Raw genomic sequence first — 46,427 nt, forward strand, 5'->3', positions numbered from 1 at the left:
TCCAACATCGTGCCGCATTGGGCGACGCTCGATCATTTCAACGCGCTCGATAAAATGGGCCTGATGATGTACGGCCAGATGACGGCCGGCTCCTGGATCTACATCGGCAGCCAGGGCATCGTGCAGGGCACCTATGAGACCTTCGTCGAGGTCGGCCGCCGTCACTACAATGGCGATCTCGCTGGCAAGTGGATCCTGACCGCGGGCCTCGGCGGCATGGGCGGCGCGCAGCCGTTGGCCGCCACGATGGCTGGCGCCTCGATGCTCGCCGTCGAATGCCAACCGAGCCGCATCGAGATGCGGCTGCGCACCGGCTATCTCGATCGCCAGGCGGCCACGCTCGACGAGGCGCTGGCGCTGATGGCGGAGGCCGCCAACACCAAGAAGGCGGTGTCCGTCGGCCTGCTTGGCAACGCCGCCGAGATCTTCCCGGAGCTCGTGCGCCGCGGCGTGCGCCCCGACATCGTCACCGACCAGACCAGCGCGCATGATCCGATCAACGGCTATCTGCCGAAGGGCTGGACGCTGGCCGAGTGGGAGGCCAAGCGCGCGTCGGAGCCGAAGGCCGTCGAGCAGGCGGCGAAGACCTCGATGGTCGGCCACGTCCAGGCGATGCTGGATTTCCACGCCATGGGCATCCCGACGCTCGACTACGGCAACAACATCCGCCAGATGGCGAAGGACATGGGCCTCGCCAACGCGTTCGATTTTCCCGGCTTCGTGCCGGCGTATATTCGTCCCTTGTTCTGCCGCGGCATCGGTCCGTTCCGCTGGGCTGCGCTGTCGGGCGATCCGCAAGACGTCTACAAGACCGACGCCAAGGTGAAGGAGCTGCTGCCGGACAACAAGCACCTGCACAACTGGCTCGACATGGCGAGGCAGCGCATCAAGTTCCAGGGGCTGCCGGCGCGGATCTGCTGGGTGGGGCTCGGCGATCGTCATCGCCTCGGGCTTGCGTTCAACGAGATGGTCGCCCGTGGCGAATTGAAGGCGCCGATCGTGATCGGGCGCGACCATCTCGACTCCGGCTCGGTCGCGAGCCCGAACCGCGAGACTGAGGCGATGAAGGACGGCTCGGATGCCGTTTCGGACTGGCCGCTGCTCAACGCGCTCCTGAATTGCGCGAGCGGTGCGACCTGGGTGTCGCTGCATCATGGCGGCGGGGTTGGCATCGGCTATTCGCAGCATGCCGGCATGGTGATCGTGGCGGACGGCACACCGGACGCGGCGCGGCGGCTGGAGCGCGTGTTGTGGAACGATCCGGCCACCGGCGTGATGCGCCATGCCGATGCCGGCTACGAGGACGCGATCGCGTGCGCCGAGGCCTACGGCCTCGACCTGCCGAGCCTGGCACGCTGAGGGCGTGCATTCCTCACGGGTTGAAGTGCGGCCCCTGATTGTGATCTCATGCTGACAACGCGAAGGGAACTCGTCGCGGTGCAGGGGAAGCTCATGGGGATCGCCTTCCGTTCTCGGCCATCGTCGGCCAGGACGAGATGACGCTGGCGCTGATGATCGCTGTCGTCGATCCGAAGGTCGGCGGCGTGCTGGCCTTTGGCGATCGCGGCGCCGGCAAGTCGACCGCGGTCCGCGCGCTCGCAGCGGGCAACTAGCTCCCCTTTTCGGTTTCCTCGTCGTCGCTTTCTTCTGGTTGGCTGAGGTCATACCGATCGAGCTTGGCGTAAAGGCTTTGGCGGCTGAGACCAAGAATTTCGGCGGCCGACGTCCGATTCCCATTGGCGAGCTCGAGCGCGGCACGGACGTAATGCTGTTCAACGACCTCGACCGTGCTCTTCACCAGCTTGCGCAGCGGAGTCTTGCCGACGGATTCGTTCAGGGCGGCCAGCGCGACCCTGAGGTTGTCATGCTCCGCAGTCGGCAACAGCCGCCTGGCGACGTTGCGCAGCACCAGCGCAATCCGGGGATGGCCGTCCAGACCATAGGCCGCAGCCGAGATCTCGACCTCCGTTTCGGTGCCGAGCTCGCCTTGGATGGTCGTGGATAGCAGCCGAACGGTGCCGTGGCGCTCGACGTTGGAGATCAGGACCGAAAGGTCGGCGCCGGGGCGCGTCAACCAGCGGCTCAGCTTCTCGCCGATGACCGCCTCCGTCGACCCGATCTCGACCAGTTCCAGAAACGCGCGATTCGCGCGCTTGATGGCACCGCCGCCGTCGATGCTGATGACGGCGTCAGGGAGGCTGTCGATCAGCGCTTCGGGATTGTCCGGCACGAGGCCAGGCTGCGCAGCCTTGCCGATCGGCGCCATCTGCAGCAGGAACATCGGCCCGGTATTGCTGGTCATCCCGGTATTGCTGGTCATCAGGGATCCCCTGAGCATCCAGGGGACGGCCTCTGCGCCGAGATGGACCACGATGCCGGGCGCCTTGCCCTGGTCGCGCACGCGTCTCAGCATCTGTTCAACCAGCTCGCGGTCAGTGGCTGGAATCTCCTGCAGAAACTCGCGGCCGACCAGATTGTCCCTGCGGCGGCCGGATGCCCCCAGCGCGGAGGTCGCGGTCCGGTTGGCTTCGACGATGCGCAGATCCCGGACCTTCGTCAGCAGTACGGCCTCGTTGGAATCCTCGATCACGAGCCGGTAGCGCGTTTCGATCTCGCGCAGCTTCCAATAGTCGCGCTCGATGGTCTGCTGGGCCGAGATCAGCCGGGCCTGCAGCTCGGCCACGGCCTGCAGGTTCTTGCCGATCGCGAGCATGCCAGCCCGACCGCCGAGCAGTACAGTCGTGAATTCCATCGGAAGTTCGAGGCCGCTGGGGAAGCGCTGCGTGATCTGGCGGAATGCGGAAATGCCGGTCCGCTTGGTGTCCTGCATGATGCGTTCGATCTTCTCGCTCGCACCGTCGACGATCTCGGACCAGGGACGGCCAAGCCACACGTCGACATTTTCGGATGACATGTTGGGAGACAGCGTCGCCTCACGGATCACGCCGTCCATGTCGAGCAGCAATGTCACGTCGGCGCGTGGACCGTGAAATTCGGCCATGGTCTAGGCACCCGTTGGAGACGCTCAAGGACCACGGCCGACGCCGTCGGCGCGCATCTTGAAGGCGCTAGGTCGCATCCCGCTAACGTCTTGAGAGACTCGACAGTCCATGCTGCGCCCTCAGTGTCAAGGCTTATTTACAAGCACATACTTCCAACTGTATCCCTGCGCCCGCCGCATGCTCAAACTGCGGCTTGACCACTCGTTTTCAGCGATCATTTCACCGACACATGGCATGACAAGTATTCATTGCACTAATCACTGTAAGGAATAGCTGCGCGAGGGCTCGGAAAATCGGGACAACGCAGGATGCTGAGAGCGGGTGGGGTTGCGACGGTCGTGTTGGCAATTTCGGCCGACGGCACTCTCGGCGATCTGGGCCGAGATGGGGCTGGCGCAGGCCGCGTGAGGTCTGGTGCGCGCGCACATCGACGTGCGCGCGCACGGTGCCACCACGCCGGTCCCTCACCGTGCCGTCAACGGGGCAGGAACCGTGCGCCCTCCTTGCCGAGGAAATCCAGCATGGCCTGCGCCGGCGGCAGCAGCAGCTTGTCGGCGCGCCGTACCGCATGCCATTGCCGGATCACGGGCAGTCCGGGCACCTTCAAGGTGACCAGGCGGCCCTCGGAGAGCTCGTGCGACACCGTGTGCTGCGAGATGAAGGCGATGCCGAGGCCGGCGATGACGGCCTGCTTGATGGTCTCGTTGCTGTCCATCTCCATGCTGGTCTTGAGATGCAGACCGTGCTTCTCCAGGAAGGTCTCCATCAGCATGCGGGTTCCCGAGCCGCTCTCGCGCGTGATGAACACCTCGCCCGCGAGCTCTGCGGCCGCGATCCGTTTTCGGCGCGCGAGCCGGTGCCCCGCCGGCGCGACGATGACATGCGGATGCTTGCCCATCGGCCGCATGTCGACGGGAATGTCCGCCGGCGGCCGTCCCATGATGGCGATGTCGAGATCGTATCCTCTGAGCGCTTCGCGGATGGTGTCGCGATTGCCGATCCGCAGGGTGACGTCGATCTTGGGGAACCGTCGCGAGAATTCCGCGATGGCGAAGGGAACGAAATATTTCGCCGTGCTGACCGCGCCGATCGCGACCCTGCCGCCGCTGCGCCCCGCCAAAATGTCGAGCGCCTGCTCGCAATCCTGCAGCGCCGCCTCGACGCGTTCGGCCAGCGCCAGCACGCTGCGTCCGGCTTCGGTGAGGATCATGCCGTCGGTGGTGCGCTGGATCAGCGGCAGGCCGGCGAGCTCCTGAAGGTTGCGAATTTGCAGCGTGACCGCAGGCTGCGTCAGGTGAAGACGGCCGGCCGCGGAGGTGACCGATCCGGACTCCTGCACGGCTGCGAGCGCGCGCAGCTGGCGAATGGTGAGGTCGCGTGAGAAGCGCCGGCTCATGGAACCCTCGATATAAGGAAAACTTTTGTCGATCCAAAGATAAAGAAATTTCCCTAATCACGCAAACCGGGCCTTGATGGGGGTGCGGCACGACCCCTTCGTGCCGCACGCATCAAGCTCTCCAAAGAATGGGCTGATGGCAAGGGAGTGGCCCATGGATCATCATCAGACATTGCAGGCACATCTGGCGGCGCAGGGTGCCGACGCCGATTGTGCCGCGGTCATCGAGGCTCTGGCCGAGGCGGCGCGCGAGCTCGCGCGGCAGATCGCTATCGCGCCGCTGTCCGGCGTCGACGAAGGCGCCGCCACCGTGAACGCCGACGGCGACGTCCAGAAGGCGCTCGACATCGTCGCCGACAATCTGATGCGGGATGCGCTGCGCCGGGCTCCTGTCGCCGGCATCCTGTCCGAAGAGGTCGATCGGCCGGAAACGGTCAACGCTGCTGCCCCACTTTGCGTGGCGATCGACCCGCTCGACGGCTCCTCGAACCTGCAGAACAACATCTCGGTCGGCACCATCTTCTCGATCCGGCCGCGTGGCCGCGACGTGCTCTCCAGCTTCTTCGAGCCCGGCACCGCGCAGCGTGCCGCCGGCTTTTTCGTCTACGGACCGCAGACCTGCCTGGTGCTCGCGATCGACCGCCGCGTCGATCTCTACGTCCTGCATCCGACCTTGCACGAGTTCATGCTCGCCAAGTCCGGAATCCGCATCCCGCAGGATACGCCGGAGTTCGCCATCAACGCCTCGAACCGCCGGCACTGGAGCGGGACGGTGCGCAACTATGTCGACGAATGCCTGGCGGGCGCCGCGGGCCCGCGCGGCCGCGACTTCAACATGCGTTGGATCGCCTCGCTGGTCGCCGAGGCCTATCGCATCCTGATGCGCGGCGGCGTGTTCCTCTATCCGGCCGACTCCCGCCCCGGCTATCGTGAGGGCCGGCTGCGGCTGGTCTACGAGGCGCATCCGATGGCGCTGATCATGGAATGGGCCGGCGGCTCGGCCTCGAGCGGCCGTTCGCGCATTCTCGAACTGTCGGCGCGCTCGCCGCATCAGCGCGCGCCGCTGATCATGGGCGACGTTCGCCTTGTCCGCGACGTCGACCAGCTGCATGAGGGTGTCGAGCCGCTGTTCGAAACCAGCGATGCGCCCCTGTTCGCGCGGCGCGGCCTGTTCCGCTGAGCCAGCCTGCCGAACGCGCCTTCCGGAGAAAAGTCATGTCACGTCGTCATCCCATCATCTCGATCACGGGCTCGTCGGGCGCCGGCACCACGTCCGTCAAGAAGACCTTCGAGAACATCTTCCGCCGCGAGAACGTCAAGGCGGCCTACATCGAGGGCGATGCCTTCCATCGCTACAATCGCGAGGAGATGCGCCGCAAGATGGTCGAGGAGGCCGAACTCGGCAACAAGCACTTCAGCCATTTCAGCCCCGACACCAACCTGTTCGAGGAGCTCGAGAAGACCTTCCGCGACTACTCCGAGACCGGCACGGGCATGACGCGCCACTACGTCCATGACGAGGAGGAGGCGCGGCTCTACGACACAAGGCCCGGCAACTTCACCGACTGGACGCGGCTGCCGGAAGAGTCCGATCTTCTGTTCTACGAAGGCCTGCATGGCGCTGTCGTCACCGAGACGGTCAACATTGCCCAGCATGCGGACCTCAAGATCGGTGTCGTTCCGGTCATCAATCTCGAATGGATCCAGAAGCTGCACCGCGACCGTGCCTCGCGCGGCTATACCACCGAGGCGGTCACCGACACAATCCTGCGGCGCATGCCGGACTATGTGAACTACATCATTCCGCAGTTTTCCGAGACCGACATCAACTTCCAGCGTGTACCGACGGTCGACACGTCGAATCCCTTCATCGCGCGCTGGATTCCCACGCCCGACGAGTCGATGGTCGTCATCCGCCTGAAGAATCCGCGCGGCATCGACTTTCCCTATCTGCTCTCGATGATCCAGGGCAGCTTCATGTCGCGCGCGAATTCGATCGTGATCCATGGTTCCAGGCTCGATCTCGCCATGCAGCTCATTCTCACCCCCATGATCATGCAACTGATGGACCGAAAGAGGCGCACGCTATGACCGCCACCGCCGTGCAGACGCTGGCCCCCAAGACTGATAGCAAGACCGATATCAAGGCCGATCCCAGCCATGCGGAGATGGCGAATGCCATCCGCTTCCTCGCGATCGACGCCGTCGAAAAGGCGAAGTCGGGCCACCCCGGCATGCCGATGGGCATGGCCGATGTCGCCACTGTGCTGTATCAGCGCTTTCTGAAGTTCGATCCCGCCGATCCGGCCTGGCCCGATCGCGACCGTTTCGTGCTGTCGGCCGGACACGGCTCGATGCTGCTCTATGCGCTGCTGCATCTGACCGGCTATGAGGCGGTCACGATCGATGAGCTGAAGAAGTTCCGGCAATGGGGCGCCAAGACGCCCGGGCATCCGGAATATGGCCACACGCCGGGCGTCGAGACCACGACCGGTCCGCTGGGGCAGGGCATCGCGACGGCGGTCGGCATGGCGCTCGCCGAGCGCCTGATGAACGCGCGCTATGGCGACGATCTGGTCGATCACTACACCTATGTGATCGCCGGCGACGGCTGCCTGATGGAGGGCATCAGTCACGAGGCGATCTCGCTCGCGGGTCATCTCAAGCTGAATCGTTTGATCGTGCTGTTCGACGACAACGGCATTTCGATTGACGGCTCGACCGGACTGGCATGCTCCGACGATCAGCTGGCGCGCTTTGCCGCCTCTGGCTGGACGACCTGCCGCATCGACGGCCATGATCCGGAAGCGATTGCTGCGGCGATCGCAGCGGCGCGGCAGAGCGATCGTCCCAGCATGATCGCGTGCCGGACGACGATCGGCTTCGGTTCACCCGGACGGCAGGGCTCGGAGAAGGCGCATGGCGCGCCGCTTGGGCCGGAGGAGGTCGAGAAGACCCGCGCGGCACTGCACTGGCCCCACCGTCCGTTCGAGGTGCCGGCCGACGTGCTGGTGAGCTGGCGCGAGATCGGCGCGCGAGGCCGCAGCGTGCGCCAGGCCTGGAAGGAGCGTGCGCGCAAGCTGTGCACCGCGGACCGGTCGCCCTGCCACGACGCGCTGAACAAGAAGCTTCCAGCCGCCTATACCGAGCGCATGGCGCAGTTCATCGCGCAGCTCACGGCCGAGCGGCCGAAGATCGCCACCCGCCAGGCCTCGCAGAACGTCATCGATGTCATCGCGACGGTGCTGCCCAATCTGCTCGGCGGCTCGGCGGATCTCACTCACTCCAACCTCACCAAGGCCAAGACGCACAAGTCGGTCACATCAGCGACCATGGACGGCAACTACATCCACTATGGCGTGCGCGAGCATGCGATGGCCGCGGCCATGAACGGCATCGCGCTGCATGGCGGCTTCATTCCCTACGGCGGCACCTTCCTCGCGTTCGCCGACTACAGCCGGCCGGCGATTCGCCTGGCCGCACTGATGGGCATCCGCGTCATCCACGTGATGACCCACGATTCCATCGGCCTCGGCGAGGACGGCCCGACGCATCAGCCGGTCGAGCATGTCGCGAGCTTGCGGGCCATTCCGAACCTTCTGGTATTCCGCCCGGCCGACGCGGTCGAGACGGCGGAAGCCTGGGATTGCGCGCTGCGTGCGGAGACCTCGCCGTCAGTGCTGTGCCTGTCGCGGCAGGCGCTGCCGGCGTTCCGCACCGAGGCATCGGATCACAACAAGGTAGCGCTCGGCGCTTACGTGGTCATCGAGCCCGAGGCCGGTCGCGACGTGACTTTGATTGCGACCGGCTCGGAGGTGGCCATCGCGCTGGAGGCGGCCAAGCTGCTGGCGGCCGAAGGCGTCCAGGCGGCGGTGGTGTCGGCGCCGTGCTTCGAATTGTTCCGCAAGCAGTCGGCAGAGTATCGCGCCGAAGTGCTCGGCCATGCGCCACGCATCGGGGTCGAAGCTGCGATCGAGGGCGACTGGGCGCGCTGGCTCGGTGATGCCGGCGAGTTCGTCGGCATGCAGGGCTTTGGCGCCTCGGCGCCGGCCGAGGTGCTGTATCGCGAATTCGGCATCACGCCTGCGGCGGTCGCCGATGCGGCCATGCGCAACATCATCCGGGCGCGGGCTTCCTGAGCCGCGTCACAGAACAGAACATCGAAACAGGAACGGAGATCAACATGGCGCGGATCACGCTCAGACAATTGCTGGACCATGCTGCCGAGCGCAGCTATGGCGTGCCGGCTTTCAACATCAACAACATGGAGCAGGGGCTCGCGATCATGGAGGCGGCCGCGGCGGTCGACGCCCCCGTGATCATCCAGGCCTCGCGCGGCGCGCGCTCCTATGCCGGCGACATCATGCTGTCGAAGATGATCGACGCGCTGGAGGAGATGTATCCGCAGATTCCGCTCTGCCTGCACCAGGACCACGGCAACGACGAGGCGACCTGCGCCACCGCGATCAAGTACGGCTTCACCTCTGTCATGATGGACGGGTCGCTCAAGGCCGACGCCAAGACCGCGGCTGACTACGACTACAATGTCGACATCACCCGCCGTGTCACTGACATGGCGCATTGGGTCGGCGCCTCGGTCGAGGGCGAACTCGGCGTGCTCGGCTCGCTCGAGCATGGCGGCGGCGAGCAGGAGGATGGTCACGGCCTCGAGGGCAAAGTCAGCCGCGAGCAGCTGCTGACCGATCCGGACCAGGCCGTGGATTTCGTCCGCGCCACCAAGGTCGATGCGCTGGCGATCGCGATGGGCACCTCGCACGGCGCCTACAAGTTCTCGCGCAAGCCGGACGGCGAGATCCTCGCCATGAACGTGATCGAGGAGATCCATCGCCGGCTGCCGAACACGCATCTGGTGATGCACGGCTCGTCCTCGGTGCCCCAGGCGCTGCAGGACATGTTCAATCAGTTCGGCGGCGAGATGCCGCAGACCTGGGGCGTCCCGGTCGAGGAGATCGTGCGCGGCATCCGCCATGGCGTCCGCAAGGTCAATATCGACACCGACTGCCGGCTGGCGATGACCGCGATCTTCCGCAAGGTCGGCGCGTCGTCGAAGGTCGAGTTCGATCCGCGCAAGTTCCTGAAGCCGGCGATGGATTCGATGCGCGAGTTGTGCCGCGAGCGGTTCGAGCAGTTCGGCGCTGCCGGCAATGCATCCAGGATCAAGGTCATTCCGCTCGCCGAAATGGCCAAGCGCTACCGCTCCGGCGCACTCGATCCGCGAGTTGGGGGAATGACTGAAGCTGCCTGACATCCACGGCCATAACGAACATTCAGGAGGAACACATGAACGACCCATCGATCACGGTGCGCGGCAAGGATCGCTACAAGTCCGGCGTCATGGAATACAAGCGCATGGGCTACTGGGAGCCGTCCTATCAGCCAAAGGACACCGACGTGATCGCGCTGTTCCGCGTCACGCCGCAGGACGGTGTCGACCCGACCGAGGCTTGCGCCGCGGTCGCCGGCGAATCCTCGACCGCGACCTGGACCGTGGTGTGGACCGACCGCCTGACGGCGGCCGAGAAGTACCGCGCCAAGTGCTACCGGGTCGAGCCGGTGCCGGGCTCGCCGGGCAGCTACTTCGCCTACATCGCCTATGACCTCGACCTGTTCGAGCCGGGCTCGATCTCCAACCTGACGGCCTCGATCATCGGCAACGTGTTCGGCTTCAAGCCGCTGAAGGCGCTGCGGCTGGAGGACATGCGGCTGCCGGTTGCCTATGTGAAGACGTTCCAGGGGCCGGCGACCGGCATCGTCGTCGAGCGCGAGCGGCTCGACAAGTTCGGCCGGCCGCTGCTGGGCGCTACCGTCAAGCCGAAGCTCGGCCTGTCCGGCCGCAACTACGGCCGCGTCGTCTACGAGGCGCTGAAGGGCGGGCTCGATTTCACCAAGGACGACGAGAACATCAACTCGCAGCCGTTCATGCACTGGCGCGAGCGCTTCCTGTACTGCATGGAGGCGGTCAACAAGGCGCAGGCGGCCACCGGTGAGATGAAGGGGACTTATCTCAACATTACCGCAGCGACCATGGAAGACATGTATGAGCGCGCCGAGTTCGCCAAGGAGCTCGGGTCATGCGTTGTCATGATCGACCTCGTGATCGGCTACACCGCGATCCAGTCGATGGCGAAGTGGGCTCGCAAGAACGACATGATCCTGCATCTGCATCGTGCAGGACACTCGACCTATACGCGGCAGCGCGCGCACGGCGTGTCGTTCCGCGTCATCGCCAAGTGGATGCGGCTCGCCGGTGTCGACCACATCCATGCCGGCACCGTGGTCGGCAAGCTCGAGGGCGACCCGAACACCACACGCGGCTACTACGACATCTGCCGCGAGGACTTTAATCCGATGCGGCTCGAGCACGGCGTGTTCTTCGACCAGAACTGGGCGAGCCTGAACAAGCTGATGCCGGTGGCCTCGGGCGGCATCCATGCCGGCCAGATGCACCAGCTGCTCGACCTGCTCGGCGAGGACGTCGTGCTGCAGTTCGGCGGCGGCACCATCGGACATCCGCGCGGCATCGCCGCCGGTGCGACCGCCAACCGCGTCGCGCTGGAGGCGATGATCCTCGCCCGCAACGAGGGCCGCGACTACGTGCATGAGGGCCCGGAGATCCTGGCCAAGGCGGCGCAGACCTGCACGCCGCTGCGCGAGGCGCTGGAGATCTGGAAGGACGTCACCTTCAACTACGAATCGACCGACTCGCCGGACTTCGTGCCGACCGTCACGCCCGCCGCCTAGTCATTATTCGATGCGCCGCCGCGACGCGGGCCGGAGCCCGCTCGCCCGCATCAGCCACACCAGGAGACATCAACATGCGCGTGACCCAAGGCTGCTTTTCTTTCCTACCCGATCTGACCGACGAGCAGATCACGGCCCAGATCCAGTATTGCCTCGAGAAGAATTGGGCCGTGAACATCGAGTTCACCGACGATCCGCATCCCCGCAACACCTATTGGGAGATGTGGGGCCTGCCGATGTTCGACCTGCGTGACGCCGCCGGCATCATGCGCGAGCTGGCCGAATGCCGGAAGATCTATGGCGACCGCTACATCCGCATCTCGGCCTTCGACTCCACCCACGGCTGGGAGTCGACCCGGCTGTCCTTCATCGTCAACCGGCCGCAGAACGAGCCGGGCTTCCGGCTCGACCGGCAGGAAACCGTCGGGCGCAATCAGCGTTATTCGACGCGGTCCTACGCGGCCGAGCGCCCCGAAGGCCAGCGTTACTGATCCCTGGCGGGCGGAGGTCGCTGCTGCGCCTGCAGGTCTGCGGCGTGGCAGGGATCTCCGCCCGGAGCGGCCATATCACCTTCTATTTGCCGTTGCTTCGTTGCTGCCAGGTTCGAAGGCACGGCGATCTGATGCGAGCGTCCCGAACGGAGCACGAGCGGATGATGCAGGCCACGCAGGCGGACACCACCCAGGCGACGCCGGTCGATACCGTCGACCTGCGCCGCGAGTTCGAGAGCGTCGATATTGCGCCCGTGCTGGAGCAGCTCGACCGTGAGCTGGTCGGGCTCGCGCCGGTCAAGACGCGGATCCGCGAGATCGCCTCGCTGCTGATGATGGAGCGGATCCGCCGCAAGATGGGGCTGGCGACGACGTTTCCGACCCTGCACATGTCGTTCACCGGCAATCCCGGCACCGGCAAGACCACGGTCGCGCTGCGCATGGCGGGCATCCTGCATCGGCTCGGCTTCGTCCGTCGCGGCCACGTCATCAGTGTCACCCGCGACGATCTCGTCGGCCAATATATCGGCCACACCGCGCCAAAGACCAAGGAAGTGCTGAAGAAGGCGATGGGGGGCGTCCTGTTCATTGACGAGGCCTATTATCTCTACCGTCCCGAGAACGAGCGCGACTACGGCCAGGAGTCGATCGAGATCCTGCTGCAGATCATGGAGTCGCAGCGCGAGGACCTCGTGGTCATTCTTGCCGGCTATGCCGACCGGATGGAGAAGTTCTTCCAGAGCAATCCCGGCTTCCGCTCGCGCATCGCCCACCACATCGACTTCCCCGACTATTCGGAAGCCGAGCTACTGACGATCTCCGAGATGATGCTGGAGGGGCAGAATTATCGCTTCACCCCGGAGGCCCGCGCCGCTTTCGAAAAGTACATCGCCGTCCGGCGCACCCAACCGTTGTTCTCGAACGCGCGCTCGATCCGCAACGCGCTGGATCGGATCCGCCTGCGTCAGGCCAACCGGCTGGTGTCGCGGCTCGACCGCGTGCTGACGTCCGATGACGTGATGTCGATCGAAGCCAGCGACGTGCTGGCGAGTCGCGTGTTCGCCAAGGGCGCCGACGCAGGCGACGGCAGGGCGGAGGCGCAATCATGAGTCTCGCTTTGGTGATGAACGCGCCGCTCGACGATCTCAGGCGCCGCATCGCCGACGCCGGCGCGCTGATCTTCGATGTCGACGGCACCATGGCCGAGACCGAGGAGATCCATCGCGAGGCCTTCAACGAGGCGTTCGTCGCGGTCGGCATCGACTGGCACTGGGGCCGCCGCATCTACATGGAGCTGCTGCGCGTCGCCGGCGGCAAGGAGCGCATTCGCGCCTTCGACCAGATGCGGCGCACGGGGCCGCCGCTGAGCGACGCCGTCATTGCCCGGCTTCATCGCATCAAGACGGAGCGGTTTGCCGCGCTGATGGCCGACAAGGGATGCCCATTGCGCCCGGGCGTTCAAGCATTGCTGGGGGCTGCCTCGGCACGCGGGCAGCGGCTCGCGATCGCGACGACGACCACGCGCGCCAATATCGATGCCCTGCTGGCGCCCGTGTTGGGCGTGGATTGGGAGGCAGGATTTGCCGCCGTCGTGGCGGCCGACGATGTCGCGCGCAAGAAGCCTGCGCCCGATGTCTACCTGGAGGTCTTGTCGCAGCTCGATCTGCCCGCGGCCAGTTGCATCGCGATCGAGGACTCCGGTAACGGGTTGATGGCTGCGACCCGCGCCGGCGTTCCCGTGCTGATCACGCGCAGCCTCTACTTTCATGACGACACGTTCGACGGTGCGCTCGCTGTGCTCGACGATCTCGTGGAGTTTGTTGCCTGAGGTATTTTGAGGTGTCTGTGCTGATGCATTGCCGATTATGTACGCCACCATGCGCATAGCCGCGTGGCGTAGTTGTTCTATTGCCGTCTCGACAAGAACGTGTAATCCCTTAACGTTATGTCTTCATGTCGAGTCGAGGTCGTTGAGTATGGCCCGCACGCAGGCCAAATTGAAACGTACGGACGTTGCACGCACGGAAGCGTTTCGCGGGCGGGTGGGACGGCCGCCGAAGGCGCTGGCTGGAAACATCGAGGAACGTATTCTGGACGCTGCGCGCGCGGTGTTTCTCGAGCGCGGCTTTGACGGCGCCAGCATCGACGAGATCGCCGAACGCGCCCCCGCCAGCAAGCCGACGATTTATGCCCGATACACCGGCAAGGCCGCCTTGTTTGCCGCTGTCGTCGAGCGCTCCATCAACGACGTGATGAATCTCGGGGCCTACACGCCGGTCGCCGGCACTGCACAGGAAAAGCTGGTTGGACTTGCCATCGCCATCGTCGATCGCGCGCTGAAGGAATCGCTCGGATTGTTACGGGTCACGATCGGGGAGGCCTACCGGTTTCCCGATCTCAGTTGTCAGTTTCATGACGTCTCGCGTAAGCGCGCCACCCATGCCGTGGCGGCGCTGCTCGCCGAGACGATCGGCGTCTCGGCCATGACCGCCCGCCGGACGCCGTCGAAGGCGTCGGCGGCCTCCGCCGAGATCTTCATCGACCTGATCGTCATGCCGGTGATCATGCGCTCGCTGATGGGCGAGAGCGAACGGACGATCCGCAGGGAGCTGCCCGGCTTCGTCCGTGACCGGGTCAAGATTTTCCTGGCGCTGCAGCCGAAGGCCTGAGCAGCGCGATCAGCGCCGCCGCAGCAATGACGGTTCGAGCGTCACCTGCTTGAGATCGTTGCCGCTGACGACGACCACGATGAAGGCGAGCTTGCCGTCCTTGTTCATCAGGCCGCCACTGATCGCCCGGCCGGCCGCCGAGCGCTCGGCGATCCGAATCGCATCCGACATCTTGAGCCGGACCGTGGTGAGGGCGGCCAGGCTGTTACGGTCGCTTTCGCTCAGTCCGTCCACGGTCGAGAACAGCACGCTGTTGCGCACCTTTGCCGTGGTGCCGTCGATGTCGGATTCCCAGATCCGTCCGCGCTGCAGGGTTCGAACCTTGTAGACGGGGGCGTCGAGCCCACCCTCGAAGCTGATGTCCGCGGTCTTGGAGCCAGGATGAATCCTTTCGGCGATTCGCAGCGCCTGGTGCAGTGACACCTCCGTCCGCCTGAACTTGTCGAGCTCGCGATCAATCGTCTCCTGGCTCAGCGCCGGATCGGTGGAGGCTTGCGGATCACCCTCCGTCTGCATGCCGGTGCCGGTTCCGGCGACGGCGTGCGCCAGGGGAGTCCATGACAGCAGGATCAAGGTCAACAGAATGATTCGTTTCATGACGGCCTGCTGTCTCCGATCTCGGTCGGTGCTTGTAGAGCATTCCCTTGGGAAACGGTTGCGATAAAACGAAACTGTATCGTTTTATAATTGTCGATGGCGCGGTTGTCAAGGTAACGGCGCCGGCGGCGTCTGGGTCCAGAAGCGACCCGAGCGCGCGCCGTCATAGCCAAGGGTGTAGAGCGAGCGCATGTAGTCGGTGTCGAAGCCGACGCCTTGGCCCTCGGGGACGGACGGGTCGATCGCCGTCATGTTGAAGGCTAGGCCATTGTGCCGGGCGAACTGATAGGTGGCCGAGAGGTAGCTCCGGATCTCGCGTTTGCTCTTCATGGCCAGCGAGCGGATCGCGATCGCCTTGGCGCTGTTTTCGACCGGCTGGAAATCGGTGGACGTCCGGCCGTTCATGATGATGTAGATGGCGGGCCTCGCTGAGGCCATGCGCCGCGATGATTCGGGCTGCATCAGCAGATGGTCCGGAAAGGTGAACACCTGGGTCGAGACACCGCCGTCGACATGCATCTCCTCGATCGGCTTGCCGTCGGAGGAGGCCGCGATCAGCGACGGCGGAAACGCCACGGGAACGCTGGCGGACGCGGTCAGGACCTGCCGGAACAGGTCGAGCGCGCGTGGCGTCCGCGCCGAGGCGATCTCACCCATGTTCCACAACACCGGGCGCCCCGCGTCCAGGTCGGTGGTCACGACGAACAGTCTCCGGCCTTTGGCGTGTTCTCTGGCGATCGCCGCGAGCAGGTCCGGCGTCGTGTAGTGGCTGATCGCGTCGCGGAGCGGCTGCCCATCGAACAGGGATGAGCCGAACACGGCGTTGAGCGCGTTGGGGGAGGCCGCGAACGAGCTGGCGAGCCCGCTCGTATACATCTCCTTCAGCGTCGCATCGTAGGCTGGCCCGAGGAAGGCGAACGGAGCGATCAGCGCGCCGGTGCTGACGCCCGAGACGATCGTGAATTCGGGACGAGCGCCGCTTTCGCTCCAGCCGTTGAGAACGCCGGCGCCGAATGCGCCGTCGCCACCGCCGCCGGACAGCGCAAGATAGGCGAAGGGCTTGCCCGGTTGCGGCTGCGGCTTGAACGCGGCGTTGTCGAAGCTCGCGGCCGGCGCATCGGCCCACATCCGGATCGCGCGAAAGCCGTCGATCGTGGCGCGTTTGGCATCGTCGGCCGAATAGGCCGCGCGCTGAACGGCGGCACAGCCGCCGAGCAGGAGAGCCAGGCTGCAGAATGCGGCCAGACTCCCTGCCGCTCGGATCCAACGCGATCGCACGTCCCACCCATCCGTTCACTAAACGAAACCGTATAGTATTGTTATTGCGATTTGATCAAGCCCGAAGGCGATCGACGCGTATCCGCGGATCACGATTGCGGGGGCTGGATATCGGAACCTGCACGGCAGCCTGGGCCGATCGTCCTGCTGCTCGTTCACAGGCGGCGCTCGGCGCGTTCATCTGCGGCTCACGCGCCGCCGGCTATGATTTTCTTCCATTTCCGATAGGTTGTCGCCGTTTCAACCAGGGGCGGCCGATATTGCCGCAGCGGCGCCTGATGTTCCGACAGGGGCACGATGCAGGCCGCATCGGCGGACGCGACCAGAGGAGTCTGAATGATCAACCGGCGGGCCATGATCACCTTCACGTTCACCGCCGCGACGCTGCTCGCAGCCTGCGGCGGTGTTGCGCAGGCGGCGCAGTGCGGCTCGTCGCCGGCGGGGTTCGAGGCGTGGAAGCGCGAATTCAGCGAGGAGGCGAGGGCGAAGGGCGTCGGCGGCACCGCGATCGCCGCGCTGATGCAGACCAACTATGCCTCGGCGACGGTCGCCGCCGATCGCGGCCAGCGCAGCTTCCAGCTCTCGCTCGATCAGTTCCTCGCCAAGCGCGGGGCTGCGGCGATCGTCGCGCGCGGCCGCCAGCTCAAGCAGTCGCAGGCGGCGATGTTCGCCTCGATCGAGCAGCGCTACGGCGTGCCGCCCGGACCCCTGATCGCGATCTGGGGCATGGAAAGCGCGTTCGGCAGCCAGCGCGGCAATCAGCACATGCTGTCGTCGATCGCGACGCTCGCCTATGATTGCCGCCGTCCGGAGTTCTTCACCGACCAGCTCTATGCCGCGCTCAAGCTGATCGACCGCGGCGTGCTCTCGGGCAACACCCGCGGCTCGATGCATGGCGAGGTCGGGCAGACGCAATTCATGCCGAAGAACATCCTCGCTTACGGAGTCGGCAATCTCGACGTCGCCGCCAACGCGCTGGCCTCGACCGCGAACTTCCTGCGCGCCAACGGCTGGAAGGCAGGCGCCGGCTATCAGCCGGGCGAGCCGAACTTCGCCGCCATCGAGGCCTGGAACGCCGCCGGCGTCTATCAGAAGGCGATCGCGCTGATGGGCCGCCAGATCGATGGCGGCGGCTCGGCCGCGGCGCGCTGACAGGCTTGCGACTGGCAAGCATGTCGAAATGAAAGAAGCGGCGCTTCATCACTGAAGCGCCGCCTCGCATTATTCTCGGTCAGTCAGCTTCTCGACTTAGGCCTTCAGCTCGAACCGATCCAGGTTCATCACCTTGGTCCAGGCGGCGACGAAGTCCCTGACGAACTTCTGCTTGGCATCCGAGCTCGCATAGACCTCGGCGAGCGCCCGCAACTGCGAGTGTGAGCCGAAGATCAGGTCGGCGCGGGTGGCCGTCCACTTGATCGCGCCGGACTTGCGGTCGCGGCCCTCGAAGGTGTGCTCGCCCTGATCGACCGGCCGCCACACCACGCCCATGTCGAGCAGGTTGGCGAAGAAGTCGTTCGTGAGTGTCTCGGTCTGCGCCGTGAACACGCCATGCTTGGAGCCGTTGGCGTTGGCGCCGAGCACGCGCAGGCCGCCGACCAGCACGGTCATCTCCGGCGCGGTCAAAGTGAGCAGTTGCGCCTTGTCGACCAGCAGCTCCTCGCCCGACAGCCACTGCTGGCCGCTGAGATAGTTGCGGAAGCCGTCATATTTCGGCTCGAGCACCGCGAACGACTCGACTTCGGTCTGCTCCTGCGAGGCATCGGTGCGGCCGGGCACGAACGGCACGGTCACCTCGACGCCGGCCTTCTTGGCCGCCGCTTCGACGCCGGCATTGCCGGCCAGCACGATCAGGTCGGCGAGCGACACCTTCTTGCCGCCGGTGGCCGATGCGTTGAACTCCTTCTGGATGCCCTCGAGGGTCGAGAGCACCTTGGCGAGCTCAGCCGGGTTGTTGACCGCCCAGTCCTTCTGCGGAGCGAGACGAATGCGCGCGCCATTGGCGCCGCCGCGCTTGTCCGAGCCGCGGAAGGTCGAGGCCGAGGCCCAGGCCGTCGACACCAGTTGCGACACCGACAGGCCAGAGGCGAGGATCTTCGCCTTGAGCGACGCGATGTCGTTGTCGTCCACGAGCGGATGGTCGACCGGCGGCACCGGATCCTGCCAGATCAGATCTTCCTTCGGCACCAGCGGGCCGAGGTAGCGCACCTTCGGACCCATGTCGCGATGGGTCAGCTTGAACCAGGCGCGGGCGAAGGCATCGGCGAACTGATCCGGGTTCTCCATGAACCGGCGCGAGATCTTCTCGTAGGCCGGATCGAACCGCAGCGCGAGGTCGGTGGTCAGCATCGACGGCGCGTGGCGCTTGGACTTGTCATGCGCATCCGGCACGGTGTTGGCGCCGGCGCCATGCTTCGGCTTCCACTGGTGCGCGCCGGCCGGGCTCTTGGTCAGCTCCCATTCATAGCCGAACAGATTCCAGAAGAAGTTGTTGCTCCACTTGGTCGGCGTCGTCGTCCAGATCACTTCGATGCCGGAGGTGATGGTATCGCCGCCCTTGCCGGAGCCGTACTTGCTGGCCCAGCCGAGACCCTGCTGCGCGATGTCGGCGCCTTCCGGCTCGGCCCCGACCAGCGACGCATCACCCGCGCCGTGGGTCTTGCCGAAGGTGTGACCGCCGGCGATCAGCGCCACCGTCTCTTCGTCGTTCATCGCCATGCGGGCGAAGGTCTCGCGGATGTCGCGCGCGGCAGCCAGCGGATCGGGATTGCCGTTCGGGCCTTCCGGGTTGACGTAGATGAGGCCCATCTGCACGGCAGCGAGCGAGCCTGCGAGCTCGCGGTCGCCGCTGTAGCGCTCGTCGGCGAGCCACTTGCCCTCGGGGCCCCAATAGATGTCCTGCTCGGGCTCCCAGGTATCGGCGCGACCACCGCCGAAGCCGAAGGTCTTGAAGCCCATCGATTCCAGCGCAACGTTGCCGGTCAGCACGAACAGGTCGGCCCAGGAGATCTTCTGGCCGTACTTCTGCTTGATCGGCCACAGCAGGCGGCGCGCCTTGTCGAGGTTGGCGTTGTCCGGCCAGCTGTTCAGCGGCGCAAAACGCTGCTGACCAGTGCCGGCGCCGCCACGGCCATCGCCGATGCGATAGGTGCCGGCGGCGTGCCAGGCCATGCGGATGAACAGCGGACCGTAATGGCCGAAATCGGCCGGCCACCAGTCCTGCGAATCCGTCATCAGCGCGTGCAGATCCTTGACCAGCGCGTCGAGATCGAGGCTCTTGAATTCCTTGGAGTAATCGAACGCCTCGCCGAGCGGATCGGAGAGGTTCGAGTGCTGATGCAGGACCGACAGATTGAGCTGGTTCGGCCACCAATCCTTGTTCGAAAATCCCTTCAAGCCGCCCGAGAACGGGCACTTGCTGACGTCATCCATGTTTGCCTCCTGACGTGATCGTCATGGTTCCCCCCTGGGGTGGGAGCCGGGACCCTACGCGGCTACTTCGATCAGGGGAAATTGAGATTGATGATCATAACGATAAGATTATCTGATGAATGTGGCGTGACGCTGTCCAAACGCATATGGACGCGGTGCGTTACCTCCGCATCTCAAGATTGTGGTCAGGAAAATTGACTTCGCGGCGCTGATCGATAAGATAATCTGATGATACATTTGACGATGCGGCAGCTTCGCTATTTCGACGCGCTGGCGCGTCTGGGGCATTTCGGCCGCGCCGCCGAGGCCTGCGCGATCTCGCAGCCGGCGCTGTCGATGCAGATCAAGGAGATGGAGGAGGCGCTCGGCGGCGTGCTGCTGGAGCGCAACGCCCGCCAGGTCGTGCTGACCCGGTTCGGCGAGCAACTCGCCGAGCGCGTGCGCGAGATCCTGCGCTCGGTCGATGAGCTCGGCGACTTCGCCCGCGCCTCGCGCGACAAGCTCACCGGCCGGCTCCGGCTCGGCATGATCCCGACGATTGCGCCTTATCTGCTGCCCAAGGTGATCGGGAGCCTGACGCGCAAACATCCCGAGATCGACATCCACGTCCGCGAGTCCAAGACGCCGACCTTGATCGAGGAGCTGGTCGAGGGCCGCCTCGATGCCGCCATCGTCGCGCTGCCGGTCTCGGAGCCGTCACTGACTGAGGTCGCGCTGTTCGCGGAGAACTTCCTGCTGGTGCGGCCGCCGGAATATGAAGGCGCGGCGGTGCCGAGCAGCGAGATGCTGCGCGAGATGCGGCTGCTGTTGCTGGAGGAGGGGCACTGCTTTCGCGACCAGGCGCTGTCGTTCTGCAACATGCAGGCGCCGCGCGAGATGCTCGATGCCTCCTCGCTGTCGACCCTGGTGCAGATGGTGGGCGCCGGCATGGGCGTGACGTTGATTCCGGAGATGGCGGTCGGCGTCGAGACGCGCTCGGCGTCGGTGTCGCTGGCGCGCTTCGCCGATCCGCAGCCGCAGCGCACGGTCGGCATGGTCTGGCGCAAGACCAGCCCGCTCGCCAAGCAACTGATGCAGATTTCCGAGATCGTCGGCAGCGCGGCCCAGGGTCTGCGCAAGCAGGCCGCGGCCGGGCAGGGCCGCAAGCGGCGAGGGTGATCCCAGCCGTCGTGCGTTTCTCCCGGAACGTTCCGCGATGCGGAGATTTGTCCGTCTCCTGCCGGAGAAGGAGAACGGGCGGCCGCAGCTCTCTACGGCTATGTCGGCGTCGGCTGCGGGCCGTACTACGGTCGTCCATACGATGCCCGTCCATATTGGCGGCACCGCTATCATGGTTGGGTGCTCCTTGGCGCGGCCCGTGGTGGTGAGATCGGCCGATTGATCCTCTGACACGAGATCGTCTGCGCGCCAGATCGCGCAGGCGATCTGGCGTGACGGCTAGCCGGCTGACGAGACCTCCCCTGCGCCCCGCTGGGTCGGAACGCGCCGTCGTGATGGCCCCTGATGTCCTGCTTTCCCATGGCATAAGTCTTGTATCGATCTCCGCGAGCGGTTGAACGTCCGACGCGCATGCGGTGTGGCGATGCCGTCGGATTGTGATCTCGGTCGGTCGGTTCGCCGCTCGCGCGGCTTGCTGGTCGAGACCGCGTGCCTGGAGAACGGTCCATGTCTGAGTCGCGCAATGCCCGGGAGCTCTGGGCTGCCACGATTATCGATTGGCTCATCGAGAACGCGAGCCTCAGGCGGGAGCGCGTCGACCTCGCGCGGAAGTTCACCCAGGAGCCCTACAATCTAAGCGTCGTCAGGGTCCTGACCATGATGGACGAACTCGTTGCGCGCCACAATGCAGCGAGCGGCGCCAGCCTCGTGCTGTCGCAGAACTGGCGCCTGGCGCATCGCAGCGACACGGTCGGTGACTTCATCGCGGCTTTCCTGCAACTGGTGCTTCCCGAGGGGCGCGGCGCCACAACGGACGACGCCGCGAGGGACAACGGCGTAGCGACGCCCGGCGACGCGTCGGAAAGCCGACAGGGCCGGACGCAGTCGCGCCGCATCGATGCGCTGCGGGCTAGTCCGGGCGGCGACTGGAAGCCGGTCGATTTCGAGATCATCGCCTCGCAATACGCGATCAAGTTTCGCAAGATCACCGGCACCCACGAGGTGTTCCTGCATCCCGCGGTCCCGAATTGCGTGACGATCCCGCTGAAGGCGAGGATCAGGCCGCCGCATGTCCGGGCCTTCGTGGCGATGATCGACGGAATGGACGAGGCGGCGCGATGAGCGATTCCCGCGTCTATGCCTATGAGGTCACGGCGCTCGGCGCCGAGGATGGCGGCGGCTTTCTCGTCACCTTCCCTGACATTCCCGGGGTCATCGGCATCGGCGCCCACGCTGAGGAGGCGGTTGCCGACGGTCAGCAGGCGCTGTTGGCATGTCTCGACGCGCTCAAGGCCGTCGATCGCGGGCCGCCGGTCCCGGCCGCGGCGCGAGCTACCGTGCCGCTGGCGTGATTCTTGATGTGAGGTCCGGGACGCCAATGCGACGGGAGACAGCATGCCATTGACAGAGGACGCCATCCAGGTCGGCAAGTGCTACAAGACGAAGATCGCCGAGAGCTACAAGGTGCTGTCGATCACGCGCGGCATCGTCACCTATCAGACGCTGACCTCGCCCTTGCGCATCAACACCGGCATCAAGGCGTTCGCCGACGCCGTCTACAAGGAGATCAACTGTCCGCGGCAGGGCTAGCGATCCGGCGGCGGCCGTATCGTGCAGCACGCGGACCGGGGGCAGGCGGCAGGCTCGGGGCGGACAGAGAGCGCACCACCTCTCCTCCGTCATTGCGAGGAGTGTCAGTGACGAAGCAATCCAGACTGCCTCTACGGAAAGACTCTGGATTGCGTCGCTGCGCTCACAATGACGTGGAGAAGGCTCGCCTTTGTTCTCGCGCTGCGGAGGTAGGAATGAAAGTCGAACAGCGCGATGACGGCGTGCTGGCCGTCGTCGACGAGGAAGGCCGCGTCTGGGCGCAATGCGCGCGGTCCTCGCAACATGCCGATGAGACGGATTACGTGATCGAGGGGCCCCTCAGTGGATTCGTCTATGAGGACGGCACGTTCACGGCGGACAGCGAGCAGGCCTTCCGCGCCTGGCTCGCCGACCGCCTGATCAGCGACGAGATCTTCCATGTGAAGGACAGGGAGACCGCGTTGGCTCTGTGCCGGCGTATCGCGATCGCGGCCCGCGAGATCCTGAAGGACAAAGCAGGCCCGGCTCATTGTTGAGTGTCCCTGCGTTCCGCTGCGCCATCGCAGATCGCGATCCGGGCCTCAGCCGAGGTCCGGCGCTTCCTCGCGCGCTCTCCTCATTCAGAGGGACATGATCGATGCACGACCTGGGCGCAGTGCGCCGCGCGGGATGAGCGGCAAGGTATCGATCGGCTTCGTCGATTTTGCTGCGTTCTCGTTCGATTTCGATTGAGTTCGTTGCGGTTTGTTCGGATCGTTTCTGGTGCGAGACTGGTGCGGCCCGTCGGGGGCAACATCCTCTCTAGGCTGAAACAGGGGTTCGATTCCCTAGAGAACCTTAAGATCACTTAGCAATCAGGGGGGCCACCTCGTGTTGTCCGGAAGCCATCATTGGTACACAATGCATTTTCCGAGAGCTGGCAAACGCTGAGTCCTCAAGAAACGACCGGCTGGAGGCTTGCCTGGGCCGTAGAGCCATCCTGCACACAAGCGGCTGAGCTTCGCTATTGGGAGGGAAGTCCCGCCCAGTCTAACTGAGGGAGTGTCAGTCAAACTCACCCGTCAGATAACGACCTTCCGCCACTTGCAGCGCATGATCGTCTCGGTGTTGCCGGATGGATTGATGTCGGTGCCGACAATGACCGTGCCATCGGCGGCGACGCCGTTGTGCCGGCCTGAGATATTAATCCGGAAGCAGTCGGCGGACAGGGATCGATCGCATACCAGTGGCCGCAGTCTGGCGAACCGCGTTCTGACGCGGGAAGCAGGAAAACGTGAGAGTGTTGCCCCCGCAACAGCCGCCTTTTGCGGGTCGACGTGGAGAGCAGAGTACAGATTCTGTGACGAGTGCAGTTAACGCAAGGAGGCCTTGCGGTAGCGTAAGCTTCCCCGGCTGCGCTATTTCAGCGTCGACAGATAGGCGACGACGTCGGCCCGCTCCTTCGCGTCCGCCAATCCCTTGAAATACATCTTGACGCCGTGAACGTCCCCGCGCGGATCGGCGATATAGGCATCCAGCGCGGTCGTGGTCCAAGGCGCGTTGTTTTTTTTCATGCCCTCGGAGTAGGCGTAGTCCGGTACAGCCGCCGGTTGCCGTCCGACGATGTTCCAGAGGCTCGGGCCGACCTTGTTGATGCCTATCTCGGCAGAGTGGCAATTCTGGCAGATGCGCTGGAAGATGCCCTTCCCAGCGACGGGATCTCCATCCAGCGCCTGGGCGCTCGACGCCAGACTTGCGAGAACAACGACAAGAGCGATGCGGCGGAGCATGCGAATCCTTCCCTTTTGATCCGGAGCGGGCGCGGGCCAGCCCCGCGGCCAGGCCGGTGAGCAGATCGGTGCAGATGATCTGACGACAGCCCGGCCCAAGTCCTTGTTCTGGATCAAGCCGCGCAGTTGCCGTTGCTGCTCAATTGGCTTAATCTTCTAAAAAAACGAACGATCACCAACACGAAACCCAAGTGTCGTTCTGGGAGGTGCCCGGTGGGAGACGCCGATCCTCGGCCCGCGCGTCCGTCTGGCGTGATTGCGGCGAAGTCGAAGGCTGCGACGGAGGCCGCCGCGGCGGCCGACATCTGCGGCCAGTTGCCGGCTGACGGCTTGGCCATGGTGCTGATCTTCCTGTCGCCCCACTACGACCCAAACGCGTTCATGGCGGAAGTGACGACCCGTCTCGCAGACATCCCCGTGTATGGTTGTACGACGGCTGGAGAGCTGTCGCCCGATGGCTGGGACGACAACAGCGTCGTCGCTCTCGGCTTTGCCGCCGATGATTTCACGGTATTCGCACAGCCCATCTTCGGGCTGTCGGGCTTCCGCGTCGACGAGGGCCGCCGCCTTGGCGTCCAGTTGAGGCAGGATCTGTCGCGGCACGGCGGTCGCGACGATGACGGCGTGTTCGGGCTCGTCCTGATCGACGGCATGTGCCAGCGCGAAGAGGCGATCATGTCGGCGATCTATGCGTCGCTCGACAATATCCCCTTGGTCGGCGGGTCGGCCGGCGATGGTCTGCGCTTCGAGCGCACCTGGGTCTTTCACGACGGCAAAGCGCATACGGACATGGCGGTGCTGATCCTGATCAGGACGTCATTGCCGTTCCGGCTGTTCAAATGTGACAATTTCGAGCCGACCTCGACCAAGATGGTGGTGACGGAGGCCGATCTCGAACAGCGTATCGTCAAGCAGCTCAATGCCGAGCCGGCGGCGGAGGAATATTGCCGCGCGGTGGGCATCGCGGATTCCGAGCTCGACCCATTCCTGTTTGCAGCCCATCCGGTGCTGGTGCGCGTCGGCGGCTCCTATTTCGCGCGCTCGATTCAGCGCGTCAGCCCTGACGGCTCGCTGCGGTTCTTCTGCGCGATCGACGAAGGAATGGTGCTGACGGCGGCAAGGTCGCGCAACTCCGTGGCCGCCGCCCGCGAGATGCTGGCCGAGGTTCGAGACGACATCGGCGAGGTCTCGATCTTCATCGGTTTCGAGTGCATCCTCCGTCGTCTCGACGCTGAGCAGCATCAGTTCGCGCGGGAAATGTCCGAGCTCTATCGCGATAACCGGATCGTCGGGTTCCATACCTATGGTGAGCAGTACGGTTCAATGCACGTCAATCAGACGTTGACCGGCGTCGCGATCGGCAAGCGTCCAGGGGCGCAGCAATGACTGTTGTCGGGTCTCCGGAAGACCTGCAGCGCGAGGCGGCCAAGCTCAGGAAGATCAATGCCGCACTGATGTCCCGGGTCGAGCGCTCGATGGACCAGCAGTTCAATGCGTTCTCACTGTTCGAAACGGCGATCGCACTCGATCAGCAGGTGCGCGAGCGGACGCGGCAGCTGCGCGATGCGCTGCGTTCGATCGAAACGGCCAACAAGGACCTGTTTCGCGCCAAGCAGCAGGCCGAAGCGGCCAGCTCCCTGAAATCCTCGGTTCTCATCTCCGTCACGCATGATCTGCTTCAGCCACTCAACGCGGCGCGGCTGACGCTGTCGACCTTGGCGGACGAAGTCTCGTCCGATCGTGGCACAGCCATGGTCGGCCAGGTCGACCATTCGCTGGCCATGCTGGAAGATCTGCTGCGGTCCCTGCTGGAGATTGCCAAGCTCGATGCCGGAGCCCTGCGGCCCGACGTGAGGCCCGTTCTGATCTCGAGCCTGTTCGAGCCGCTCGAACGCGAATTCGCCCCGATCGCGGCCAAACGCGGGTTGTCCTTGCGCATTTGTCCCTGCTCGGTCGCGGTGGTCTCGGATGCTATGATGCTGCGGCGCATCTTGCAGAATCTCCTCGCGAACGCTCTGCGCTACACGCGGCGAGGCGGCGTCGTCATGGGATGCCGGCGCGGACCGGGGGCTGGCCGGGTTCGCATCGAGGTCTACGATACCGGCCCTGGCATTCCCAAGCCGCAGCAGGAAGCGATCTTCCTCGAATTCCAGCGCGGTCATTCGAGCGCCGAGGACCAGGCCGGCTTTGGGCTCGGCCTGTCGATCGTCCGTCGCTTCGCCAATGCATTGGACCATGAGGTCAGGCTGGCTTCGCGGGTTGGCCATGGATCCACATTCAAGCTCGCGCTCGACCGGGCAGACCCGGCAGCCGTACCGCCGGATCCGCATCCTGCTGAGCACGTCGAGCACGATTATGGCGGGCTCGAAGGCGCCAAGATCCTGTTGATCGAAAACGACCTGGCCACCGCCGATGCCATGGTCGGTCTGCTGGAAAAATGGGGCTGCGACGTCGTGGCCACGGTCTCGTCGAAGGACGCGCTGCGGCGCCTGAGTGCGCTCGGGGCGGCCCCCGAGGCGATCATCGCCGATCTTCACCTGGATGGCGACGAGAGCGGGCTTGCCGCCATCCGGGACATCCGGCAATTCCTCAGCCGAGATGTTGCGGCCATGATCGTCACCGCTGACTATTCCGAAGATGCAGCCAGGGAAGCGAGCCAATACGGGCTCGAGATCCTGACCAAGCCGGTCAGGCCTGCGGAGCTTCGCGCGCTGTTGTCGTTCCTGCTGTCATGAGCGCGTCAACGCCGCTCGCCCGCGCCGGCATGCGTGGCCCACTGATGAGGTTCACGAAGTCGATCTTTTCCATCTCGATGATGGCCTTGGTCCGGCTCATCACGCGGAGCTTTCGCAGGATCTCAGAGACGTGGACCTTCACCGTCGTCTCGCAGATCCCGAGCTCGAAGGCGATCTGCTTGTTCTGCAGTCCGCGGCGGATCAGGTCGAGCACGCGCAGCTGCTGCGGCGTCAGCTCGTGAAGACGCTTCAGGAGATCTTGAGCGGGAAGTCGGCCACGGCGCACGCCGGCGCAGAGGGAGCCACCTTCGACGTGGACCTCGCCGCGCAGCACCGCCTTGATCGCGTCGGCCAGTTGCTGCTTCGAGGTTGATTTCGAGATGTAGCCGGAAACACCCAGCGCGAGAACATGGGCGACGAGGCGCGGGTCCTGATGCGCGGAAACCACCAGGATCGGTGTGCGCGGCGCGGTCTTGCGAATGCGGATCACGCCGGAGAGCCCGGTCGTTCCGGGTGTTGAGAGGTCGAGCAGGATCAGGTCGAATCTCGGAGGCGATGACAGAAGATCGACGGCCATGTCGATGGATGTTGCCTCGCGCATCTCGGCATCAGCCAGAGCGGCGCGGATCGCGCTCTCCAGCGCCTCGCGAAACAGCGGATGGTCCTCGACGATGAGCAATCGAGCCACGTGCCTGTCACCCCCCGGCCGGATCGGAGATCCGGTTTGTTCATTGTCGCGGATCTGACATTCAAACCAGTGCGCGCGCTGCGTCTTCGGAAGAACGTCAGGGCCGGAGCATCAGCGATAGCGCGTCGGTCGGCCTCAATCAACGACCAAGACGCCATCAACGGTGCGACGCCTGCGGCGGCCGTGACCTCCTGCAGCGCAGCAATAGCGCTACGGGTGCTTTCTGCGCGAGGCGTTGCGCGATCCCTGGCGGTCGGCCGGAACGGGCAGCGCGATCTTGCCGATCTCGATAACGGCCTTGTTGCGGCTGAACAGGCGGAGTTTTCTCAGGATCTCCGTGATGTGCGCCTTGACGGTCGACTCCGCGAGTTGAAGCTCGCCCGCGATTTCCCGGTTCTGATAGCCACGCCTGATCAGGTCGAGGACGCGAAGCTGTTGCGGGGTCAGCTCCTCGAGGCGCGCCTGCAGCGCGCGGGCGGAGCCGTTGCCGTGGCGCTCGGCGACGGGCACGAAGTCCTTCGGGACCGAGATCGAGCCGCTGAGCACGCGCTCGATCGCGGACGTCAGCTCACGCTTCGAGGTCGACTTCGGCAGATAGCCGGCGGCGCCGAGCGAAAGCGCCTCGCGCACGACGTTGGGGTCTTCATCACTCGAGACGATCGCGACCGGAAGCCGGGGATGCGTGGCACGAAGCCGCAGGAATCCCGAGAAGCCCACGGCATCGGGCAGCGTCAGGTCGAGCAGCGCCAGGTCGATGTCGGGTTCTAGCGCGAGGGTGTTGAGCGCATCGGCAATCGACAGCGCCTCGAAGATCTCGGCGTCAGGATGCGCCAGACGCACCGCATTGCCGAGGGCTTCGCGAAACAGCGGATGATCGTCGATGATCAGAAAGCGCGTCATGTCCGCCCCCTCACTTGCCCCCTGTACGCGCCGGGTGATCCGGCAGATCGAGCGGCCGGTGTCCGCCTCCTTCAATTGGCCGTTTCGGACGACTGCACGGTCCGCAGGAACGCATAGATGCTCTCGAACTGCTCGTCGGTAAAGACCTCCTTCCAGGCCGGCATGCCCTTGGACGGACGGCCTTCATGCACGGTGGTCCAAAACTTGTCGCGCATATCCTCGCCATAACGGGTCTGCAGCCGCCGCAGGTCGATCTTCCGTTCCGCCTGCACGGCGTCCGGTCCATGACAATGCGCGCAGGTGCCGTTGAAGATCTCCTTGCCGGCGCTGACCGCCTCGGTCTTGGAATCGCTCGCAGCAGCCGAGTCCGAAACCCTGATCACGGCCGCCTCGGCGACCGGCTGGCGGAGAAGCTGAGCAGGGCCGGCCAGCGAGGCCAGCTTGATTGGGCCAGGCAGGGCGCCGAGCCTGATCGGTGGTTCGCTCGGCAGCCCGTATTTGCCAGCCAGCTCGGCTATCAGCGGTGCGAGCTGCGGCAAGGCGACGTCGATCTGATCGCGCAACTGCGTGGAGCCCTTGGCAAAGCCGATCGCGGCATCCCAGGACAGACCGTCGCCTTCGACCGGCTGGATCCGGAAGCTGCTCTCGTAGGTCGTCTTGTTCAGCCAGCCTGCAACCGGTCCCCAGACGAAGGCTACGTCGGCCTTGCCCTGTGCCAGCGCCACCATGCCCTCGTTCGGCGTCAGCACCGTCACCTTCTCGATGTCATCGCGCTGGGCCAGCAGATTTTGCGGCGTGGTCTGGTATTGCACAGCGACGCGCTTGCCTCGGAGGTCGTCGATGCTGTGGACGACGAGCGTTCCGCGGCTGACAAGCGCGTAGGTCTCGGTCGCGATCTTCTTCGAGAAGATCACCGTCGGTCCCATGAAATCCGAGGACAGCGGCAGGCCGATCATCGCGTCGCACTGCTTGCCGAGCAGCGTCACGCGCACGGTTCGCTTGCCGAAATAGGATTTGTACCAGTCATACGTCACGGGCCGTCCGAGCTGCTGTGACAGCGCCTGGCCGACCTCGAGGTAGAATCCCGGCTGCGTTGGATTGTCGCTCGAGAATGGAAGATTGGTCGGATCCGCACAGAGCCGCAGCGGCTCTGCCTCGTTGGCCAGGCCCGCCGCCGACGATGCCAACAGGGTAGAGGCCATCAAGGCGGCGAGAGTCGTCGCACGTGCCGACAGTTCGGCGGCGGCCCGCCACTTCGAGCCAGTCTGACGGCGATTCAGGCGCATCCTCGATCCCTCGATCTTGTTATCTTGTTGGTATGGAGCGGCTCGGTCCCTCGCGGCCGAGCCATCTTCCTCCGCTTGATGCGGGTTGGCTGAGCGGCGCGCGTGTCCCGCGTCCGGGGACACGCGCATCCGTCGCGAGCGTTGCGGCTATTGAACCGCGAACACGAACAGGGCGCCGCCTTCGGGAGCCGCGTTCGTCATCTTCTTGCCGATCTCGCCCAGGAAGGCCGGGATCGAGGCGGTGCGGCCGACGACGACGGCAACGTACTGCTTGCCGTCCACCGAATAGGTCACCGGACCGGCGCCGATGCCGGAGCCGAGATTCTTCTTCCACAGGATCTTGCCGGTCTTGGCGTCGATGGCGCGGAAGTCGCCGTGCAGATTGCCGGAGAACACCAGGCCGCCGGCGGTGCTGAGCGTGCCTCCGTTGAACGGAAGGTCTTCCTGGATCGACCACACCTTCTTGTTGTTCACGGGATCCCAGGCAATGAGCTCACCGAGGAACCCGCCGGGGCCTTCCTTGGTCGGGAATTCCGCACCGAGATAGAACACACCGCGCTTGTACGAGACGTCGCTGACCGACCAGTCCATGCAGACATTGTTCGCCGGGATGTAGACCAGCCCGGTGTCCGGATTGTACGACATCGGCTGCCAGTTCTTGCCGCCGATCAGGTTCGGGCAGACGTCCTTGACGGGATGTCCAGGGCCCGGCCGTTTGTCCGGATCCTCGACCGCGCGCAACGTCGAGATGTCCCATTTCTGCGCCCAGTTGGCGAAGACGTACTTCTCGGCCGAGATCACCTTGCCGGTCTCGCGGTTGGCCACGAAGAAGAAGCCGTTGCGATCGGCCTTCATCAGCGTCGGGACAGCCGCACCGCCAACCTTGAGATCGGCGAGAATAGCCTCGTTGACGCCGTCATAGTCCCAGGCATCGGCAGGCGTCGTCTGGATGTGCCACTTGATCTTGCCGGTGTTCGGATCGAGCGCCAGCGTGGACGCCGTATACAGATTGGTCAGCTTGCCGAAATCGCCATTGCCGGTCGAGCGCACAGCGGTGTTCCAAGGACCGGGGTTGCTGGTGCCCCAATAGACCGTGTCGCTCTTCGGATCGTAGGAGCCGACCAGCCAGGCCGCGCCGCCGCCATGCAGGCCGGTGTCGCCCTTCCAGGTCTCGCTGCCGGGCTCGCCGGGCGCAGGCACGGTATAGGTCTGCCAGACCATTTTGCCGGAGTTGATGTCGTAGGCCTGCAGCGAGCCGCGCACGCCGTACTCGCCGCCGCCGAAGCCGGTGATGACCTTGTCGCGCACGACCAGCGGCGGCGAGGTGATCACCGAGCCCTGCTTGTAGTCGACCACCTTGGACGTCCAGAGCTCCTTGCCGGTGGCGGCATCGAGCGCGGTCAGCTTGCCGTCGAGCCGGCCGACGAACAGCTTGCCGTCGGCATAGGAGATGCCGCGGCTGTTCACGTCGCAGCAGGCATATTGCAGCGTATCGTCCGGAATGTCCGGCTCATAGGTCCATTTGCGCGCGCCGGTCGCGGCATCAAGCGCATAGACGTATTTCGGCCCCCACGACGTCGAGACGTAGAGCGTGTTGCCGATCACGATCGGCGAGGCCTCGTTCGAGCGTAGCGAGGCCAGCGAGAACGAATAGACCAGCGACAGCTTGCCGGCGTTCTCGGTGTTGATCTCCTTGAGCGGGCTGAACCGGGTGTTGCCGTAATCATGGCCCGCCATCGCCCAGGCCCCGGGCGCGCCGGCGGCCTTCAGCGCCGAGTCGTTGGCGCGGACGCCAAGCGTGCCGGCGACGAGGAAGGCAACCGTCGAGATGCCAGCCAAGAATCTCCTGCTCGTGAAATTCATCAGTTCCCTCCGCATATTTCTTTGTTGTGGCACGTGCGCGCCAAGCCCCAGATGTGCAGTCGCGCTGCAAGCATCGGGAGCGATTACAGCATCAGCTCTGCCAGGCTCTCATAGGCGGAAGGTAGTAGGCCGTGGGGCCGCCGTTGAACGTCGATTCTCCAGCAGTTTCGCAGGCTTATGAAGTCCGGACGCCAAATGTCCGACTTCAACACGATGGTCAATCGCGTGATCAAGGAAGCGGGTATCGACAAATTCACGATACGTGACTTGAGGCGCAGCTTACGCACCGTCATGCCGCGCGCGTCTACGTCCCATCAATAAAAAAGCCCGCCGGCAATCTGGGCCATCAGCGCGAGAGCAGGGGTGGTCCGGCAGAGGGCAGCGGACGAGGCACTGACGACTGCACAGCCGCTGACTGTGCCCTGGGTTGCGAGGGTTTATGCTGCGGGATCGGGGCCGCCTGCTGCTGGGACAGCGACGAAGGCGGGGTTGTTGACATTCTCTGTCTGATGTCGTCTGCTACAGCTTGCAGCGTCGCAATGCTCTGGGTCATCTGTTCTTGCTTGGCGGTGAGTTGCTCGACGCTGCGCCGCACGACATCGAGATTGAACGCCAGGGGCTCAAGCTGCTGCATCGGGTCCGGGACAGTTGCAGCAATGGCTGGCGACTTCGTCGTCGAGACGGATAACAACCAGCCCAGCGATGGAGCCCGGGCCACCACCTTGTCCCTTGCTGCGTTACCGTAGGACTGCCAGGCAAGGGTGGCGCCGATACCGATGAGAACTGCAATAACGAGCCGGGCAAGGGTGTGGAGTGTTCGCCTGCCAATCGACGGCCGGTCGCTCGCGATATTGTCGTCCTTGAGGCCGGAGGGGCGAGGAGAACGGCCAGGCGGTTTCATGGGCTTTCCAATCCGCGGATCGAATCGGGCGTTTGGATCGCGCGCAGGCCCGTCCCACGCATTCTCTACGAGAGGTATGCTTTGCGAGTACATAAGTAGCTCCTTCCTGACTATTCACGGATCGTGATCGCGAGCTGAGCCTGCGCGACGAGTTTCAGCACAATCAGTCTCAGCAATGTCGATTTTCCGGACCCGTTCCGATTGTTTCGGGGCGTGAAGCCAGGGTCGACCGGCTTGATGCCTTGGTCATCACGGCATGGCGATAGACAGTTTCGATTCCTTTCCCGAAGGCGTCGACGGAATATTGCGTCGTTGCGCGAAGCCGGGCGGCATGGCCCATGCGCCAGCGCCGCTCCGGATCGCGGAGCAATGTTTCGATCGCTTCCGCCAACCGAACATGATTGCCGGGTGGAACGGTGATGGCCTCGATGCCGTGGCGCGCAACGCGTGGAACGGCCGTGTCAAGCCATGTATTGATGATCGGCCGTCCCGCCGCCATCGCTTCCAGTTGAGCGATGCCAAACGTTTCCGCATTGGTCACGGACGGCAGGACAAAGACGTCCGCTGTACACATGAGACTGGCGAGTTTGGCCTTCGGAGCGGAGCCGAGCAGGCGGACGCGATCCGCGACGCCGAGGCTATGAATCATTCGTTCAAGCCGTGCCCGTTCTGGACCCTCGCCGATGATCCAGACCTCAAAGCGGTGGCCGACCGCCGCTCGCACCAGCACATCGAAGCCCTTGTAGGGGACGAGTTGCCCGCAAGCCAGCACGAGCCGTCCACGATCGCGTTCGGCAGCGTCATTGTCGCGCGGCTCCGGCCAATCGTACTTCGAGGCATCGACGCCGAACGGAACGACGTGACATTTCTCAGCGAATTCCTGCAGCAGCGGGCTGCTGTAAAGCAGAATGGCATTGGACACGATGATTGCGTCCGCCTGCCGCAGCGTCCGGCGCAACAGCGGTTTCATAAACCACCTCAGTCCGGCATGCGAAACGATGTCCGCATGGTAGTGCACGACCAAAGGTCGATCGCGGCCCAACCCCAGGGCGAGCATGAGATCGGCGAGCGAAAACGGTGCATGAAGCGCGAGCAGATCGTGATCGGCGACCTGGCGCCACAACCGCAGCGGATAAGTCGGCGCGGCCGGAAGCGAACCTACATCGCCGAACGAGCGCACGCGCTCGATCGTTACGCCGTTCACGACGATGCGCCGTTGCCCGTTCGACTTGGAGCAGACCAGCACGCAGGCGGTGAACGCGTCTTTCAGTCCTGCGCATATGTCGCGGATCACCGACGGGGCTCCGCCGAACAGGTCGGGATAGCAGTCATTGAAGATGTGAAGCACCGAGAGGCGCCGAGAGGGAGCGAGCATGGCCGAACTCTCCATGACTGAGCGCCTCCCTTATATGTGGGAAAATTTCACACGTCAATTGATCTCGACGGAAAAGTGGGATTGTATCCCACGGGACTCGCCGCTACAATTTCGCCATGAACGCCAAATCCCGGAGATCGAAGTCGGCTTCGCATCAGCCGATTGCGGCGGCGAGCCTGCGCGCGCCCTTGGCGCGCCTGCTGCGCCCGCTGGTGCGGCTATGCATCCGCGGCGGAATGACATTTCCTGAGCTGGCTCAGCTGTTGCGAGAACTCTTCGTCAATGTTGCCGAGCACGACTTTGCCCTGGAGGGAAAGGAGCAGACCGACAGCCGCGTGAGTCTGCTCACCGGAATTCACCGCAAGGAGGTTGCGCGGCTGCGCGGCGCCGGTGCGCCGGTCAATGAAACGCCTGCCACTCTGTCGCTGACCAGCGCGATCATGGCACGCTGGCTCGCCGCTCCGGAGTTCACGGACGCGAACGGCGATCCGCTGCCCTTGCCGCGCATGGCCAGTGGCGATGCGCCCTCGTTCGAGCAGCTCGTCAGTTCGATCACGAAGGATGTCCGCCCGCGCGCAGTGCTGGATGAATGGCTGGACCGCGAGCTCGTGACCATCAACGGCGATGAAGAGATCGTGTTGGTGGATACTGGCTTCGTTCCGCGCGGCGATGACGAGCGCAAATGGCACTATCTCGGCCGTAACCTGCATGATCATATCGCGGCAGCCGCCGAAAACGTATCCGGGCCAGCACCCCGTTTCCTCGAACGCGCGGTGCACTATGACGGCCTTTCGGCCAAGCTCGCAAAACGTCTCGAAGGGCGTTCGCGCGAACTGGCCATGGACGCCCTGAAGATCGCCAACCGGGAAGCAAACCGCGCGCTCGCCAGGGACAAGGGCGGCGACCACCGCTGGAATTTCGGCATCTACATTTACAGCGAAGGTCCGGACGACGCGGCGAATGGTGATGCTGACGAAGGCGGCTCGTCATGACCAAGCAGCCCGTCATCTCGCGCCGCTCGTTGCTTATGGGACTCTGGCTTGCCGGATCGTCCTCCGCCTGGGCACAGGTGCGCCGCGGCAGCGATCAGGGTATCGGCGGCACCGGTATCACGCGTGGCCACGATCAGGGCATCGGCGGCACCGGCATTGTTGGCGTCATTCAGCGTTTCGGCAGCATTTTCGTCAACGGCCAACGCATCAGCTATGCGCCGAACGTCCCGGTGCGGATCGATGGCGAACCGGTATCGGCGAAGGCGCTCAAGATCGGACATCTGGCCCGGGTGCTGGCGCTGCCGCAGGCGAACGGTTCGCTGATCACCCGCGGCGTCAACGTGGTCAGTGAGGTTATGGGGCCGATCGAAAGCGTCAGGGACGGCGAGATGACCGTGCTGGGCCAGCGGATCATAGCGGCCGGCCACGAAAGCTGGCGCCATCCGGGCGCCAATGTCGCGGTCTTCGGGGTGCGCCGCATCGACGGCGTGATCGTCTCAAGCCTGGTCGAGCAACGCCTTAACGCGACAACGCGGGTTTCCGGACCACTCGAACGCGATCGCGGCGGCCTGCGAATAGGCGGGTTGCGACTCAACGGCGCCGATGCCGCACTCGTCGGACAACGTGTTCAGGCTGAGGGCCGCGTTACGCAAGGCGTGATGCAGATCTCGCGCATAAGGGCTGACGACCTCTCTGATTTCTTCGGCGCGAACCGTCTGTCGATCGAAGGCTATGTCCGCCGCGTCGGCAACTATCTGCAATTCGGCTCGGGCTATGTCGCGCATGACAATAGTCGCTTCGCATCCTCAGGTAATGCCCGCGTGGTCGTGAACGCCACCTTTGACAGTTCCCGTGGCTTGCGGGTTGAATCCATCCAATCCGTCAACAAATTTCCGGGTGACTCGATCCAAGGTACGAGATCCGAGCAAACTCCGGGCGCGACGCCCGGCGGCTCGGACGTCCCGGGCGGTGGCGCTACTGTGCCGGGCGGCGGTCCTCCCGGGCTGGGCGGTGGCGGTCCTCCCGGCCTTGGCGGTGGCGGTCCTCCCGGCCTTGGCGGCGGCGGTCCTCCCGGCCTTGGCGGTGGCGGTCCTCCCGGCCTTGGCGGCGGCGGTCCTCCCGGCCTGGGCGGCGGCAGTCCTCCCGGCCTTGGCGGCGGCCACGGCCGGCGATGAACAACGAAGATTTGGCAGAGCGGGCGAGAGGCGCGCGCTCGCAGCGTCGTCCAGCTTCGCTATGCGATTCATCGCGAGCAACCTGCGCTGCGAACAGCTAGCCCGAGTTCGCGGATTCGCGCTCGAAGATCGGGATTTGCGATTTTTTGGCGAGCTAAGTAATTGATCTGCAAAGGGTGGGGTGTTCGATTTCGGGCGAGAATGGTTGTAGTGAAGACCTCCCCGATTCCCAAGGGCGTGGCGATGCGGGTGGATTCGCCGCGCGATGTTTCTGCGACGCACGGAGCGACGAGCCCGCGGCTGAGCAGAATTTGAACAACCCGACGGCGCTCGCCGCTCTGGCGAGCGCCGTCTCGCAGACAGTGCGACGACAGAAGATTGGCTGAGTTTCCGCAGATCGGCGGAGAGACGTTTGGTGGATCGAAGCGGATGCGGAGAGCACGCTATCTTGCCGGCGATGACAACTCGATTGAGAGGTCGAGCGCGCTATTGTGTCTGTGTTGCCCCGCGATCCTGACGAGGACATGTGCGCCCGCTTGGCAGGCGGGGCTGAGCACGGACTCCCGGATGGACCACCAGATGTCATCACCGCGAGATCACGACGGAAGCCGGACCAATGCTATGTTGTCGACCGCTCATGTGCAGCCGTGTAGTATCGAACAGAGGAGACGATCATGTCGAATAAGAAGGCGAAGAGACGCCCGATGTAAGCGTCCGGCCGCTGCACATGGCCTCAGATCTTGACATGATCGGCCGGCTTCCAGCTCCACGGCAGCACGTCGCCGTTGTGAGCCATCGGACGCCGAACTTGGCAGTGTTTCCGCACGAACGAAAAGTGGACGTATCTGGTGCGCCGAGCCCGCAATGGCAAAATCACACAAGCCGTTCATTGAGATCGCTGGTGGGCCCGGCAGGACTCGAACCTGCAACCAGACCGTTATGAGCGGGCCTGCTTGCTCGAAGGTCTCGGAGAACATTGACGTTTTTCGTGGCGTCGCCTCACGAGCTTCCACGTTCGTTCACCCTGTAGCGGTGGTCGAATTCTGAGGGGCGGCGCACGACGTCGGTCGACGAGCCAATTAGCAGTAAGTAGGTCTCGGCTTGACGCTGCTCCCTTTCTCGGGCGCTGCTACGAGCACGCCTCCGTAATTATCACCACCAATCTTGCTTTCGGCGAATGGCTCAGCGTGTTCGGCGACGCCAAGATGATAACCGCGCTGCTTGGCCGGCTGACCCATCACTGCGACATCGTCGAGACCGGCAACGACGGTTGGCGGTTCAAAGGCCGAGACGACGATCACGCCACCATCTCGCCTCCGATATTCCAGTCGGCTCCGACAAGACGAGCGCTATCGCCAAAACCCGCCGCGCAAAGGGCGAAGATGGACACACCAGAGTAGTAAGGCCTAGAGTCGCATGGCGCCGAAATCTCAAAAACCCGCAACCCAATAGCAGGCGGGTCGAGGTTTGCGTCTTCATCGGGCCTGGGGCATCAGCTGCGTCTAGTATTCCAGATATCGGGCTCGGCTTCGGCTTGAGAGCGAAATTGGTCCCGTAACTCAATTGAAGCTAAAGGAATTTTAGTCCATCTCCGGCTTCTCGACCGAGCGCAAAAATGGAACAAAAACCCGAACAATCCGGGATTTCCGGTCCAAAAGTCCCAGAATAAGTCCCAGACTTGGATTCATCGTTCTTGGGAGGTTCTCGGCGCAACGGCCACCGCCCAAAGGGGCGGAGGCCGTGTTTTTCACGTCCTGGCTGGCCCGCAAGGCGGCCGATCGAGCAATGTTTCGTACACGCCGATTTTCCGTCGCAGCTCCCCGACTGCGTCAATGGAGGCGCCCATCGGGTACAGGGAGGGCGCCGATTTCAGGCTTTCGAGCCGGCGTCGTCTATCGGAAATTCGCGCACGCCAATTGTCGCAGAAGCCGCACATAGTGGCCTCGTCTGATTGGGTTTCGGATGTTCGAACTTCCCAAGCGGCGCGCTGGGGTCCCGTCGATCAGGCGATCTGCGGCGCGCAGACCAATTCAGCAGCTTTAAGCGGCCTCGGCGCGAGACCTGAACAGCTAGGGTCCATATATCCCATTTTGGGCGACGAAACAAACAATTCCCTGGGCTGCGCCTCCTCCGAGGACCCTTGTCGGCCCTCGATAGAGCCGCAAGTGCGGCCCCGGAAGCGCCGCTCGCTCTCTGACCGAGAACCGAACTGCGACGAGCTGATTGCGACGTATAGCCCGCGCACCCGCATCAAGCGTCCTTCCGATTGCGAGTCAACTTGCGTCAACCACGACTCGGTTATTCGAACATTTCTTGATCAACCGTGGCCGCGTGGGCGAAAGAGAAGAGCGTCGACCCGGCTAAACTCAAGGTGCGGTCGTAGCGCTCGATCCGAAGATTGTCGTGCCATGATGAGCCATCCATCATGATCTGATATTGGCCTAGAAGTGGGCGTTCTTAGCCTCGAGCCAGGTGCCATCGATGAGATGGAAATACACCCATAGTCCCTCCGAAGAAGGTCTCCGGCCCACGACCAAAAGCAGAAACCCCGGAAGATGGTGGGCGGATCGGCGGACCTTCTCGGCGAGGCTCGTCGGGTCGTTGGAAGAAGGGGTGTCATCAAGAGCATTGAATAGTAAGCGGTTTTCGAACCTTGGCTTATAAAACTACGGTCCTAGCTACGGTGCACGCGAGCGACCGTAGCTTCGACAACTGGGCATTTGCGTAATTCAAGCGAGCCGCGGGTCGGGCCGTCGAGAGCATGGATGAGAAGGGACGAGCCCAGCAGGGCACCACACCTGGTCTAGTGATTGCAAAACGGCTCTTCCGGGACAAGTTGACACAAGACGTTTGCGGCGAAGCACGTTTCTAGCTCGCCGAGGCCTGTCGAACACACGGCGCGCGCCATCAATCAACGCGAATCGTCGAACGTCAATCTCGGAACGCGCGCGTATCAGAGAGCAGCTGCCTTGGCGAGAGCCTGCACGTATCTGGCGTAGTCGCTCTTGCCGAGCGCTGCCCCCAGCCGCTCCAGCTGCTTCTGCTCGATGAAACCCTGTTTGAACGCGATCTCCTCCGGACAGGCGATGCGAAAGCCTTGCCGTTTCTCCAGGGTCGCGACGAAGTCCGCGGCGGCCATGAGACTGTCGGGTGTTCCAGTATCCAACCAAGCGAAGCCGCGGCCCATTTGCTCAACAGCGAGCAGCCCTCGTTCCAAATAGACCCTGTTGACGTCGGTAATCTCAAGCTCCCCTCGCGCGGAGGGAACAATGCTGGCGGCAATTTCGACCACCTGGGGATCATAAAAATATAGCCCCGTCACGGCAAAGTTCGATTTTGGAGTTGCGGGTTTCTCTTCTATCGAAGTTGCTTGTCCTGTGCTGTCGAAGCCAACCACGCCGTACCGTTCGGGGTCGGCGACATGATAGGCAAAGACCGTCGCACCGAACCGGCGGCCAGCGGCCCTGACAAGCATGTCCGGCAGACCATGGCCAAAATAGATGTTGTCGCCCAAGATTAAGGCTGACGATTCGCCGCGCACAAAATCTGCTCCGATAATGTAGGCTTGAGCCAGGCCTTCAGGTTTGGGTTGCACGGCATAGGATAGCGTCAGTCCCCATTGCCCGCCGTCGCCCAGCAGGGACTGAAATAGCGGAAGATCGCCCGGTGTCGATATAATCAGTATGTCCCTGATACCCGCCAGCATCAATGTCGTTAGCGGGTAGTAGATCATTGGCTTGTCGTAAATCGGCAGGAGCTGTTTGGACACCACCAACGTCATGGGATAGAGGCGGGTGCCGGTTCCGCCAGCCAGAATGATGCCTTTCAAGATCTACTCCAAATTGGCGTGAGCGGGATCGCACAGGCGATCGAGGCAGATCCGCAAGGATTGCGATGAGTGAGGCAGGCGCAGCCCGAAGACAGAGTTCAATCTGTCGCAGTTCAGACGGGAATTCGCCGGCCTAACAGCGGCCGTCGGATAGTCCTTCGTCGAGATCGCCTCAACACGGGCTGGACAATCTCGTCTCGTTGCGAGGTCGAGGACGATGCGTCTGGCGAACTCGAACCAGCTCATTTCGTCAGGACCCGCCAGATGCGTGACGCCGCCATGACCAGACTGCCAGCCCGAACCCGCGATCTGCCGAGCGACGGCAATGATGGCATCGGCGATGTCGGGCGCGTAAGTGGGGCAGCCGATCTGGTCGTTGACGATACCCAATCGATCCCGTTGCCGGGCGAGCCGCATGACCGTCTTCACGAAATTGTTGCCATAGGGCGCGTAGACCCATGAAGTTCGCAAGATCAGGTAACGATCGGCGGCAGACGCCACCGCGACTTCGCCGGCGAGCTTCGATCGACCATATACGCTCTGCGGCGAAGTCGCGTCGGTTTCGACGTAAGGAGCCGGATTCTTGCCGTCGAAAACGTAATCCGTCGACAGATGGATGAGGGGAACATCCAATCGACTTGCTGCTGATGCGACCGCACCAGCTGCCTTGGAATTGATCGAGTAGGCCAGATCCGGTTCCGTCTCCGCACGATCGACAGCGGTATAGGCGGCAGGATTTACAACGATGTCTGGCGAGAACTCCGCCAAAGCCCTTTCAATCTGTTCGATGCGCAACAGGTCGAGGTCGGAGCGCGTGGAGCATCTGATCGTGATGTCGGGGTTCGCTGCGGCAGCCTCCCGCAATGATCGAGCGACCTGACCTTCGCTCCCAATAACATATAGACGCATCGTTCTGCTCAATGTCGACCAAGACCTAGTCGCTCGCCACGGTATACGTTTTCGCGCAGCGGCCTCCACCACGCGGGATGCTCGAGATACCATCTGACCGTCTTTTTGATGCCGCTTTCCAGAGTCTCCTCAGCGCGCCAACCCAGAGCCGTTTCGAGCTTTGTTGCGTCGATGGCGTAGCGCAAATCGTGACCCGGACGATCCTCGGTATAGGTGATCAAGCCGTCGTGCGAATGTGCGGGCCCACGCAGTTCGTCAAGGCATGCGCAGATTTGTCTTACCACCTCGATGTTGGAGCGTTCGTTGCGACCACCGACATTATAGGTCTCGCCTGGAACTCCTTTCTCGAGGATCAAGCCCAGCGCGCGCGCATGATCCTCGACAAACAGCCAATCCCGGACATTTAGACCATTTCCATACACCGGCAACGGCTCCCCATGCAGAGCGTTGAGGACCATCAACGGAATGAGCTTTTCAGGAAATTGATAGGGCCCATAATTGTTTGAGCAATTGGATACAATGACGGGCACGTCGTAGGTTCTGTGCCAGGCCTTTGCAAGATGATCGGACGCGGCCTTGGTCGCTGAATAGGGGGAACTCGGATCATATCGCGTAAGTTCGGTGAAAAGTCCGGTCTCTCCCAGCGAGCCGTAGACTTCATCGGTCGAAACGTGAATGAACCGGAATCGATCGGCGAGCAGGGGATTATGGTCGAGATGGCGGCGCGTGGCCTCCAGCAGGGTGAAGGTGCCTACAACGTTTGTTTGGACAAATGCATTTGCGCCCGTAATCGACCTGTCGACGTGGCTTTCTGCTGCAAGATGAACGACTGCAGTCGGTCTATGCTTGATGAAAATCTTCTGCAGGGCATCGGCATCGCAGATGTCGGCCCTCTCGAACGCATAGTTGGGATGCTCGGCAACCAGCGCAAGCGAGGCCAAATTGCCGGCATAGGTCAATTTGTCGACGACAACGACCTTGAGGCCAAGGTCAAAAACAAAATGCCGACAGACCGACGAGCCGATAAATCCTGCTCCGCCCGTGACAAGAATGTGCATGTTCAGTCGTTCCCCAGCGCATTCTCGAAGGAAGAGAAAACGGAGAAGGGAGAGACAACGGAACTGAGTCGAGGATTCCGCTGATCCTTTTCAGACAAAATGGGCTCAACTGCTAATCGCCAATCGATTGCAAGGTCCGGATCGTCCCAGGCGATCCCTCGCTCGAGATCCGGGGCCCAATAGTCGGTCACCTTATAAATAACCTCGACCGGTGCTTCCAAGGTCACATAGCCATGAGCGAATCCTGACGGTACCCATAATTGCTTCCAGTTCGCCGCAGACAGCTCGATCGCTACATGACGTCCGTAGGTCGGAGATCCTCGCCGGATGTCCACGGCCACATCCAAGATCGATCCTCCGACGCAACGAACGAGCTTGCCCTGGGCTTTGGGAGGCAGTTGAAAATGAAGTCCGCGCAGCACGCCGCGTTCGGCGGAGAAGACATGGTTCTCCTGGACCAGATCGTCGGTCACGCCGTGTGCCCTCAGATCATCCTTGCGGAAGGTCTCCGAAAAAAAACCCCGATGGTCACCACGCCTTGAGGGGACGATGAGAACAAGACCATCGATTTCGAAATGCTGAAAATCCATTTCACACCAAGCTCATTAGGTGCCAGCACCAGGAAGCTTCCGTCCGATCGCGCGACAATAGCGGGAAGCCGCATCTTTGCAAGGCGCGTCCAGTCGCGAGTGACCCGGCGCGCTTAAGGCCGGGCCCGCGCGCGGCATCTCGTTAGCACCGACAGCAGCACCACCAAACTGATGCCTGATCTGCTCATTGAAAAGAAAATTGGATTTTCGTCAGCTCGATAGGCTGCGGCTTTGCGACGCAGCTACGAGAACTCGCAGCAATGCTGTTCCAAATCTGATTGTCGTGTAATTTTCATTTGCAACCTCTGAATGCGTCGAGGTACTATCAACTTCAGGGCATCGTCCGTGAGCTCGGCGGAATCCTTAGCTTCGGATTCGTCTGATGGTGGGGATGTGAAGCTTGGAGAGTCGTTATCCAGCCTATCCTCGTTCATAAACCATTATGAATGCTGTGGTGGCAGCTCAGGAAGGCACGAATTCAAGTAAGTAACCAACGGTCAATAGTCACGATGATCTTCACCGCCAACGCAATGGTCCGACGGCAACATCACCAACAGGGACCAGAAGTGTCGCCGTATCCCCCAAATCGGTTATGGATCAGCTCGAAGAAAGGCGCGGCTGTCGTAGGCAAGGGGGTGCGACATGAGGGTATTTGAACAATTCGTTCAAAATCTGACGACATGCGACAACGCGCATGAAATCGAGCGTCTATTGCGACAGACCTTGGATCAGTACGGCTTTCCATGTTTCGCTTATCTAAGCTTCACGCCGCGAGGTGACGAAGACGATACACTGGCAATGACGACGTATCCGAGTTCCTGGGTGGAGCGGTACTGTGCAAATCGGTACGACAGGATCGATCCGGTGATCGCCCGCTCGGTTACAACGACGCTTCCCTTCGCTTGGTCGGCTGATCGATTTGATGCAGGGCTGACCAACAGGCAGAAGGGGCTTCTAAAAGAGGCCAGCGAGTTCAACATTCGACGTGGTGTCACGATTCCGATCCATGATCGCCAGGGTAAAGTTGCCACACTCACGCTCTCGGCTGGCAATTCCCGTCCGGCGTTCGAATCCCAAGTCGAGAAATACCGCCATCAGCTGCATCTCATTGCGATCTACCTGTATGCGCAATTGCGTGACGTAACGCCATCGCCCACGTCATCGCCTCGCCCATACCTGACACAGCGCGAGAGGGTCTGCCTGCAATGGGCAGCTCGCGGAAAGAGCGCTTTGGATACAGCGGAAATCATAAACGTCAGCCGACGAACGGTTGTCTTTCACACCCAGAATGCCAAGCGCAAGCTCGGAGTTGCGACCGTGCAACAGGCGGTCGCCAAGGGACTGGCGTACGACATCATCAGCATGTAGCCGTTCGTCGAGCGGTCCGAAGCGCCGCGACCTTGGAGTGGCCGCGCCTGGGCTTGCAGATGCGCGTCTTGATAGCGTCGCTCTCCGTAGCGTCGCTCTTCGAGGTCACTTGGTGTCGCATCCGTCTATCGTGTCGGCACCACCCGTTGTGGCCGCGTCGGTGCATAGCGCAGCATGTTCGCGAGCTACCGACGCCGACTCTAGGGCAGTCTCCAAACACGGGATACCTGCAAAGGTAGACAGCTCGAGCTGATGTTGGCGCCGGGTCATACTCCAGCCTGACGGACGGCACGAGGACGCCAATGATACGAATTGTCACGAAGGACAATGCAGAACGCCACATCGGCGGTAGCGGTTTGTATCAAATGCATCGTCTTCGGAAGGCGGTCTTCAAGGACCGGCTCGGTTGGGACGTCATCGTAAGCGGCGAACTTGAGGTTGACGAATACGACGCCTTGCGGCCTCGCTATCTGCTCTCGATGGACAGACACGGCATCCTGAACGGTTGCGTCCGCCTCCTGCCGACGACCGGTCCGAATATGCTTCGCGATATCTTTGCGTCCCTTGTGACCAAGGCAGCCGTGCCTCGCGGAGAACGCGTGTGGGAAGCCAGCCGATTTGCAGTGAGCGGGAACACCGGCGGCACTCAATCGGGCATATCACAAGCGACCTACGATCTGCTGATCGGAGTTCTGAAATTCAGTTTGTCGAACGGCATAAACACGATCGCTTGTGTCGTCGACGTGCGTATGGAGCGAGTCCTGCGGCGGGCTGGCTGGCGACTCGAGCGCCTCGGCCCCGCGCGCCGAGTCGGCAACACCATCGCCATGGCCGGACAGCTTGACGTGTCTACACAAATCCTTCGACAGCTTGAAGCGCGTGTGGGCCTCGCGCACGCAGCCGCGGCCTGATCGTGGGCGCACGACTGAAGTCATCCCCTAGTCGAGATCGGAGCACGAGACGTGAGTAACCCTTTCGATGATCAGGGCGGCACCTTCGTCGTCCTGCTCAATGACCAAGGTCAACATTCGCTCTGGCCCGCAGCTGCGGAGAATCCGGCCGGCTGGTCCGTGGTCTACGCACAGAACAGCCGCCGGGCCTGCATCGACTACATCGACACAAACTGGACGGACATGCTTCCGAGAGCCCGCGCTGATAGCCATCCGGCATAGCCGCAGACTCGATCATCCGTCTAAGGCATAATACATGGTTGGGGAAGCCGTGAACGCGATCAACGAACCTTCACAGGTATTGCCACTCTCCGCGGCTCAGACGGGCATGTGGTTTGCGCAGAAGTTCAGTTCGCCGGACTCGATATTCAATCTTGCGGAGTCCATAGAGATACACGGTCCGATTGATCCCCCGCTGTTCGAGGCGGCCTTGCGGCAAGCCGGGATGGAAGCGGAAACCGTGCGAGTGCGGTTCATCGAGCGAAGTGATGGAATTCGCCAGATGATTCCCCGCAGATTGGATACGACCTTTCCATTCATCGACGTTAGCTCCGAACCTGACCCGCGGGCGGCAGCAGAAAGCTGGATGATGGCAGAGTTGACCCAACCGGTCGATCTGCTGACAGGGCCGCTTTGGACCTGCGCATTGTTCAAGGCCGCGGCGGATCACTATTTCTGGTATCATCGCAGCCATCACATCGTCATGGACGGTTTCACCGGCGGGCTCTTCGCCCGGCGCGTCGCCGAGATCTACACGGCGCTCACCGAGGGACGCGCTCCCGAACAAGGTACTTTCGGTCCTTTGGCGCTTCTCCTCGAAGAAGAGACCGCGTATCGGAGCTCCGAACGATTTGCACGCGACCGCGAGTATTGGCTGAAGCACTTCGCCGATCGCCCGGTTGCGTTTAGTCTTGCCGATCAGCGAAGGCAAAATGTCGGTGGCCTTCTCCGCCAGACGACCCATCTCGGTGCTGGAAGCGTGAAGGCGATGCGCGCAACGGCGCAGGCCAGCGGCGCAAGTCTCCCACAGATCATGATCGCCGCGATCGCAGCCTATCTCTATCGCGTGACAGCTATTGACGATTTGGTCGTTGGCCTGCCGGTTGCCGCCCGGCCCAAGGGACGGCTGCGGCGTGTTCCCGGCATGGTTGCCAACGCCGTGCCGCTACGTTTGGCGATGAGTCCGAGCATGAGCGCGACGGCACTCATTCGCGATGTGGGAAGGCAGGTCCGCGAAGCGATTCGACACCAGTCCTACAGATACGAGGACCTCAGGCGGGACCTTAGCCTGCTTTCCACCAACGGGCACCTTTTTACCACTGTCATCAATATCGAGCCATTCGACTACGACCTCCGGTTCGGCGGCCATTCCGCAACGACTCACAACCTCTCCAATGGCTCGGCCGACGACCTCGCAATTTTCGTCTACGACCGTGGAGATGGAAAAGGGCTTCGAATTGATTTCGACGCCAATCCCGCCCTTTACACCTCGAACGATCTCGCCTGTCACCAGCAACGTCTCGTGAGGTTGGTCGAGGCAATCGCACACGATCCCAGTCGGCCGATTGGCGCAATCGACATTCTCGACGCGGCGGAGCGGCGTCGGGTGCTGGCGGAGTGGAATGACACGGTGCGCGCGGTGCCGCCGACGATATTGCCGTCTCTGA

Annotated in this window: 41 protein-coding genes and 2 pseudogenes (1 of these 43 cut by a window edge); 26 read left to right on the forward strand and 17 right to left on the reverse strand. The window is 63.2% G+C overall.

Annotated features, from left to right (window positions below):
- On the forward strand, window positions 1-1,359 hold the 3' portion of the coding sequence (hutU, locus tag QX135_RS20765; RefSeq protein ID WP_316179736.1) for a urocanate hydratase. It extends 312 nt beyond the left edge of the window; 1,359 of the gene's 1,671 nt are visible here — the last part of the coding sequence; its start codon lies off the left edge, out of view; the stop codon is at window positions 1,357-1,359.
- Window positions 1,360-1,466: 107 nt separating this feature from the next.
- A pseudogene (locus tag QX135_RS20770) lies at window positions 1,467-1,604 on the forward strand (magnesium chelatase ATPase subunit I); the annotation flags it as partial.
- Window positions 1,605-1,609: 5 nt separating this feature from the next.
- Here QX135_RS20770 and ppsR read toward each other — a convergent pair.
- Together ppsR and QX135_RS20780 are read right to left on the reverse strand one after the other, a co-directional pair.
- A complete protein-coding gene (gene ppsR, locus QX135_RS20775; RefSeq protein ID WP_316179734.1) occupies window positions 1,610-3,001 on the reverse strand; it encodes a transcriptional regulator PpsR in 1,392 nt (463 codons plus the stop codon).
- Window positions 3,002-3,477: 476 nt separating this feature from the next.
- On the reverse strand, window positions 3,478-4,398 hold the full coding sequence (locus QX135_RS20780; protein ID WP_315755203.1) for a LysR family transcriptional regulator: 921 nt from the start codon (window positions 4,396-4,398) through the stop codon (window positions 3,478-3,480).
- A 136-nt stretch (window positions 4,399-4,534) separates the two neighbouring features.
- On the opposite strand from QX135_RS20780, the gene QX135_RS20785 reads away from it, so the two are divergent.
- The 9 genes from QX135_RS20785 (at window position 4,535) to QX135_RS20825 (ending at window position 14,320) form a co-directional block, all read left to right on the forward strand.
- Window positions 4,535-5,578 (forward strand): class 1 fructose-bisphosphatase, encoded by a 1,044-nt coding sequence (locus tag QX135_RS20785; protein ID WP_315733743.1) that lies wholly within the window; start codon window positions 4,535-4,537, stop codon window positions 5,576-5,578.
- 35 nt (window positions 5,579-5,613) lie between these two features.
- The gene (locus QX135_RS20790; RefSeq protein ID WP_315733741.1) at window positions 5,614-6,489 is read left to right on the forward strand and encodes a phosphoribulokinase; all 876 of its coding nucleotides are present in this window, start codon (window positions 5,614-5,616) and stop codon (window positions 6,487-6,489) included.
- Window positions 6,486-8,537, forward strand: a complete 2,052-nt coding sequence (gene tkt / locus QX135_RS20795) for a transketolase (RefSeq protein WP_316179732.1) — start codon at window positions 6,486-6,488, stop codon at window positions 8,535-8,537. The genes QX135_RS20790 and tkt overlap by 4 nt, the downstream gene beginning before the upstream one ends.
- A gap of 44 nt (window positions 8,538-8,581) precedes the next feature.
- Window positions 8,582-9,664, forward strand: a complete 1,083-nt coding sequence (gene fba / locus QX135_RS20800) for a class II fructose-bisphosphate aldolase (protein WP_315733737.1) — start codon at window positions 8,582-8,584, stop codon at window positions 9,662-9,664.
- Between the two features lie 35 nt (window positions 9,665-9,699).
- Entirely contained in the window at window positions 9,700-11,160 is a 1,461-nt protein-coding gene (locus QX135_RS20805) for a form I ribulose bisphosphate carboxylase large subunit (RefSeq protein WP_315778468.1), read from the forward strand.
- A 74-nt stretch (window positions 11,161-11,234) separates the two neighbouring features.
- Complete coding sequence (locus QX135_RS20810; RefSeq protein ID WP_315733734.1) at window positions 11,235-11,651, forward strand: ribulose bisphosphate carboxylase small subunit; 417 nt, start codon at window positions 11,235-11,237, stop codon at window positions 11,649-11,651.
- 164 nt (window positions 11,652-11,815) lie between these two features.
- The gene (gene cbbX, locus QX135_RS20815) at window positions 11,816-12,760 is read left to right on the forward strand and encodes a CbbX protein (protein ID WP_315735640.1); all 945 of its coding nucleotides are present in this window, start codon (window positions 11,816-11,818) and stop codon (window positions 12,758-12,760) included.
- Window positions 12,757-13,479, forward strand: coding sequence for an HAD-IA family hydrolase (locus QX135_RS20820; protein WP_316179729.1), 723 nt, complete (start codon window positions 12,757-12,759; stop codon window positions 13,477-13,479). The genes cbbX and QX135_RS20820 overlap by 4 nt, the downstream gene beginning before the upstream one ends.
- A gap of 148 nt (window positions 13,480-13,627) precedes the next feature.
- Window positions 13,628-14,320 carry a TetR/AcrR family transcriptional regulator gene (locus QX135_RS20825; RefSeq protein WP_315735638.1) on the forward strand — a complete coding sequence of 231 codons (693 nt, stop codon included), beginning with the start codon at window positions 13,628-13,630 and terminating at the stop codon, window positions 14,318-14,320.
- A 9-nt stretch (window positions 14,321-14,329) separates the two neighbouring features.
- Here the strand turns inward: QX135_RS20825 and QX135_RS20830 are convergent, their stop codons facing one another.
- From QX135_RS20830 to QX135_RS20840, 3 genes are all read right to left on the reverse strand, one after another.
- A complete protein-coding gene (locus QX135_RS20830) occupies window positions 14,330-14,917 on the reverse strand; it encodes a PepSY domain-containing protein (protein WP_316179727.1) in 588 nt (195 codons plus the stop codon).
- Between the two features lie 108 nt (window positions 14,918-15,025).
- Window positions 15,026-16,195 (reverse strand): patatin-like phospholipase family protein, encoded by a 1,170-nt coding sequence (locus QX135_RS20835; RefSeq protein ID WP_316179725.1) that lies wholly within the window; start codon window positions 16,193-16,195, stop codon window positions 15,026-15,028.
- A gap of 188 nt (window positions 16,196-16,383) precedes the next feature.
- Window positions 16,384-16,551, reverse strand: coding sequence for a hypothetical protein (locus QX135_RS20840; RefSeq protein WP_315798221.1), 168 nt, complete (start codon window positions 16,549-16,551; stop codon window positions 16,384-16,386).
- Here QX135_RS20840 and QX135_RS20845 point away from each other — a divergent pair.
- Window positions 16,532-17,347 (forward strand): lytic transglycosylase domain-containing protein, encoded by an 816-nt coding sequence (locus tag QX135_RS20845; protein ID WP_409998861.1) that lies wholly within the window; start codon window positions 16,532-16,534, stop codon window positions 17,345-17,347. The two genes, QX135_RS20840 and QX135_RS20845, sit on opposite strands and share 20 nt — an antisense overlap.
- Before the next feature lie 96 nt (window positions 17,348-17,443).
- Here QX135_RS20845 and katG read toward each other — a convergent pair whose 3' ends face one another.
- Window positions 17,444-19,624: a catalase/peroxidase HPI gene (gene katG, locus QX135_RS20850; RefSeq protein WP_316179723.1), complete on the reverse strand. Its 2,181-nt coding sequence runs from the start codon at window positions 19,622-19,624 to the stop codon at window positions 17,444-17,446.
- 228 nt (window positions 19,625-19,852) lie between these two features.
- On the opposite strand from katG, the gene QX135_RS20855 reads away from it, so the two are divergent.
- From QX135_RS20855 to QX135_RS20875, 5 genes are all read left to right on the forward strand, one after another.
- Window positions 19,853-20,782, forward strand: a complete 930-nt coding sequence (locus QX135_RS20855; protein ID WP_315778462.1) for a hydrogen peroxide-inducible genes activator — start codon at window positions 19,853-19,855, stop codon at window positions 20,780-20,782.
- A gap of 507 nt (window positions 20,783-21,289) precedes the next feature.
- The gene (locus QX135_RS20860) at window positions 21,290-21,904 is read left to right on the forward strand and encodes a hypothetical protein (protein ID WP_315733722.1); all 615 of its coding nucleotides are present in this window, start codon (window positions 21,290-21,292) and stop codon (window positions 21,902-21,904) included.
- A complete protein-coding gene (locus tag QX135_RS20865; protein ID WP_315733720.1) occupies window positions 21,901-22,134 on the forward strand; it encodes a type II toxin-antitoxin system HicB family antitoxin in 234 nt (77 codons plus the stop codon). Before QX135_RS20860 ends, QX135_RS20865 begins: the two co-directional genes overlap by 4 nt.
- A 43-nt stretch (window positions 22,135-22,177) precedes the next feature.
- A complete protein-coding gene (locus QX135_RS20870; protein ID WP_315733718.1) occupies window positions 22,178-22,372 on the forward strand; it encodes a hypothetical protein in 195 nt (64 codons plus the stop codon).
- Between the two features lie 215 nt (window positions 22,373-22,587).
- Window positions 22,588-22,908, forward strand: a complete 321-nt coding sequence (locus QX135_RS20875) for a hypothetical protein (RefSeq protein ID WP_315733716.1) — start codon at window positions 22,588-22,590, stop codon at window positions 22,906-22,908.
- An 861-nt stretch (window positions 22,909-23,769) separates the two neighbouring features.
- Here QX135_RS20875 and QX135_RS20880 read toward each other — a convergent pair.
- Window positions 23,770-24,141 carry a c-type cytochrome gene (locus tag QX135_RS20880; protein ID WP_315785562.1) on the reverse strand — a complete coding sequence of 124 codons (372 nt, stop codon included), beginning with the start codon at window positions 24,139-24,141 and terminating at the stop codon, window positions 23,770-23,772.
- Window positions 24,142-24,354: 213 nt separating this feature from the next.
- On the opposite strand from QX135_RS20880, the gene QX135_RS20885 reads away from it, so the two are divergent.
- Complete coding sequence (locus tag QX135_RS20885) at window positions 24,355-25,527, forward strand: FIST N-terminal domain-containing protein (RefSeq protein WP_315785564.1); 1,173 nt, start codon at window positions 24,355-24,357, stop codon at window positions 25,525-25,527.
- The gene (locus QX135_RS20890; protein WP_316179719.1) at window positions 25,524-26,876 is read left to right on the forward strand and encodes an ATP-binding protein; all 1,353 of its coding nucleotides are present in this window, start codon (window positions 25,524-25,526) and stop codon (window positions 26,874-26,876) included. Before QX135_RS20885 ends, QX135_RS20890 begins: the two co-directional genes overlap by 4 nt.
- On the opposite strand, the gene QX135_RS20895 is transcribed toward QX135_RS20890, so the two are convergent.
- From QX135_RS20895 to QX135_RS20920, 6 genes are all read right to left on the reverse strand, one after another.
- Window positions 26,830-27,564 carry a response regulator transcription factor gene (locus QX135_RS20895; RefSeq protein ID WP_315785566.1) on the reverse strand — a complete coding sequence of 245 codons (735 nt, stop codon included), beginning with the start codon at window positions 27,562-27,564 and terminating at the stop codon, window positions 26,830-26,832. The two genes, QX135_RS20890 and QX135_RS20895, sit on opposite strands and share 47 nt — an antisense overlap.
- A gap of 210 nt (window positions 27,565-27,774) precedes the next feature.
- The gene (locus QX135_RS20900; protein WP_316179717.1) at window positions 27,775-28,464 is read right to left on the reverse strand and encodes a response regulator transcription factor; all 690 of its coding nucleotides are present in this window, start codon (window positions 28,462-28,464) and stop codon (window positions 27,775-27,777) included.
- Between the two features lie 71 nt (window positions 28,465-28,535).
- Window positions 28,536-29,750 (reverse strand): c-type cytochrome, encoded by a 1,215-nt coding sequence (locus QX135_RS20905; protein ID WP_316179715.1) that lies wholly within the window; start codon window positions 29,748-29,750, stop codon window positions 28,536-28,538.
- Between the two features lie 147 nt (window positions 29,751-29,897).
- Window positions 29,898-31,589, reverse strand: a complete 1,692-nt coding sequence (locus tag QX135_RS20910) for a PQQ-dependent methanol/ethanol family dehydrogenase (protein WP_410052048.1) — start codon at window positions 31,587-31,589, stop codon at window positions 29,898-29,900.
- A gap of 370 nt (window positions 31,590-31,959) precedes the next feature.
- Entirely contained in the window at window positions 31,960-32,514 is a 555-nt protein-coding gene (locus QX135_RS20915) for a hypothetical protein (protein WP_316163091.1), read from the reverse strand.
- Window positions 32,515-32,683: 169 nt separating this feature from the next.
- A complete protein-coding gene (locus tag QX135_RS20920; RefSeq protein WP_316179711.1) occupies window positions 32,684-33,904 on the reverse strand; it encodes a glycosyltransferase in 1,221 nt (406 codons plus the stop codon).
- A 101-nt stretch (window positions 33,905-34,005) separates the two neighbouring features.
- Between QX135_RS20920 and QX135_RS20925 the strand changes: the two genes are divergently transcribed.
- From QX135_RS20925 to QX135_RS32450, 3 genes and pseudogenes are all read left to right on the forward strand, one after another.
- A complete protein-coding gene (locus QX135_RS20925) occupies window positions 34,006-34,881 on the forward strand; it encodes a DUF6502 family protein (RefSeq protein WP_315714183.1) in 876 nt (291 codons plus the stop codon).
- Entirely contained in the window at window positions 34,878-36,056 is a 1,179-nt protein-coding gene (locus QX135_RS20930) for a hypothetical protein (RefSeq protein WP_316234260.1), read from the forward strand. The genes QX135_RS20925 and QX135_RS20930 overlap by 4 nt, the downstream gene beginning before the upstream one ends.
- A 1,148-nt stretch (window positions 36,057-37,204) precedes the next feature.
- Window positions 37,205-37,456: pseudogene (locus QX135_RS32450) on the forward strand (ATP-binding protein); the annotation flags it as partial.
- A gap of 1,553 nt (window positions 37,457-39,009) precedes the next feature.
- Here the strand turns inward: QX135_RS32450 and rfbA are convergent.
- Genes rfbA through rfbC form a run of 4 tightly spaced genes read right to left on the reverse strand, consistent with a single transcriptional unit; the run spans window position 39,010 to window position 42,442 of the window.
- Window positions 39,010-39,885: a glucose-1-phosphate thymidylyltransferase RfbA gene (gene rfbA / locus QX135_RS20940; RefSeq protein ID WP_315733691.1), complete on the reverse strand. Its 876-nt coding sequence runs from the start codon at window positions 39,883-39,885 to the stop codon at window positions 39,010-39,012.
- A gap of 3 nt (window positions 39,886-39,888) precedes the next feature.
- On the reverse strand, window positions 39,889-40,794 hold the full coding sequence (rfbD, locus tag QX135_RS20945) for a dTDP-4-dehydrorhamnose reductase (protein WP_315798234.1): 906 nt from the start codon (window positions 40,792-40,794) through the stop codon (window positions 39,889-39,891).
- 8 nt (window positions 40,795-40,802) lie between these two features.
- Window positions 40,803-41,852, reverse strand: a complete 1,050-nt coding sequence (rfbB, locus tag QX135_RS20950) for a dTDP-glucose 4,6-dehydratase (protein ID WP_316163089.1) — start codon at window positions 41,850-41,852, stop codon at window positions 40,803-40,805.
- Window positions 41,853-41,854: 2 nt separating this feature from the next.
- Entirely contained in the window at window positions 41,855-42,442 is a 588-nt protein-coding gene (gene rfbC, locus QX135_RS20955) for a dTDP-4-dehydrorhamnose 3,5-epimerase (protein ID WP_316179705.1), read from the reverse strand.
- Between the two features lie 642 nt (window positions 42,443-43,084).
- On the opposite strand from rfbC, the gene QX135_RS20960 reads away from it, so the two are divergent.
- From QX135_RS20960 to QX135_RS20975, 4 genes are all read left to right on the forward strand, one after another.
- A complete protein-coding gene (locus tag QX135_RS20960; protein WP_315774297.1) occupies window positions 43,085-43,810 on the forward strand; it encodes a LuxR family transcriptional regulator in 726 nt (241 codons plus the stop codon).
- 302 nt (window positions 43,811-44,112) lie between these two features.
- Window positions 44,113-44,721, forward strand: coding sequence for an acyl-homoserine-lactone synthase (locus tag QX135_RS20965; protein WP_316179702.1), 609 nt, complete (start codon window positions 44,113-44,115; stop codon window positions 44,719-44,721).
- Between the two features lie 51 nt (window positions 44,722-44,772).
- The gene (locus QX135_RS20970) at window positions 44,773-44,982 is read left to right on the forward strand and encodes an MbtH family protein (RefSeq protein ID WP_316179700.1); all 210 of its coding nucleotides are present in this window, start codon (window positions 44,773-44,775) and stop codon (window positions 44,980-44,982) included.
- Between the two features lie 49 nt (window positions 44,983-45,031).
- A partial coding sequence (locus QX135_RS20975; protein ID WP_316234261.1) for a condensation domain-containing protein occupies window positions 45,032-46,427 on the forward strand: 1,396 nt, incomplete at its 3' end.

Source organism: Bradyrhizobium sp. SZCCHNR1098, from assembly GCF_032489375.1.
In the GTDB taxonomy this organism is placed as follows: domain Bacteria; phylum Pseudomonadota; class Alphaproteobacteria; order Rhizobiales; family Xanthobacteraceae; genus Bradyrhizobium.

Bases quoted from the DNA above. Each gene is read 5' to 3' on its own strand.
- QX135_RS20920 (WP_316179711.1), bottom strand. From the start codon at position 33,904: ATGGAGAGTTCGGCCATGCTCGCTCCCTCTCGGCGCCTCTCGGTGCTT.
- QX135_RS20855 (WP_315778462.1), top strand. From the start codon at position 19,853: ATGATACATTTGACGATGCGGCAGCTTCGCTATTTCGACGCGCTGGCG.
- QX135_RS20790 (WP_315733741.1), top strand. From the start codon at position 5,614: ATGTCACGTCGTCATCCCATCATCTCGATCACGGGCTCGTCGGGCGCC.
- QX135_RS20930 (WP_316234260.1), top strand. From the start codon at position 34,878: ATGACCAAGCAGCCCGTCATCTCGCGCCGCTCGTTGCTTATGGGACTC.
- QX135_RS20780 (WP_315755203.1), bottom strand. From the start codon at position 4,398: ATGAGCCGGCGCTTCTCACGCGACCTCACCATTCGCCAGCTGCGCGCG.
- QX135_RS20870 (WP_315733718.1), top strand. From the start codon at position 22,178: ATGCCATTGACAGAGGACGCCATCCAGGTCGGCAAGTGCTACAAGACG.
- QX135_RS20905 (WP_316179715.1), bottom strand. From the start codon at position 29,750: ATGCGCCTGAATCGCCGTCAGACTGGCTCGAAGTGGCGGGCCGCCGCC.
- QX135_RS20785 (WP_315733743.1), top strand. From the start codon at position 4,535: ATGGCAAGGGAGTGGCCCATGGATCATCATCAGACATTGCAGGCACAT.
- tkt (WP_316179732.1), top strand. From the start codon at position 6,486: ATGACCGCCACCGCCGTGCAGACGCTGGCCCCCAAGACTGATAGCAAG.
- QX135_RS20825 (WP_315735638.1), top strand. From the start codon at position 13,628: ATGGCCCGCACGCAGGCCAAATTGAAACGTACGGACGTTGCACGCACG.
- rfbD (WP_315798234.1), bottom strand. From the start codon at position 40,794: ATGCGTCTATATGTTATTGGGAGCGAAGGTCAGGTCGCTCGATCATTG.
- QX135_RS20865 (WP_315733720.1), top strand. From the start codon at position 21,901: ATGAGCGATTCCCGCGTCTATGCCTATGAGGTCACGGCGCTCGGCGCC.
- QX135_RS20915 (WP_316163091.1), bottom strand. From the start codon at position 32,514: ATGAAACCGCCTGGCCGTTCTCCTCGCCCCTCCGGCCTCAAGGACGAC.
- fba (WP_315733737.1), top strand. From the start codon at position 8,582: ATGGCGCGGATCACGCTCAGACAATTGCTGGACCATGCTGCCGAGCGC.
- QX135_RS20960 (WP_315774297.1), top strand. From the start codon at position 43,085: ATGAGGGTATTTGAACAATTCGTTCAAAATCTGACGACATGCGACAAC.
- QX135_RS20840 (WP_315798221.1), bottom strand. From the start codon at position 16,551: ATGGCCCGCCGGTTGATCATTCAGACTCCTCTGGTCGCGTCCGCCGAT.
- cbbX (WP_315735640.1), top strand. From the start codon at position 11,816: ATGCAGGCCACGCAGGCGGACACCACCCAGGCGACGCCGGTCGATACC.
- QX135_RS20900 (WP_316179717.1), bottom strand. From the start codon at position 28,464: ATGACGCGCTTTCTGATCATCGACGATCATCCGCTGTTTCGCGAAGCC.
- QX135_RS20875 (WP_315733716.1), top strand. From the start codon at position 22,588: ATGAAAGTCGAACAGCGCGATGACGGCGTGCTGGCCGTCGTCGACGAG.
- QX135_RS20845 (WP_409998861.1), top strand. From the start codon at position 16,532: ATGATCAACCGGCGGGCCATGATCACCTTCACGTTCACCGCCGCGACG.
- rfbC (WP_316179705.1), bottom strand. From the start codon at position 42,442: ATGGATTTTCAGCATTTCGAAATCGATGGTCTTGTTCTCATCGTCCCC.
- rfbB (WP_316163089.1), bottom strand. From the start codon at position 41,852: ATGCACATTCTTGTCACGGGCGGAGCAGGATTTATCGGCTCGTCGGTC.
- QX135_RS20860 (WP_315733722.1), top strand. From the start codon at position 21,290: ATGTCTGAGTCGCGCAATGCCCGGGAGCTCTGGGCTGCCACGATTATC.
- QX135_RS20810 (WP_315733734.1), top strand. From the start codon at position 11,235: ATGCGCGTGACCCAAGGCTGCTTTTCTTTCCTACCCGATCTGACCGAC.
- QX135_RS20965 (WP_316179702.1), top strand. From the start codon at position 44,113: ATGATACGAATTGTCACGAAGGACAATGCAGAACGCCACATCGGCGGT.
- QX135_RS20880 (WP_315785562.1), bottom strand. From the start codon at position 24,141: ATGCTCCGCCGCATCGCTCTTGTCGTTGTTCTCGCAAGTCTGGCGTCG.
- QX135_RS20805 (WP_315778468.1), top strand. From the start codon at position 9,700: ATGAACGACCCATCGATCACGGTGCGCGGCAAGGATCGCTACAAGTCC.
- ppsR (WP_316179734.1), bottom strand. From the start codon at position 3,001: ATGGCCGAATTTCACGGTCCACGCGCCGACGTGACATTGCTGCTCGAC.
- QX135_RS20820 (WP_316179729.1), top strand. From the start codon at position 12,757: ATGAGTCTCGCTTTGGTGATGAACGCGCCGCTCGACGATCTCAGGCGC.
- QX135_RS20830 (WP_316179727.1), bottom strand. From the start codon at position 14,917: ATGAAACGAATCATTCTGTTGACCTTGATCCTGCTGTCATGGACTCCC.
- katG (WP_316179723.1), bottom strand. From the start codon at position 19,624: ATGGATGACGTCAGCAAGTGCCCGTTCTCGGGCGGCTTGAAGGGATTT.
- QX135_RS20925 (WP_315714183.1), top strand. From the start codon at position 34,006: ATGAACGCCAAATCCCGGAGATCGAAGTCGGCTTCGCATCAGCCGATT.
- QX135_RS20890 (WP_316179719.1), top strand. From the start codon at position 25,524: ATGACTGTTGTCGGGTCTCCGGAAGACCTGCAGCGCGAGGCGGCCAAG.